The sequence below is a fragment of the Lichenibacterium dinghuense genome, from assembly GCF_021730615.1.
In the GTDB taxonomy this organism is placed as follows: Bacteria; Pseudomonadota; Alphaproteobacteria; order Rhizobiales; family Beijerinckiaceae; genus Lichenihabitans; species Lichenihabitans dinghuensis.
This window is the reverse complement of the sequence record NZ_JAJLMN010000001.1, coordinates 2,299,254-2,355,508: the sequence shown is the minus strand read 5'-3', so window position 1 is coordinate 2,355,508 and position 56,255 is coordinate 2,299,254. Positions and strand designations below refer to the sequence as shown.

General features: G+C 68.4%; 50 protein-coding genes, 5 pseudogenes and 1 other annotated feature (2 of these 56 cut by a window edge). Of the genes and pseudogenes, 26 read left to right on the top strand and 29 right to left on the bottom strand.

Translation table 11 applies throughout. From position 1 onward, the window contains the following. The 8 genes from L7N97_RS11435 to L7N97_RS11400 all read right to left on the bottom strand — a co-directional run. Positions 1 to 1,107: the 5' portion of a Zn-dependent hydrolase gene (locus tag L7N97_RS11435; protein ID WP_255721648.1), read on the bottom strand. It extends 201 nt beyond the left edge of the window; 1,107 of the gene's 1,308 nt are visible here — the first part of the coding sequence; its start codon is at positions 1,105 to 1,107; the stop codon falls past the left edge of the window. After that, positions 1,082 to 1,834, bottom strand: coding sequence for a DeoR/GlpR family DNA-binding transcription regulator (locus tag L7N97_RS11430; RefSeq protein WP_237478402.1), 753 nt, complete (start codon positions 1,832 to 1,834; stop codon positions 1,082 to 1,084). Before L7N97_RS11430 ends, L7N97_RS11435 begins: the two co-directional genes overlap by 26 nt. 92 nt (positions 1,835 to 1,926) lie before the next feature. Next, complete coding sequence (locus L7N97_RS11425; protein ID WP_237478401.1) at positions 1,927 to 3,480, bottom strand: amidase; 1,554 nt, start codon at positions 3,478 to 3,480, stop codon at positions 1,927 to 1,929. 41 nt (positions 3,481 to 3,521) lie between these two features. Then, positions 3,522 to 4,262: an ABC transporter ATP-binding protein gene (locus tag L7N97_RS11420; protein ID WP_237478400.1), complete on the bottom strand. Its 741-nt coding sequence runs from the start codon at positions 4,260 to 4,262 to the stop codon at positions 3,522 to 3,524. Next, entirely contained in the window at positions 4,262 to 5,008 is a 747-nt protein-coding gene (locus tag L7N97_RS11415; RefSeq protein WP_237478399.1) for an ATP-binding cassette domain-containing protein, read from the bottom strand. The genes L7N97_RS11420 and L7N97_RS11415 overlap by 1 nt, the downstream gene beginning before the upstream one ends. Next, complete coding sequence (locus L7N97_RS11410) at positions 5,005 to 6,087, bottom strand: ABC transporter permease subunit (protein WP_237478398.1); 1,083 nt, start codon at positions 6,085 to 6,087, stop codon at positions 5,005 to 5,007. Before L7N97_RS11410 ends, L7N97_RS11415 begins: the two co-directional genes overlap by 4 nt. Beyond that, on the bottom strand, positions 6,084 to 6,950 hold the full coding sequence (locus L7N97_RS11405) for a branched-chain amino acid ABC transporter permease (RefSeq protein WP_237478397.1): 867 nt from the start codon (positions 6,948 to 6,950) through the stop codon (positions 6,084 to 6,086). The genes L7N97_RS11410 and L7N97_RS11405 overlap by 4 nt, the downstream gene beginning before the upstream one ends. A gap of 73 nt (positions 6,951 to 7,023) precedes the next feature. Then, a complete protein-coding gene (locus L7N97_RS11400) occupies positions 7,024 to 8,268 on the bottom strand; it encodes an urea ABC transporter substrate-binding protein (protein WP_237478396.1) in 1,245 nt (414 codons plus the stop codon). 271 nt (positions 8,269 to 8,539) lie between these two features. Between L7N97_RS11400 and hflX the strand changes: the two genes are divergently transcribed. Further along, positions 8,540 to 9,895, top strand: coding sequence for a GTPase HflX (gene hflX / locus L7N97_RS11395; protein ID WP_237478395.1), 1,356 nt, complete (start codon positions 8,540 to 8,542; stop codon positions 9,893 to 9,895). 499 nt (positions 9,896 to 10,394) lie between these two features. On the opposite strand, the gene L7N97_RS11390 is transcribed toward hflX, so the two are convergent. Together L7N97_RS11390 and L7N97_RS11385 are read right to left on the bottom strand one after the other, a co-directional pair. Next, positions 10,395 to 11,579, bottom strand: a complete 1,185-nt coding sequence (locus L7N97_RS11390; RefSeq protein WP_237478394.1) for an IS91 family transposase — start codon at positions 11,577 to 11,579, stop codon at positions 10,395 to 10,397. Positions 11,580 to 11,583: 4 nt separating this feature from the next. Then, positions 11,584 to 12,489, bottom strand: a complete 906-nt coding sequence (locus L7N97_RS11385; RefSeq protein WP_237478393.1) for a tyrosine-type recombinase/integrase — start codon at positions 12,487 to 12,489, stop codon at positions 11,584 to 11,586. A 300-nt stretch (positions 12,490 to 12,789) separates the two neighbouring features. On the opposite strand from L7N97_RS11385, the gene L7N97_RS11380 reads away from it, so the two are divergent. After that, complete coding sequence (locus L7N97_RS11380; protein WP_237478392.1) at positions 12,790 to 13,170, top strand: hypothetical protein; 381 nt, start codon at positions 12,790 to 12,792, stop codon at positions 13,168 to 13,170. 331 nt (positions 13,171 to 13,501) lie between these two features. Here L7N97_RS11380 and L7N97_RS11375 read toward each other — a convergent pair whose 3' ends face one another. Continuing rightward, on the bottom strand, positions 13,502 to 14,551 hold the full coding sequence (locus L7N97_RS11375) for an IS110 family RNA-guided transposase (protein WP_237477084.1): 1,050 nt from the start codon (positions 14,549 to 14,551) through the stop codon (positions 13,502 to 13,504). A 179-nt stretch (positions 14,552 to 14,730) separates the two neighbouring features. Between L7N97_RS11375 and L7N97_RS11370 the strand changes: the two are divergent. Next, a pseudogene (locus L7N97_RS11370) lies at positions 14,731 to 15,587 on the top strand (IS5 family transposase). Positions 15,588 to 15,596: 9 nt separating this feature from the next. Here L7N97_RS11370 and L7N97_RS11365 read toward each other — a convergent pair. Continuing rightward, the gene (locus tag L7N97_RS11365; RefSeq protein ID WP_237478391.1) at positions 15,597 to 17,801 is read right to left on the bottom strand and encodes an MGH1-like glycoside hydrolase domain-containing protein; all 2,205 of its coding nucleotides are present in this window, start codon (positions 17,799 to 17,801) and stop codon (positions 15,597 to 15,599) included. Positions 17,802 to 18,693: 892 nt separating this feature from the next. Between L7N97_RS11365 and L7N97_RS11360 the strand changes: the two genes are divergently transcribed. From L7N97_RS11360 to L7N97_RS11330, 7 genes are all read left to right on the top strand, one after another. Beyond that, positions 18,694 to 19,005, top strand: coding sequence for a hypothetical protein (locus L7N97_RS11360; protein ID WP_237478390.1), 312 nt, complete (start codon positions 18,694 to 18,696; stop codon positions 19,003 to 19,005). Between the two features lie 115 nt (positions 19,006 to 19,120). Further along, positions 19,121 to 19,687, top strand: a complete 567-nt coding sequence (locus L7N97_RS11355; RefSeq protein ID WP_237478389.1) for an NADPH-dependent FMN reductase — start codon at positions 19,121 to 19,123, stop codon at positions 19,685 to 19,687. Between the two features lie 647 nt (positions 19,688 to 20,334). Next, positions 20,335 to 21,888 (top strand): MFS transporter, encoded by a 1,554-nt coding sequence (locus L7N97_RS11350; protein ID WP_237478388.1) that lies wholly within the window; start codon positions 20,335 to 20,337, stop codon positions 21,886 to 21,888. 8 nt (positions 21,889 to 21,896) lie between these two features. Further along, positions 21,897 to 23,342, top strand: coding sequence for an HlyD family secretion protein (locus L7N97_RS11345; RefSeq protein ID WP_237478387.1), 1,446 nt, complete (start codon positions 21,897 to 21,899; stop codon positions 23,340 to 23,342). A gap of 4 nt (positions 23,343 to 23,346) precedes the next feature. Further along, positions 23,347 to 24,858: an efflux transporter outer membrane subunit gene (locus tag L7N97_RS11340; protein WP_237478386.1), complete on the top strand. Its 1,512-nt coding sequence runs from the start codon at positions 23,347 to 23,349 to the stop codon at positions 24,856 to 24,858. A 58-nt stretch (positions 24,859 to 24,916) separates the two neighbouring features. Beyond that, positions 24,917 to 25,684 (top strand): potassium channel family protein, encoded by a 768-nt coding sequence (locus tag L7N97_RS11335; RefSeq protein WP_237478385.1) that lies wholly within the window; start codon positions 24,917 to 24,919, stop codon positions 25,682 to 25,684. Between the two features lie 239 nt (positions 25,685 to 25,923). After that, complete coding sequence (locus tag L7N97_RS11330; RefSeq protein ID WP_237478384.1) at positions 25,924 to 26,808, top strand: LysR substrate-binding domain-containing protein; 885 nt, start codon at positions 25,924 to 25,926, stop codon at positions 26,806 to 26,808. Between the two features lie 40 nt (positions 26,809 to 26,848). Here the strand turns inward: L7N97_RS11330 and L7N97_RS11325 are convergent, their stop codons facing one another. Further along, positions 26,849 to 27,655, bottom strand: coding sequence for an IS5 family transposase (locus L7N97_RS11325; RefSeq protein WP_237477083.1), 807 nt, complete (start codon positions 27,653 to 27,655; stop codon positions 26,849 to 26,851). A gap of 159 nt (positions 27,656 to 27,814) precedes the next feature. Here L7N97_RS11325 and L7N97_RS11320 point away from each other — a divergent pair, with 159 nt between their 5' ends. Together L7N97_RS11320 and L7N97_RS11315 are read left to right on the top strand one after the other, a co-directional pair. Continuing rightward, positions 27,815 to 28,864 (top strand): IS110 family RNA-guided transposase, encoded by a 1,050-nt coding sequence (locus L7N97_RS11320; RefSeq protein WP_237477084.1) that lies wholly within the window; start codon positions 27,815 to 27,817, stop codon positions 28,862 to 28,864. A 364-nt stretch (positions 28,865 to 29,228) separates the two neighbouring features. Further along, positions 29,229 to 29,384 (top strand): annotated as a pseudogene (locus L7N97_RS11315) (IS256 family transposase); the annotation flags it as partial. A 533-nt stretch (positions 29,385 to 29,917) separates the two neighbouring features. Here the strand turns inward: L7N97_RS11315 and L7N97_RS11310 are convergent. Beyond that, positions 29,918 to 30,841 (bottom strand): hypothetical protein, encoded by a 924-nt coding sequence (locus tag L7N97_RS11310; RefSeq protein ID WP_237478383.1) that lies wholly within the window; start codon positions 30,839 to 30,841, stop codon positions 29,918 to 29,920. Between the two features lie 458 nt (positions 30,842 to 31,299). On the opposite strand from L7N97_RS11310, the gene L7N97_RS11305 reads away from it, so the two are divergent. Beyond that, positions 31,300 to 33,297, top strand: a complete 1,998-nt coding sequence (locus L7N97_RS11305; protein WP_237478382.1) for a sensor histidine kinase — start codon at positions 31,300 to 31,302, stop codon at positions 33,295 to 33,297. After that, positions 33,294 to 33,974, top strand: coding sequence for a response regulator transcription factor (locus tag L7N97_RS11300; protein WP_237478381.1), 681 nt, complete (start codon positions 33,294 to 33,296; stop codon positions 33,972 to 33,974). The genes L7N97_RS11305 and L7N97_RS11300 overlap by 4 nt, the downstream gene beginning before the upstream one ends. Before the next feature lie 203 nt (positions 33,975 to 34,177). Here L7N97_RS11300 and L7N97_RS11295 read toward each other — a convergent pair whose 3' ends face one another. The 4 genes from L7N97_RS11295 to L7N97_RS11280 form a co-directional block, all read right to left on the bottom strand. Beyond that, complete coding sequence (locus L7N97_RS11295) at positions 34,178 to 35,089, bottom strand: YihY/virulence factor BrkB family protein (RefSeq protein ID WP_237478380.1); 912 nt, start codon at positions 35,087 to 35,089, stop codon at positions 34,178 to 34,180. Next, a complete protein-coding gene (locus tag L7N97_RS11290) occupies positions 35,086 to 36,156 on the bottom strand; it encodes an endonuclease/exonuclease/phosphatase family protein (RefSeq protein WP_237478379.1) in 1,071 nt (356 codons plus the stop codon). Before L7N97_RS11290 ends, L7N97_RS11295 begins: the two co-directional genes overlap by 4 nt. Positions 36,157 to 36,461: 305 nt before the next feature. After that, positions 36,462 to 36,635, bottom strand: a complete 174-nt coding sequence (locus L7N97_RS11285; RefSeq protein ID WP_237478378.1) for a DUF1328 domain-containing protein — start codon at positions 36,633 to 36,635, stop codon at positions 36,462 to 36,464. Positions 36,636 to 36,806: 171 nt separating this feature from the next. Beyond that, positions 36,807 to 37,217, bottom strand: coding sequence for a PRC-barrel domain-containing protein (locus L7N97_RS11280; RefSeq protein ID WP_237478377.1), 411 nt, complete (start codon positions 37,215 to 37,217; stop codon positions 36,807 to 36,809). A 277-nt stretch (positions 37,218 to 37,494) separates the two neighbouring features. Between L7N97_RS11280 and L7N97_RS11275 the strand changes: the two genes are divergently transcribed. Next, entirely contained in the window at positions 37,495 to 37,743 is a 249-nt protein-coding gene (locus tag L7N97_RS11275) for a hypothetical protein (RefSeq protein WP_237478376.1), read from the top strand. Between the two features lie 14 nt (positions 37,744 to 37,757). Continuing rightward, complete coding sequence (locus L7N97_RS11270) at positions 37,758 to 38,018, top strand: hypothetical protein (protein ID WP_237478375.1); 261 nt, start codon at positions 37,758 to 37,760, stop codon at positions 38,016 to 38,018. Between the two features lie 64 nt (positions 38,019 to 38,082). Here the strand turns inward: L7N97_RS11270 and L7N97_RS30225 are convergent, their stop codons facing one another. The 3 genes from L7N97_RS30225 to L7N97_RS11260 form a co-directional block, all read right to left on the bottom strand. Then, entirely contained in the window at positions 38,083 to 38,232 is a 150-nt protein-coding gene (locus tag L7N97_RS30225) for a hypothetical protein (protein WP_309242790.1), read from the bottom strand. A gap of 315 nt (positions 38,233 to 38,547) precedes the next feature. Further along, entirely contained in the window at positions 38,548 to 39,048 is a 501-nt protein-coding gene (locus L7N97_RS30220) for a cation:proton antiporter domain-containing protein (RefSeq protein ID WP_309242789.1), read from the bottom strand. A gap of 236 nt (positions 39,049 to 39,284) precedes the next feature. Next, positions 39,285 to 39,935, bottom strand: coding sequence for a DUF2254 family protein (locus L7N97_RS11260; protein WP_237482184.1), 651 nt, complete (start codon positions 39,933 to 39,935; stop codon positions 39,285 to 39,287). Positions 39,936 to 40,488: 553 nt separating this feature from the next. Here L7N97_RS11260 and L7N97_RS11255 point away from each other — a divergent pair. The 7 genes from L7N97_RS11255 (at position 40,489) to L7N97_RS11225 (ending at position 48,236) form a co-directional block, all read left to right on the top strand. Beyond that, positions 40,489 to 42,015 (top strand): sugar ABC transporter ATP-binding protein, encoded by a 1,527-nt coding sequence (locus L7N97_RS11255; protein ID WP_237478374.1) that lies wholly within the window; start codon positions 40,489 to 40,491, stop codon positions 42,013 to 42,015. Next, entirely contained in the window at positions 42,012 to 43,043 is a 1,032-nt protein-coding gene (locus tag L7N97_RS11250; RefSeq protein WP_237478373.1) for an ABC transporter permease, read from the top strand. Before L7N97_RS11255 ends, L7N97_RS11250 begins: the two co-directional genes overlap by 4 nt. A gap of 49 nt (positions 43,044 to 43,092) precedes the next feature. Beyond that, the gene (locus tag L7N97_RS11245; RefSeq protein WP_237478372.1) at positions 43,093 to 44,064 is read left to right on the top strand and encodes a substrate-binding domain-containing protein; all 972 of its coding nucleotides are present in this window, start codon (positions 43,093 to 43,095) and stop codon (positions 44,062 to 44,064) included. Positions 44,065 to 44,107: 43 nt separating this feature from the next. Continuing rightward, entirely contained in the window at positions 44,108 to 45,109 is a 1,002-nt protein-coding gene (locus L7N97_RS11240) for an ABC transporter permease (RefSeq protein ID WP_237478371.1), read from the top strand. A gap of 164 nt (positions 45,110 to 45,273) precedes the next feature. After that, complete coding sequence (locus L7N97_RS11235) at positions 45,274 to 46,086, top strand: sugar-binding protein (protein WP_237478370.1); 813 nt, start codon at positions 45,274 to 45,276, stop codon at positions 46,084 to 46,086. 171 nt (positions 46,087 to 46,257) lie between these two features. Continuing rightward, positions 46,258 to 47,811: a sugar ABC transporter ATP-binding protein gene (locus tag L7N97_RS11230; protein WP_237478369.1), complete on the top strand. Its 1,554-nt coding sequence runs from the start codon at positions 46,258 to 46,260 to the stop codon at positions 47,809 to 47,811. Positions 47,812 to 47,921: 110 nt separating this feature from the next. Beyond that, positions 47,922 to 48,236: a transposase gene (locus L7N97_RS11225; RefSeq protein WP_255721646.1), complete on the top strand. Its 315-nt coding sequence runs from the start codon at positions 47,922 to 47,924 to the stop codon at positions 48,234 to 48,236. Positions 48,237 to 48,274: 38 nt separating this feature from the next. Here L7N97_RS11225 and L7N97_RS11220 read toward each other — a convergent pair. Beyond that, positions 48,275 to 49,519, bottom strand: a pseudogene (locus L7N97_RS11220) (IS3 family transposase). After that, positions 49,122 to 49,238, bottom strand: a sequence feature (AL1L pseudoknot). Its footprint overlaps the pseudogene before it by 117 nt. 149 nt (positions 49,520 to 49,668) lie before the next feature. Between L7N97_RS11220 and L7N97_RS11215 the strand changes: the two are divergent. Further along, positions 49,669 to 50,800, top strand: a pseudogene (locus tag L7N97_RS11215) (IS5 family transposase). Positions 50,801 to 51,204: 404 nt separating this feature from the next. On the opposite strand, the gene L7N97_RS11210 reads toward L7N97_RS11215, so the two are convergent. From L7N97_RS11210 to L7N97_RS11200, 4 genes and pseudogenes are all read right to left on the bottom strand, one after another. Continuing rightward, the gene (locus tag L7N97_RS11210; protein ID WP_237478368.1) at positions 51,205 to 51,480 is read right to left on the bottom strand and encodes a hypothetical protein; all 276 of its coding nucleotides are present in this window, start codon (positions 51,478 to 51,480) and stop codon (positions 51,205 to 51,207) included. A 267-nt stretch (positions 51,481 to 51,747) separates the two neighbouring features. After that, a pseudogene (locus tag L7N97_RS30530) lies at positions 51,748 to 51,966 on the bottom strand (DUF6894 family protein); the annotation flags it as partial. A 120-nt stretch (positions 51,967 to 52,086) separates the two neighbouring features. Beyond that, positions 52,087 to 52,836, bottom strand: coding sequence for a Crp/Fnr family transcriptional regulator (locus L7N97_RS11205; RefSeq protein WP_237478367.1), 750 nt, complete (start codon positions 52,834 to 52,836; stop codon positions 52,087 to 52,089). Next, the gene (locus L7N97_RS11200; protein ID WP_237478366.1) at positions 52,833 to 53,078 is read right to left on the bottom strand and encodes a DUF6894 family protein; all 246 of its coding nucleotides are present in this window, start codon (positions 53,076 to 53,078) and stop codon (positions 52,833 to 52,835) included. Before L7N97_RS11200 ends, L7N97_RS11205 begins: the two co-directional genes overlap by 4 nt. Before the next feature lie 258 nt (positions 53,079 to 53,336). On the opposite strand from L7N97_RS11200, the gene L7N97_RS11195 reads away from it, so the two are divergent. Next, positions 53,337 to 53,621 carry an SIR2 family NAD-dependent protein deacylase gene (locus L7N97_RS11195; protein WP_237478365.1) on the top strand — a complete coding sequence of 95 codons (285 nt, stop codon included), beginning with the start codon at positions 53,337 to 53,339 and terminating at the stop codon, positions 53,619 to 53,621. A 69-nt stretch (positions 53,622 to 53,690) separates the two neighbouring features. Here L7N97_RS11195 and L7N97_RS11190 read toward each other — a convergent pair whose 3' ends face one another. Together L7N97_RS11190 and L7N97_RS11185 are read right to left on the bottom strand one after the other, a co-directional pair. Then, on the bottom strand, positions 53,691 to 54,506 hold the full coding sequence (locus L7N97_RS11190; RefSeq protein ID WP_237478364.1) for a COG3904 family protein: 816 nt from the start codon (positions 54,504 to 54,506) through the stop codon (positions 53,691 to 53,693). 152 nt (positions 54,507 to 54,658) lie between these two features. Continuing rightward, the gene (locus tag L7N97_RS11185) at positions 54,659 to 55,012 is read right to left on the bottom strand and encodes a hypothetical protein (protein WP_237478363.1); all 354 of its coding nucleotides are present in this window, start codon (positions 55,010 to 55,012) and stop codon (positions 54,659 to 54,661) included. Positions 55,013 to 55,331: 319 nt separating this feature from the next. Here L7N97_RS11185 and L7N97_RS11180 point away from each other — a divergent pair, with 319 nt between their 5' ends. Continuing rightward, positions 55,332 to 55,700 (top strand): hypothetical protein, encoded by a 369-nt coding sequence (locus tag L7N97_RS11180; RefSeq protein ID WP_237478362.1) that lies wholly within the window; start codon positions 55,332 to 55,334, stop codon positions 55,698 to 55,700. A gap of 330 nt (positions 55,701 to 56,030) precedes the next feature. Here the strand turns inward: L7N97_RS11180 and L7N97_RS11175 are convergent, their stop codons facing one another. Next, on the bottom strand, positions 56,031 to 56,255 hold the 3' portion of the coding sequence (locus tag L7N97_RS11175; RefSeq protein WP_237478361.1) for a hypothetical protein. The gene runs 168 nt beyond the window's last position; 225 of the gene's 393 nt are visible here — the last part of the coding sequence; its start codon lies off the right edge, out of view — the gene reads right to left on this strand; the stop codon is at positions 56,031 to 56,033.

Genomic DNA, 56,255 nt, shown 5'->3' with positions numbered 1-56,255 from the left:
GTCGTGCCCCGCTACCGTGTCCATTCGGATCATGCGGTGACCTGCCGTCTCGGCGCAAAGGGCGACGAGGTCGCAGACGACGTCGGGCAGCGCTCGGATCGGGCGCTCGGACCGGACAGCGACCGTCAGGCCGACGCCGGCCGCGCCAGCGGCCGAGACGAGGAGGGCGTCGGCGCGTATCCCCGCCTCGGCCAGCACGGCATCGTCGGCGGAGCGGACTTCCAGGGACAGCGAGACGCGAGCCGGAACGACGTTGGGTGAATTCGGCTCGACCAAGAGTCGCCCGACCGAGGTATGGAGCCGGCCGGGCCAGCGGTCGGCCAGGGCCCGCGCCGCCGTGACGGCGTGGGCCGCCGCCAGCAGCGCGTCCCGCCGCCGGCCCATACGGGTCGGCCCCGTGTGGGCCTGCTCGCCTTCGAACACGGCCTCGATCTTCAGCGCACCCCAGTTCCGCGACACGACCCCGATCGTGGCGCCGTCATCCTCGAGCACCGATCCCTGTTCGACGTGGAGTTCGAGATAGCAGGCCGCCATGGCAGGCGCGACGTCACGACCCCGGTGCCCGATGGCCTCCAGCGCGTCGCCGAGGCTCACCCCGTCGTCGTCCAGGCGCGACAGCGCGAAGGCGGCATCGTGGTGGCCCGCGTAGGCGCCGCTGCCCAGCAGGCTCGGACGGAACCGCGCGCCCTCCTCGTTGGTCCAATTGACGGCGCAGAAATCGGCGTCGAAACGCGCCCCATCCCGTTTCCGCGCCATCAGACCGCGGCCGACGTCGAGCGCGGCCGCGACGCCGAGCGCGCCATCGAGCCGGCCGGCACGCATCTGGCTGTCGAGGTGCGATCCCGCCATCACAAGAGCCGCGCCCTCGATCCCGGCGAGCGGAAATCGGCCGAACTGGTTGCCGACGCCGTCCGTGGTGACGACGGCGCCGGCTTCGGCCAGCAGGGCCGCGAAGAGGCCGCGCGCCTCGCCGTCGGCCGGCGAAGCGCAGAGCCGCGTGACCCCGCCGCCCGGCGTCGCCCCGAACCGTGCGAACCGCGCCAAAAGGCCGTGGATGTCGTCGGCTCCGCCGAGGCATTCCTCAGGCTGAGATGATCTCGATGTCATACCGGTCGAACGCGTCCTGGAAAGGTTTCGGGGGAGGGCGGTCGGTGACCAGCGTCAGCGGGGCGTCGAGCGCGAACGTGTTGATGTTGGCCTGCCGGCCGAACTTGCCGGAATCGGCCAGGATCACGGACCGGCGCGCCTGCTTCTTCATGGCCCGGCGCAGCACGCTCTCGTGCTCCTCGTAGTCCATCCAGCCATGGTCGATGTCGCAGGCCGAGATGCCCATGAAGGCCACGTCGAAGAAGTAGCGCTGCGCATAGGCCACGGTCTCGTATCCCACGAGGGCGTGATCCTTGGCGCGGACGGTGCCGGGCGTCATGGCGACCGTCGCGGGCCCGTCGGCGAGCGTCAGGGCGACGTCGATCGAGTTCGTCGTCACGGCGAGCTGTCGCCCCTTGATCTGCCGCGCCAGGGCCAGCGTCGAGGTGCCGGTGTCGATGAAAACCGACATGCCGTCCTGCACCAGCCGCTCCGCCAAGAGGGCGACGCGGGCCTTCTCGCGCGGGGCGATGCGACCGCGTTCCGTCAGCGGCCGGTCCCGATCGAGGCGCTGGGGCACGGCGCCGCCGTGGATGCGCCGCAGAAGGCCCTGCTCCTCGAGCTGCTTGAGGTCGCGCCGGATCGTCTCGTCGGACACCTGGAGGAGGGTGGCGATTTCCATCACCCCGACCCTCCCCGCGCTGCGCAGGCGCGCCAGGATTTCCCCGTGGCGATGGTCCGTCAGCATCGTGATCGCGCCTCCCGTCCGCCGCGTCGTGGTCCGACTCGCATTGTAGCGGGTTCAGCTTGGGTCGAACTCGCGGCGCGCGACAGGGCATCTCAGGCCCCGGCGAGCTGCGGGGCGCGGCGGTGCTGGGTCGCTGTCTCGTAGTCGAAAGCCATGCCGAGGAGGGCGGCCTCGCTCCACAGCGGACCGACGAAGATCAGGTTGAAGGGTGCGCCGGACGCGTAAGATCCCGCCGGCACCGTCAACCCCGGCAGGCCGGCGATGTTGATCTCGCAGACCGTGGTCTCGTGAAGCGTCTCGGTGCCGTATAGCGGCGGCAGTGCGTCGCGCATCTGGGGGAAGACGAAGCCGTCGAGCCGCTCGCGCGCCATCACGCGGTCGAGGATGGCGAGGTAGCCCTCCCGGGCCGAAAGGAAGTCGGACAGGTCGGGCGGCGTCAGCGGGGCGGCGAGGGCAGGTCCGAACTGCGGCAATTGATGCATCATGTGCAGCACGCCACCCGGCGCGAAGCAGTCCTCCTCGGCTGTGGCGGCGGCGAAATCCGCGAAGGACCGGAGGGCCGCCGACGGCCCCATGCGCTGGAGATAGTGGTGGAGATCGAAGGCGACCGATTCCATGCCGCGCGCGTCGTAATGGTCGGATCCCTCGACGGGCTGGCCGATGTCGGCGAAGCCCGAGCCCGCCAGCGGGTCGTCGACCAGCACCGCGCCGCGGGCCGCGATCTCGGCCTGGGCGCGGCGGTAGAGCTCCGTCGTCTCGGCCGACAGCGACCGATTTCGCCAGCCAGGCCCGTAGAGGCCGAGGCGCTTCCCGCGCAGGGCGTCGGCAACGAGGCCCGAGGCGTAGCCGCCCGCCGGCCGCTTGCCGATGCCCGCGACCGTCTTCGGGTCTGCCGCCGTGTAGCCGGCGAGAACGTCCAGCGTCAGCGCGGCGTCGCGGACGCAGCGCGCGATGGGGCCCACGACGTCGCGGGTGCTGCCGGCCAGCGGCATGACGCCGGCGTTGGGCACGAGGCCGAAGGTGGGCTTCAACCCGACGAGCCCATGCGCGGAGGCCGGGTTCTGGATCGAGCCGCCGGTCTCCTCCGCGAGGCCGAGGATCGCCATGCTGGCGGCGACGGCCGCTGCCGTGCCGGCGCTGCTGCCGCCCGGGATGCAGTCGGGGGCAGCGACGTTGATCGTCGGTCCCGCCCAGCTGTCGTTGGCGTGGCTGCCGGTGGCGCTCAGCACGGGGACGTTGGTCTTGCCCAGCATGACGCAGCCGGCCGCCCGCATACGGGCGACGACGGGCGAGTCCGTCTCGGGGATCAGGTCGATGCCGCCGGCCTTCGCGCTGAGGAAGCGCCAGCCGCCGGTGCTGGGCAGTCCCGCGACGTCCATCGTATCCTTGATGACCACGGGCACACCGGCCAATGGCCCGAGCGCCTCGCCGGCGGCGCGGCGACGGTCGATGTCGCGCGCGTCGTCGAGCGCGTCGGGGTTCATCACGATGATGGCGTTGTAGCGCGGGTTGTAGGCCGCGATCCGGTCGAGAAAGAGCCGGGTAAGGCTCTCCGACGTCATGCCGGCCGCGAAGGCGGCCTGGGCGTCGGCGACCGTCATCTCGACGAGGTCGGGCGCGACGGCGGGGGCGGAGGTGGCGTCCATGGGAAGGGGATCTCGCGTGGCGTGAGGATTTTGAGGACAGGTCAGTCCATGCCGACGAATTCGTCGATCATGGCGCGATTTCGGGCGACCTCCGGAGGCACTTCGCCGGTGATGACACCCTTCTTCAGGATGAGGATGCGCCGGGACAGCGAGGCGATGAAGTTGAGGTTCTGCTCGACGAGCAGCACCGTGATGCCGCGCTCCCGGCCGATGAGCTGGAGGGTGTCGATGATCTCCTCGATGATGGAGGGCTGGATGCCCTCGGTCGGTTCGTCGAGCAGGACGATGCGGGGCGCGCCGCAGAGGCATCGCGCCAGCGCCAGGAGCTGCTGCTCGCCGCCCGACAGGGCGCCTCCCGGCCGGTCGAGATAGGCCTTGAGGCGCGGGAAAAGCTCGAGGATTTCCGCGATCCGCTCCGCCTCCCGGGCGCCCCCGAGCAGGCAGCCCATGCGCAGGTTCTCGTGGACGCTGAGGCCGGGGAAGATCTCACGCCCCTGGGGCACGTAACCCAGGCCGGCACGGGCGCGTTCGGTGGGCGCCAGCGCCGTGATGGGCCGGCCGGCGAGCGAAACCGTGCCGGCCGTGGCCGGCAGGTAGCCCATGAGGGTGCGGAGCAAGGTGCTCTTGCCCATGCCGTTGTGGCCCAGGATCCCCACGAACTCGCCCTTACCGACCGCCAGCGTCACGCCGCCGAGGATGGGGATGCGGCCATAGCCGGAATGGAGGCCCTCGACCGACAGGAGCGGAGTGACGGCGGGAGGGAGGTTCGCTGCGCCGTGCATCATGCCGCCTGCTTGCCGAGGTAGACGTCGCGCACCCTCTGGTCCGCGAGGACGCGCCCGACCTCGTCCTCCATCAGGATGCGGCCCTGGTTGAAGACCGTGACGGTCCTGGCGATCATGCGGATGAAGGGCATGTCGTGCTCCACGACGATGAGGGCATGGGTCTTATTGATCTCGCCGATCAGCTCAGCGGTGCGATGCACCTCGTCCTGCGTCATGCCGGCGGCCGGCTCGTCGAGCAGCACGAGTTCGGGCTCGCCGGCCAGCACGGTCGCGATCTCGACCCACTGACGCTGTCCGTGGGCTAGTTGGCCGACCGGGAGGCCTGCGATGGAGGTCAGGCGAAGGCGCACCAGCATCTCGTCCACGATGGCGTCGGCGCGTTCCACGGACTTCTGCCGTGCCGCGCCGATGAAGACGTTCTCCCTCACCGTCAGGGCGTTGAAAACGTTGGGCACCTGGGTCTTGATGCCGACTCCGCGCCTGGCGATCTCGTGAGGGTTCGCGCCGGTGATGTCGGCGTCGCGCAGGCGGATGCGCCCGGCGCTCGGCTTCAGCTGGCCGGTCAGCATCTTGAAGAAGGTGCTCTTGCCGGCCCCGTTGGGGCCGATGAGGCACCGCAGCTCGACCTCGCCCAGCGTGAAGTTCACGCTGTCGACGGCCTTCACGCCGCCGAAGCGCATCGACACGTCGGTGGCCTGGAGCAGCGGACGGAACGGGGCGGCTCCGGGGCGGGGCTCGGTCATCGGCGCGTCTCCTGCGCGAGGGGCTGGACACCGCGCAATCGCACGCTCTCGGGCGCCTGAGCGCTGGGCTTCCTCCGCGACCCGATCCGGGCCAGCAGGGCGCGCGCCGTGGGCAGCAGGCCTTGCGGGATCAGCAGGACGAAGGCGACCAGGATGGCACCGAGGCCGAGGTTTGGATCCACGGTCGATTGGCCTCCGGCGGCGTTGATCAGCCATTGGATCAGGACGGCGCCCAGGATCGGGCCCAGCAGGGTGCCGAGGCCGCCGACCAGGACGAAGATGATCACCTGGGCGGACATCGACAGGGCGAAGACCGTGGGGCTGATGAAGCCGCCCCAGTTGACGTAGATGCAGCCGGCGAGGCCCGCGATGCCGGCCGAGATCGTGAAGGACAGGAGTTTGTAGAGTCGCGGGTCGTAGCCGATGAGCTGAGCCCGGGTCTCGTTCTCCCGGATCGCCACCACCACCCGCCCGAACCGGCTCGCCAGCAGCACCCGCAAGAGGGCGTAGACGGCGAGAAGGCTGCCCATGGCGACGTACCAGATGCCGGTCTGGTCTAGCGGGTCGTCCGGCATGCCGGGGACGTTGATGGGCGGCACCGACGGCATCCCGTTGAAGCCGCCGAGTTCCGCTTGGCCGATATGATATTGGCTGCCCGAGGTGGTGTTCATGAGCTGGAACAGGATCACCGAGACAGTCAGGGTGATGACCCCGATGTAGGCGTCCGAGATGCGGCCGTAGAACATGAAGTAGCCGAGGGCCGCGGCGAACAGCATGGGGACGGCCACGCTGATCAGAACCGGCACGGTGCTGTCGCCCATGTCGATGGCGGCGACCGCATAGGCATAGGCGCCGAGGCCCAGGAACGCCGCCTGGCCGAAGGACATAATCCCGGCGAAGCCCCACACATAGCCCTGACTGAGCGCGAAGATCGCCACGGCGGCGAAGAGCGTGAGCTGGACGAGGCCGTAGGTGTCGAAAACATGCGGGGCGCCGACCAGGATGGCGAGGCCGGCCGCGACGACGGCGAGAAAGCCCAGCGCCGACCGTCGGCGCGTGGACAGGACGTTCGGCGTCATAGGCTGCGCCTCAGGAAACGGCCGGTGATGCCCTGCGGCAGCACGCGGATGAGCAGGACGGCGGCGCACAGCAGGGCGACGTCGCCGATGACGGGAGAGGTGCGGAAGGACACGATTTCGTCGATGAAGCCGAACAGCGCCGACGCCAGGCCCGTGCCGGTGACGATGGCCGGTCCTCCGCCCAGCACCGTGATGAAGGCGCGCGCGACATAGGCCGCCCCCATGGCGGGCGACACGCCCGAGATCGGCGCCAGCACGCCCCCGGCGAGGCCGGCGAGCGCCGAGCCGAGCGCGAAGGTGGCCATGTAGACGGTGCCCGGCGTAACCCCCAGTGCGGCGGCCATGTGGGGGTTCTGCATGGCGGCGCGCAGGATCAGGCCGAACCGGGTGAAGCGCAGCAAGGCCAGCATGGCGACGATCGCCAGAAACGCGGTGCCGATCAGCACGAAGTTGAACAGGCTCGCCCCGTAGCGGCCGATGTCGAAGCTGCCGACGGGCGTCGGCACGGCCTTGATCACGTTGCCGTAGAGGGTCGTGACGAGGCCGATCAGCCCGAGGCTGATGCCCCAGGTGGCCAGCATCGTGTCCATCATGCGCCCGTACAGAAAGCGGATGACGGTTCGCTCGACCACGAGGCCGATCACGCCGACGACGAGGGGCGGCAGAACCAGCATCGCTATCCAGATATTGACGCCGTGATCGACCGCCGTGACGGCCGTGTAGGCGCCGAGCATCATGAACTCGCCGTGGGCGAGGTTGATGATCCGCATCATGCCGTAGATCACGCCGAGACCGAGCGTGATCAGGATCAGGGTGGCGATGCCCGTCACCACGTTGAACGCGACGAGGCCGGTCAGATCCATGCGGGCGACTCCGAGGGTGCGGCGGCGTAGAGTGAAAAGACCGGCAGAGCCTCGCTCCGCCGGATCTGCGACATCACAGCGTCGGCACGAACTGCTTGTTGGTCTTCGGGTTCTTGACGAGATCGCAGGCCCCTCCGGTGTCGGCCGGGTACTGATCCGGGAACGTCTGCAGGATGTCCCACTTGCGATCCTTGGGCGTCGCCAGATAAGCGGTGCGGATCGTATGGTGGGTCTTGGGATCCATGGTGACTTTGCCAGAGGGCGTTTCCACCGTGATGCCGGTCTCCAGCGCGTCGATGACCTTGTCGCGGTCGACCGAACCCGCCTTCTTCACCGCCTCGGCCCAGAGCATGATGCCGTCGTAGGTGGCGGTATCGAGCTCGCTGAGGTCCGTGACGTCGGCACCGTACTTGGCCTGCATGCCCTTCACGAAGTCGACGCTGGCCGGCGTCGTGAGGGAATTGTACCAGCCGTAGCAGGTGATGATGCCGTTCGTGGTCGACGGCTCCATCGTGGTGAGCTCGTCGCCCAGGCCGAACACGCTCGACCCCATTGGGATTTTGCCCTTCATCCCGGCGGCATCCCACTGCCGATAGAACCCCGAATGGTTGGCGCCGACCAGCGCCGACAGCACGATGTCGGGGGCCGCCTGTTGGATGCGGCTGATCGCGGACGAGAAGTTGGTGACGTCGAGCGGGAAGAAGTCCGTGCCGAGGACGGAGCCACCGCCGTCCTTCATGAATTTCGTCATCCAACTGGCGGTGATGTGCCCGTAATTGTAGTCGGCGGCGACGATGTAGGCCTTCTTGCCCCAGTTCTTCAAGGCGTAGTCGACGATGTGGTCGACGGTCTGGGCCGGGGTCGACCCGGTGCAGAACACGTTGCGGTCGCAGACGCCACCTTCGTATTGTGTGTTGTAGAAGTAGAGCGTCTTGTCGCGATCGAAAATCGGGCGGATGGCTTCGCGCGAGGCGGATGTGATGCCGCCTTGGATGACGTCGACCTTCTCTTCGAGGGCGAGTTTCTGGGCATATTGTGAGTAGAGCTGCATCGTGGACTGGGTGTCGTAGGCGATGAGCTTGATGGGCCGGCCGAGCAGACCGCCGGCGGCATTCAGCTTGTCGACGGCATATTCCGTGGTCTGGATCATCCGCCGGCCTTCGAGGCCGAGCGCCCCCGTTCCGTCGAGCAGGCTGCCGAGCTTGATGGGCTCGGCCGCGAAGGCGCGGCGCGCATAGAACGGCATCGCGACCGTGCCGGCCAAGGCGGCGCCTCCGAGCTTCAGCGCCCTGCGCCGGCTGATCGTGTCCTGGGTCATGAAAGGCGGCTCCGATGGAGAGGCGGGGGCCGTGCGGACGAGGGCCGTCCGGCTGGCGACAGCGCTTTTGCAAACACGATGCCAACATTTCCCACAAAGGGCACATCCGACATTCCTGGCGCATCGATGAGGCACGAGGGCCGGCGATCATCACAGGAGGGTGAGGAGGGCTCGTGAGTCAGGCAGAAACCCACAAAAGCATCATCTCGGCCCTCGTGATCGAAGGCGAGCTGTGTGGAGAACAGACCTCACGACCGTGCTACGCAAACGCATGGAAACCAAACTCCCCGTCCCGCGCGCCATCCTGGTCGGCGTCCAGCTTCCCGGCGTCGATGACGCCGCCCATGCGGCGAGCATCGAGGAACTCGGCCGCCTGGTGAAGACGTTGGGCTACGAGGTCGTCGGCACCCTGTCGCAGCGACGCGAAGCGCTCGATGGCGCGACCGTGTTCGGCAAGGGGCGGCTGCACGACTTGGCGGCACTCACCGGCGGCACGGGCGTGGTCAGCACGATGGCGGCCCCATCGACGTCGAAAGCGCGAGGGCGCTTCGATGCGGGCGGCGAGTCGGCTGCCGTGCCGAACGAGCCCGGCCCGGACATGCAGCCCTCGGCCGACGTCGTGATCGTCGACCATGAGATCTCGCCGAGCCAGGCGCGCAACCTGGAGCGGGCGACCGGCGCCGAGGTGCTGGACCGGACCGGCGTGATCGTCGAGATATTCCACCGCCACGCGCGCAGCCGCGAGGCCAAGCTCCAGGTGGAGATGGCCCGGCTGCAATATGTCGTCCCCCGCCTTCGAGAGTCCTCGACCGGGGGCGGCCGGCAACGCGGCGTCGGCGCGGGCGAATCCAACATCGACCTCGACCGCCGCAAGGTCCGGGACCGCCGCGCAGAACTCAAGGCGCAGCTCGAAGAGATCCAGCACGACGACGAGCAGCGGCGCTCGGCGCGTGGCGACCAACTGCGGGTCGCGCTTGTCGGCTACACCAACGCAGGCAAGTCGTCGCTGATGCGAGCCCTCACGGGGAGCGAAGTGCTCGTGGCCGATCAGCTCTTCGCGACACTCGACACGACCGTGCGGGCGCTGCGGCCTGAAACCTCGCCCCGCGTGCTCATCTCCGATACGGTGGGCTTCATCAAGAAGCTCCCGCACGACCTCGTCGCCTCGTTCCGGTCGACGCTAGCAGAAGCGCTCGATGCGTCGCTGCTGCTCTACGTGGTCGACGCTTCCGATCCGACCTACGAGGCGCAACTCGAGGTCAGCCGGTCCGTCCTGCACGAGATCGGCGCGGACGCAGTCCCCTCGATGCTGTTGCTCAACAAGATGGATCGCGTGGACGATGCCGGTCGGGCCGCGCTGGCCGCCAAGCATCCCGATGCGATCCCCCTGTCGGCGAATTCCGTCGCCGATGTGGCAGCGCTGCGAGAAACGGTGATCGCCTTCTTCGAATCCTCCATGGTGAAAGACCGGCTCACGCTGCCTTACGCCCAGCAGGGATTGATCGGCGCCGTTTACGAGAACGCTCGCGTGATGTCGGAGGAGTTCGACGCGGAGGGTCGCATTCTGCACATCTGCGGCCTCCCCGGCGCGATCGCGCGCCTGCGCAAGATCCTCGCAGCCTCGTAAACGCGGCATGCATCAGCGACAGCAGAGCGGACGCCAATATTCGTCCGGCAAGGATCGCGATAGGCACGCAGCCGCCGACCCGGCTGAGCCGTGATCGTCCGCTTCAGAGTGTGGCTCGATGGACGCCGAATGTCCTATGGTGAAGGGTTACGGACGGCGGCCGGCGCAGGTCGTGCGTCCGGGCTGAGGGCCGGCGTCCGTAAGCCGCCCAAGGACGAACGCGCGGGGGGCGGTCTCGCGCTATGGGAATTTGGCGGGACGGGCGAGCGCGCGGATGCGCCGCGGCCAGTCCAGACTGGCGGATCCGTGGCCGGACGAGGCGTGAGATCGGTCCGCAGGCGCTGCGATCGAGGTTCGCCGCCGATGCCGGCAGGCCGATGGTGCTGTCCCGGGCTCGCTGCGGACGATGCCGGACGCCGTGAGGGCGAGTGTGTCCGATGGCCGAAGCGGCGTCCCTTCGACCCTATGCTGGATCTGGCCGTGCCGGATCACGACACCCTCATCCGGCTCTCCATCGGTGCGGGGGCGGAGCCCGGGCGCGGGCGACGCCCTCGAAGCTCTCGATGACGAGCATGCGTCCGCCGCAGCAGGGGCATGGGGTGCGCCGCTCGGCCGAAGAGGCCGGCTTGGGGGCCTCGGGCGGTGCGGGGACGGCGAGCAGTTCGCGGGCGCGGGCGATGTTGGCCTTGCACCGTCTCGTGGCGAGCAGGCCGTAGTGGCGGATGCGGTGGAAGCCCTTGGGTAGGACATGCACGAGGAAGCGTCGGATGAACTCGTCGGCCGACAGCGTCATGGTGCGGTGACGGGCGTCGCCGTCGCGGCGATAGTCCTTGGTGCGGAAGGTGACGCCGGCCTCATCGAGCGAGATCAGGCGCCGGTTCGAGATGGCGACACGGTGCGTGTAGCGCGACAGGTAGGCCAGCACGGCCTCCGGACCACCGAAGGGCGGCTTGGCGTAGACGACCCACTTCTTGGCTTTCATGGGCGCCAGGTGGCGTTCGAAGGCCTGCAGGTCGTTCAGCTCGGCCCTATCGCCGAAGAAGCGGAGCCGGCCCGCGGCATGGAGTGCGGTCAGGCCGGTGAGGAACAGTCGGCGGAACAGCTTGCCGAGCACGTGGACGGGCAACAGGAAGGCGGGCCGCGACGAGATCCAGCGCGTGCCATCGAGCGAGATGCCGCCGCCCGGCACGATCATGTGGACGTGCGGATGGTGGGTCAGCGCCGAGCCCCAGGTGTGCAGCACGGCCGTGATGCCGACGCGGGCGCCGAGGTGGCGCGGGTCGGCGGCGATCGTCAGCATGGTCTCCGACGCCGCCCGGAACAGCAGGTCGTAGACCGCGGCCTTATTGGTGAAAGCGATGTCGGCGATCTCGGCCGGCACCGTGAACACCACGTGGAAGTAGCGCACTGGCAGCAGGTCGGCCTCACGCGCCGCCAGCCAGTCGCGCGCGGCCGCGCCCTGGCACTTGGGGCAGTGCCGGTTGCGGCAGGAGTTGTAGGCGACGCGGGTGAGGCGGCAGCCCTCGCAGGCCTCGACGTGGCCGCCGAGCGCCGCGGTGCGGCAGCTCTCGATGGCCGACATCACCTTGAGCTGGCCGAGGCTGACGTGACCGGCATGGGCGGCGCGCCAGGCCGCGCCGTGCCGGCGGAAGATGTCCGCGATCTCCAGCGCGGAACGCGACACCGGATCAGGCCCCGGTGTCGGCGCCCTCCATCAGCAGCTTGAGGCGCTCGAGCGGGCTCGTCACCGCCCGGATGGTGCGGGTCGCCACGCGGGCGTAGAGCGCGGTCGTGTTGAGCTTGGAATGGCCGAGCAGAACCTGGATGACGCGGATGTCGACGTCCTGCTCGAGCAGGTGGGTGGCGAAGCTGTGGCGCAGCGTGTGGGGCGAGACGCGCTTCCTGATGCCGGCCGTCTCGGGGGCCTCATGGACGGCGCGGCAGAGCTGGCGCGTCGACAGCGGCTCCAGGCTGTTCTTGCCGGGGAACAACCAACCTTCGGGCAGCATCACGCCGCGGCGTCGGCCCTCGCGCCACCATTGCCGGAGCAGCTCCAGCAGCTGCGGCGACAGCATCGCGTTGCGGTCCTTGCGCCCCTTGCCCTGTTCGACGCGGATCAGCATGCGGGTGCTGTCGATGTCGCCGGTCCTGAGCCCCACCACCTCGGACACGCGCAGGCCGGCCCCGTAGGCCACCCCGAGCGCAGCCCTGTACTTTGGGCCCCGCGCCGCTTCAAGCAGCCGCCCGACCGCCTCGACGTTCAGCACGGTCGGCAGCTTCTGGGCGTAGCGCGCCAGGACGAGGCGCCGCGACAGGTCCGGCCGGTCGAGCGTGACGTTGAACAGGAAGCGCAGCCCCGACACCGCGTTGTTGACCGTGGGCGGCTGCACCCCGCTATCGGCCTGTTGAATCTGGAAGCGGCGGACGTCCTCGGGCGTGGCGGTCTCGGGCGAACGGCCCAGGAAGGCCGCGAAGTTGCGCACCGACATGATGTAGTTGCGTTGGGTGTCTTCGTGCAGGCCGCGCATGGCCATGTCGTCGAGCATGCGGCGGCGGAGCGGGCTGACGGAAACGGAGGCTTGTTGCTGGGACATCGCGTGATCCTCGCGAGATGAGGGGTGGACCCTCATGCTCGGAGGCTGGCGCAACCCGCTCAAGCACTCGCGCTGATCTCCAGTTGTGCCCTCCCCCTCAGGAAGCCTCCCCGCGAGAGCGGGTTCGTCCTTGGGTCGACTCCCGCCGCACAGCAGTTGTGGGTGGACAGCGGAACGGCGGCTTGCGAATGTATGCAGAAGCAAGCGGACGTTCGTGCAACCCTGACCTCATTCCCGATCGCGCCGGGACACATTATGATTGGCCAATTTTTACTGGCGCGGAGCTGCGGATGTAGATCGATGGCTTTCCCGTATCAACGTGGTTACGGCCGCCGTCCAACCCGTCTGATGGCTCGCCCCGATACCCCGGCCTGTTTCGGCGTGAAAGTATTCGTTGAACAAGAGCAGTTCGCGCCAGTGCGGGTGCGTCGCATAGCGCGTCTCTCCTCCATGGCATGGCCGGTGCCCCTCGGCATCGGGCAGGAACAGAGCGACGAGGCGCCGCGCCAGGTCGGTCGCGACCTCGTCGAGGGTCATGAGCTCGCCCGAGCCTGCAGGGCATTCCACGCGGAAGCTCGCACCATAGAGCAGGTGGGCGCGCCGCAGTCCGATTATGATCAACAGATTGACGGGGAACCACACCGGTCCGCGCCAATTGCTGTTGCCGCCGAAGGCCCCTGAATCGCCTTCACCGGGAACGTAGTGGATCTCGAAGGTTTCACTGCCGTGGCTAAGAGCCTTCTCTGATTGGGGCTCTGGAGGTCAAGCGCTCCTGTCAGGTTTTTTGTCCCGTTCCCGCGGGTCACACGCTTCTCTTCGCGGTCGGCGTTTCGCCGCCGCATGATGGGGTCAGTCCGGCTCGGTCCCTCGATCTGTTTCACGACCTCGCGACGTCGCCGCGGGCTCAAGACTCTCAACGAGGTGGCCTTACCGATCGTCCCCACGGGAACGGTCCACATCACCCTTTCAGGTGAAGCTCGTGCGGGTGGCGGCCCGCGGTGTCCTCCGAGCGTCAGGCAACTACGGTGGCGGGCGCGGTGGTCGGCCCGGTGCCGAACCGAAAGTCGGTACCGTCGCTCCACATCCGGTGCAGGACCACGGCCAGCTTTCGGGCTACGGCAACGCGCGCCCGCGCCATGCCGCGATGCTTGGCGATCGTCATGCCCCAGGCCCGCAGGCTGGACCATTTCTGGCTGCGCACGAGCAACGCGTTAGCGGCCTCGTACAGGGCCGTTCGCGCCAGTTCGTCGCCGCATCGGCTGATCTTGCCCTGAATGTCGGTCTCGCCCGACTGGTAGCGCGAGGGCGTCAGGCCGAGATGGGCACCGACGTCGCGCGAATGGCCGAACCGATCGGGTCGGTCGATCGTGGCGCGAAACGCCAGGGCGGTGATCGGGCCGACGCCGGGTGCGCTCATCAGCCGCCGACAGATCTTTTCCTCGCGCACGATCTTCAGCACCTGTTTTGTCAATCGGGCGAGCTGCTGGATCATCGTCGACAGTACAGTGAGCAACGGCTCCACCATCGCCAGCAACGCTGTGTCGTCCGAGCAGAGTTCGCGCACACGCTTGTCGAAGGCCGCCCGGCTCGGCGTGCCGACCTTCAGCCCGGCTTCCCGAAGCATGGCCCGAACGACGTTCTCGATCGACCGCATCTCGTTCAGCACCGTGCGGCGTGCGACCAGCAGCGAGCGCCACAGCCGGCACTGCTGCGACTTGACGTGCACCTGCCGGAACCAGCCGGTGCGCATGATCTGCGCCAGGGCACGCGCGTCGTTGCGGTCGGTCTTGTTGGGCATGGTCTTCATGGCGGCGTTGGCCTGCCGTGTCTCGATGCAGACCGCCGCCAGCCCCGCCGCGCGCAGGCCCTCGTGCAGCCAAGCCGTCAACGAGCAGGCTTCGAGGCCGATCCGCTCGATCGGCAGCTTCAAGCCCTGCAGGGCCGCAACCAGCGGCCCTGGCGCGCTCGCGGCGCGCAGCTCCTTCACGATCCGACCCGCGTCATCGACCACGCAGATCGCGGTCTCTTCCAGGGACACGTCCAGTCCGGCATAGTACGTCATGGTTGCTCCTGTCGCGATGCTTGTGGCCGCTCGACACGGACCACGTTGAACCATCCGGGCAGGAGCAGCCACCGTTGGGCCTGGGCTGGAGCCCCAATCACCCCATCTGACCCAAAAGGATGGATGACGTCGTCCTGGTTGTGTGATTCAGAGCCGGCGAGCGAGCGGGCAGGATCACCATGTGGACCGACGAGCAACGAAAAACCTACAGGCGCCTGGGTGGCGGCTTTCCGAGCGATGTCACGGATGCGGAGTGGGCCGTGCTGGGGCCGCTGATCCCGGATGCCACTCCGGGTGGCAGGCCCCGCAAGACCGACATGCGGTCGGCGATGAACGCGCTCCTGTTTCTGCTGCGAACCGGCTGCCCGTGGCGCTATCTGCCGCGGGATGGCTTTCCTCCGCGTTCGACGGTGTACAACATCTTCCGCAAGTTTCAGGCTGACGGCACGTGGCATGCGATCTGGGACCAGCTTTACCCGATGCTGCGGGAGCGCGAGGACCGTGAAGGTTCCCCTTCCGCCGGCATCATCGACAGCCAGACGATCAAGTCGGCCGAAAAAGGGGCTGTAAAGCCGAGAAACAGACCGCCGACGCAGCCGACGCGGTGGGTTACGAGCCTGGAAAGAAGGTGAAAGGTCGCAAGATCCACGCGCTCGTCGACACACTGGGTTTGCCGATCCGCCTCGTCGTCCACTCGGCAGGCGTTCAGGACCGCGACGGCGCGGCGCTTCTGTTCGACAAGATCAAGCTCCGGTTTCCGTGGCTGGAATGTGTATTCGCCGACGCGGGCTATAATGCGCAACAGACCTATGAGGCGGCAGCGAGCAATGGGCTGCGGCTGGAGGTGGTCCGCCGCAATCCCAAGGCGGTCGGCTTCGAGGTGATCAAGCGCCGGTGGGTTGTGGAGCGGACCTTCTCCTGGCTCGGGCGGAACCGGCGCCTGGCCAAGGATTTCGAAAACCTCGCCTCGACCCTGCTCGCCTTCGTCACCCTCGCTGCCATCCAGTTCGGCATCCGGCGACTCGCGCGATCGTAGGCTTTTGGGTCAGGCTCTAAGCGCGACTGGCTCGTCGGCATGCCGCTTGGACAGGCTGCGCAGCCCAAAGCGCGACAGGAACTCCCCTTCGTCCAACATGCGAGCCAGAAGCCGCCGGAGCCGCTCCCGCGGCACCAGGGCCACGAAGGGGGCTCCCGCGAAAAGGGCTTCGCCTTCGGCAGCCGTGCCGCGATGGCCTCGATGTTCCGGGTGATCGTCCAGTCCCTCCTCGATCTGGCGCACCATGTCCGGGACGGCGTCGCGCTGGTCGGACCGCAGGATCGTGCTGGCGACCAGCGGCAGCAGTCCGACGACGCTATGCACCTTGAGCGGCACCGGCGGTCGATCCTCCTCGCGGATCTGGTCGTAGAAGAAGCCCGTCTCCTCATCCCACAGCCCCGTGCCGAGCGCTGTGTTGATGGCATCGACGATCAGAATGAAATGATGGAAAAATTTGACGCCCATCTCCTGGTACATTGGCCGTTCCTGGGCCAACTCGACGGCGATCGTCAGCATAACGGAGCAATAGAGTCCCATCCAGGCAGTCGCGTCGGCCTGGAGCAGCGCTTCGCCGAACGGCAGGGCCTGATCGCGATCGAAAAGGCCGATGTTGTCGAGCCCCATGAACCCGCCGCCGAACAGGTCCTTTCCCGAGGCGTCCTTGCGGTTCACCCACCACGTGAAGTTCAGGAGCAGCCTTTGGAAGGCCCGCTCCAGGAAGTCGATGTCCGGGCGGCCCGTGGTTTCGCGGTCTGCCTCGAAGACGCGCCAGATGGCCAGGGCGTGCACAGGCGGGTTGGCATCATCAAAGCCGAACTCGTAGGCGGCCAGCGCCCCGTTGGGATGCATGTAGCGTTCGCTCAACATGAGCAGGAGTTGGCTCTTGGCAAAGTCGGAGTCGATCTCCGCCATGGGAATCATGTGGAAGGCGAGATCCCAGGCCGCAAACCAGGGGTACTCCCACTTGTCCGGCATCGAGATGACGTCATGGGCACGCACATGCCGCCACCCTGCATTGAGGCTCTGCGCATCCCGGGACGAAGCAGCGTCACCGTGGCGGTCGTGCCAACGTTTGACGTCGAAGATATAGACCTGCTTCGTCCACAGCAGCCCTGCATAGGCCTGCCTCATCACCCGTGCTTCCTCGATACCGGCACCGGCCGGTATGCGCGAGGCGTAGAACGCGTCGGCCTCCTCGAGGCGCTGTATCAAGCATGCATCGAAGCCCCGCACGTCGAGCGGTTCCGGCTCCCTCTGATCGTCTCGCGCAAAGCGAAGGCGCAGGACGTGGTCCATGCCAGGTTCGATCCGCAGATGGAACGGGAAAGCCGCCTTGGTGCCGCGGCGTGCGGGATCTACCGCGCCGCCGTCGTTTCCGACGATCAGACGGTGGAAGGCGTCTTTGGTGTAGGCGAATGCATCATCTCCGCCGGCATCCTCGTTGCCGGTGAAGACCGGCTCGGGCACTCCGGCGGTACCCGGCAGAGGCGACAGACGATAGAGCCCGAGGTCGTCGTGCCGGGCCAGGATGGAGGTGCTTTCCACCCACATCTCCGGCCGACGACCGGGGTGCGGACCACCCCGTCCCCAGGCGTTGCGGAATATGAGCGTGGGAAGCAGGGCGAGGTCGGCCGTCTCGGGCCCCCGGTTGCGCACCGTGAGGCAGATCAGCATGTCCTCGGGACTGCGCTTGCCATACTCGACCATGATGTCGAAGTAGCGATCCTCGGCAAAGGCGGTCGTGTCGATGATTTCGTATTCCGGATCGCCGAAGCCGCGCCTGCCGTTCTCCTCCACTAGCTCCGCGTAGGGGAATGGTCCCTGCGGGTACTTATAAAGTGCTCGGGCGTAACTGCCGCTCGGAGTCCCGTCGAGGTAGTAGTAGAGTTCTTTGACGTCTTCGCCGTGGTTGCCTTCGAGGTTGCTGAGGCCGAACAGACGCTCCTTCAGGTGGTCGTCGCGCCCGTTCCAGAGCGCGATCGAGAAGCAGAGCCGCGCTTCCCCGTCACACCAGCCGAGCAGCCCGTCCTCGCCGGAGCGATAGGCGCGCCGGCGGCTGTCCTCATAGGGGAAGGACGTCCAGGCCTGACCGCCGCCGGACGTGTCCTCGCGGACCGTACCCCACTGACGCTCGGGCAGGTAGGTGCCCCATAGGCGCCAGTCGCGCTTGTCCGGTCCCATGAGCCGCTCGTCCTCGACGCCCGTCATATCCATCCCCGCGCTCTCGCCGCGCGGAGACCCGCACGGACTGCATGCCTCCAGGATTGCGGTGAACAGTCGGCACGTCGCGCCCAACCTCTCAAGGCCGCGGGCGGACAGGCGACGAACCTTTGCCGTCCTCTAGTCCGCCGCATCCTGACAGGCCTGTCCCCGAGGTCCATCTCAGTCCAGAAACGGCGCCCGGTCTACAGCCAATATGGCTTGATCGGATATTTCGCCGCGACATGCGTTCGGAGTTAAGTCCAGCATGATTTCCGATCGATACATGCGTGGCTTAGGAGGCGCGCTCATGGATAGGCTTTGACAGACTATCGGAATCAAGCCAAATTTGATCTTGCGTTGACCATCGCAAATGTTTCATTCTTGAAGCCGTCCGCCCTTCTGCATCCCTCCCAGGCCGCGCGCCGCTCCTGCAAAGACAGACCCATGCGGGCCCTTTTCCATCGATGCGAGGCCAGTCGCGTGCGCCTACAGGTTGCGCCCGTGGTCGTGCCCTGGCGATTCGATACGCGCCGCAGAACATCGGCGCCACCCGGCAGCAGAGCATGGACGGAACCGGCGTCGCTTATCGCGTCGGCGCGCCGGTCGTCCCTGCGATTCAGATCATGCGAAGCTCGACCAAGCTACCAGGGCCTTGTCCCGGCCCGTGAAGCCCTCGCGGGCCTATCGAACGCCATCCGGACAGCGTCGGCAATCAGGCCATCGCGGTTCTCGACGATCCCGAGAAGGTCTCGCACTCACCGTCCGGCATCCCGCTGCTCCGCCCGTTCGGTGGTCGCCGGATCGCGCCCAGGCCCCTCGTCTCCTGCGACGCCTCCGATCATGCCCCCTGTCCACAGCCCTGACCCGCCCCGGCCGCGGGTCCTTCATCTTGAAAGCTTGAGCCATGCCCGTCAAATCTGACGCCAACATTCATTCCATCGTTCTCGTCGACCCGATGCCCGACCAGCAGGCCCAAGGCACGAACGTGCTCGTGAATTTCGTTCGGGAGGCGCGGCAGGACGAGACCGTCCGCGCGATCACGCTCATCCGACAGACAGACCCCGGCAATCACTACGTCATCGATATGACGTTCGCGCATCAGTCCGCCTACTATCGTTTCATCCAGAGTCCCTATGTTCGCGGCTTCAGGGTGGCGCTGTTCGAGCATCTCGGCAGTCCCTGGGATGAACGTGTGGGGTCAGACATCATCCTGTGACGTTCGAGGTTTGACGGCCGGCAGGGTGCGACCTGCCGTCAATCCGAATGCGGCCGTTTGCTGGAGGATGAGGTCGGCTCGTCCCGCCTCAATCCAAGACACTGGAGATCTCACGATGTCACAGGACAAGCCGCTCCGTTTCGTCACGCTGGTCGGCAGTCTACGCCGCGGCTCTTACAATGCCGCGATCTCGCGCGCCTTGCCGCGGCTGTCACCGGAGGGCGTGACCATCGACGTCCTCGGCACCATCGGCGATCTCCCGCTTTACGACGCGGATCTGCAGGCCGACGGCTTCCCAGAGCCGGTGCTGGCAATGTCGGAGAGCATCCGCGTGTCGAACGGCGTCGTCATTGCGACGCCCGAGTATAATTACTCAGTGCCGGGCGCTTTGAAGAACGCGCTCGACTGGCTGTCACGCTGCTCGTCGCAGCCGCTCGCCGGCAAACCCGTCGCGATCCAGACGGCGTCGCCCGGCGCGATCGGGGGCGCCCGGTGCCAGTACCACCTGCGCCAGATCCTCGTCTTTCTCGACGCTTACGTTCTCAACAAGCCAGAGGTCATCGTCGGCGGGGCAGCCAGCAAGATCGATGCCGAGACGTTCGAGATCACCGATGCCGCCACCAGGGACTTCATCGCAGGCCAGCTCGCTGCCTTCGCGACCTTCGCTCGCAAGTTACAATAGCCGTCACCGAGGGACTCGCAGAAATAGCACGATCGGCGGCGCCGAGTGTTTCCAGGGTGGTGTCCTGCGCACGTGCGAAGGATATGGCCACACCGGGCGGGCAACCGCGATCGGATCCGTCCCGGCGGCTTCGGCCCCTGAGGACATCGCCGGACGCCCCTCGATACCGCGTAGCGGACGAAGCACCTTCGTGCCGCGTGCAACGATCCGGCTCAGCAATCTTGAGTTTGTTCAATGCTGCGCTGAGCGGATTTCGACGTCCACCTTCCATCACTTCGCCACCATAGCGAGAGTCACTCGCAAGTAATATTCGATATGAGTGGAAGCGAGTGTTGTATATTTACACTTGACGGCTCCAAGGATTGGCGTGCACATCGAGGTTGTGCCGATTCTCGCTGTCGATGGGTTTGCTCCGAGATGCCGATGTCTGGGAAATATAGATCAGACGGTTCGGCCCCTGTATTGGGGGCCGAGGCGCCGTGCACGGATCATCGTCACGCGGTGACTGCGTGATCGGTGTCATCGCCACTTTTCGATTCCGTTGGTTGACGCCATCGGCTCGTGCCGCCGGGTGGTGGATACCGCGGGCACACGGACTGAACGTCGCCGCGCCTCCCCCTCCGCGCTGAAGCCGGATCCCTTGCCGCATGGACGTCAAACCCCTGCTCGCCCTCGGCGGCGTGCTGCTCGCCACCATGGCGAGCGAGTTCAACGACCAGGTCTCTGCCATCGCGCTGGTCGACATCCGCGGCGGTTTCGGCATCGGCCATGACCCCGGCACTTGGATCGACAGCCTGTACACCTCGGCCGAGATCGTCGGCATGGCACTGTCACCCTGGTTCCTCGTGACCCTGACACACCGCCTATGGGCGATCGGCGTCATCGCTGGCTGCTGCCTGTTCAGCGTGCTGATCCCCTTCAGCCCAAACATCGAGGCCATCTACGCTCTCCGCATTCTGGAGGGCCTGTTCGGCGGCCTGATGGTGCCCCTCCTGATGGCCACGGCGCTGCGCGTGCTCACGCCCGACATCCGTCTCTACGGTCTCGCCGTTTACGCCCTCACGGCGACCTTCACGCCCGGCCTCGCGGCGACGCTGGCCGCTTTCTGGCTGCACACCCTGCACGCCTGGCAGTTCATCTTCTTCGAGCCTATTCCGTTCTGCGCGCTCGGGGCGCTGCTGGTCTGGTACGGCCTGCCGCAGGACCCGCCCGTCCTGAAGCGCTTCGCCATGTTGGACTGGCGTGGCCTGATCCTGCTTGTCGTCGGCACGGGCGCGCTTTCGACCCTGCTGCTTCAGGGCGACCGGCTCGACTGGTTCAATTCGCCGTTCATCTCCGTACTGGCCCTGGTGAGCGCCCTCGCGATCCCGCTGCTGCTCGTGAACGAATGGTTCCATCCGTTGCCCTTCCTCAAGCTGCAGATGCTGGGCAAGCGCAACTTCGCTTACGGCGCCGTCGGCCTGTTCACGTTCCTGCTCATCGCCCAATCGGGCTCGACGGTGCCGCTCCAATATCTCCAGGAGGTGCAAGGCTATCGCCCGGTCCAGGCGCAGTTCGCGACGCTGGTGGTGTCGGCCGGGCAGATCGTGATGCTGCCCCTGATGGCCCTGCTGCTCGACAACAAGTGGGCGGACGCGAGGGCCGTGAGCCTCGTCGGCATGGCGCTTATCCTCGCCTCGTGCATCGGCTCGTCCTCGATCAACGTCGTGTGGAACCGCGACCAGTTCTATCTGTGGCAGGCGCTCCAGGCCGTCGGCCAGCCGATGGTCGTCATGCCGCTGCTGATGATGGCGACCAACACGGTCACGAAGGAGACGGACGGGCCCTTCGCCTCCGCACTCATCAACTTCCCGCGGGCCGTCGCCGAGGCCGCCGGCACGTGGCTGCTCGAACTCATCACGCGCTGGCGCGGTGCCTTGCACTCGGTCAACATCGTGGATCAGGTCGGCCGCGTGCGCTGGCCGCTTGTACAAGGGTCCGGCGTGCTGCCCACCTCGCCACCGCCGTTGCTGGCCGATGGGCAGCCTCGCGCGCCCGGCAGCCTCGAAGCTTTCAACCGGATCGTCGAGCAACAGGTCACCATCCTGACGACCGCCGACACCTACCTGATCCTCGGCGCCATCACCGTGGCCCTGATGGTGATCGTCTGCGTGCTGCCGGTGCGGACGCTGCCGCCCCGCCTCCAGTTCTCGAAGTCCTGAGACCCGCGATGACGATGAGCACGACCGACAGCGGGCGTCCGAAGCGCGACTGGCTGACGCCCCAGCCCGCCCCGGCGTCGGCACGCAGGTCCAGCCCTTCGATGCGGGAGGACGAAGAGCGAGGCTTCGAGGACCGTGGGGACCGACGCGCCCGGCGAGGTCAGGACGAGGGACCGCGTGGGAGCGGGGGCGGATCCGGCCAGAAACGCGGCCCCAGCGCGAAGGGCGACGGGGCGAGGGGCAAGGACGGCGAAGACAAGCAGGACCACGGCAAGGCAGACAAGAAGGACGACGCCCAGGGCGGGAGCGACGAGAAAGAGGAGGGCAAGGGCAAGGAGGACGATGCCAAGAAGGGTGACGGGAAACCCGACAAGCCCAAGAAGCCGCTCCCCTGGTGGCCCTTCGTCCTCGCGGCCGTGGTCGTGGTGGCGTTCGCCGCCGTCGTGCTGTGGATCATCTTCCGGCCGCGCCCCGACGTGTGGACGGACGACGCCTACGTACGGGTCCACTACACGACGGTCGCGCCGCGCGTCTCCGGGCAGATCGCCTCGGTGCCGGTCGAGGACAACCAAGTCGTGAAGGCCGGCGATCTCCTCGCCGAGATCGACCCGCGCGATTACCAGACGGCGCTCGACGCCGCGGAAGCTCAGCTCCAGCGCGACCAGGCCCAGACCGGGGACATCGGCGTCAACATCGAGCGGCAGCCCTCGATCATCGATGAATCGTCGGCGGATGTCGATTCGGCACGCGCCAGGCTCGCCTTCTCCCAGGCTGATGCGCGGCGTTTCGACAACCTCGTCGCGACCGGCGCGGGCTCGAACCAGCAGCACCAGCAGGCCGACGCGACTCTGCAGCAGAACCAGGCCGCCCTGCGTTCGGCCCAGGCTCAGCTCGACGCTTCGAAGAAGCAGCTGGACGCGCTTAAGAAGCAGCAGCAGGCTTCGGAAGCGACCGTCAAGGCGGACCGGGCCCAGGTCGAGCAAGCCAAGCTCAACCTGAGCTACACGCGGATCCTCGCCAAGCTCGACGGCATGGTGGCGCAGCGGTCCGTCCAGGTGGGCAACTACGTGACCGCCGGGGCGACATTGATGACCTTGGTGCCGCTCCAGCAGGTGTATGTCACGGCCAACTACCGCGAGGAAGACCTCCGGCACGTGCGCGCCGGCCAGCACGCGACGGTGCACGTCGACGCCTACGACATCGACCTCGACGGCGTGGTAAACGGCGTGCCGGCCGCGAGCGGAGCCACCTTCTCCCCGATCGAGCCCAACAACGCGACCGGCAACTTCACCAAGATCGTCCAACGCCTGCCCGTGAAGATCGACATCTCGCCGAATCAGCCCCTCGCCAACCTGCTGCGCGTCGGCTTCTCGGTCGAGACCACCATCCACACCGACCTCCAGGACGTCGTGGCCGAACAGCGCCACGATCCTCGTGCCGTCACGGGGCGCTGAGCCGGTGCGTCGCCTCGGCCCCCTCCTCATCGTCGCCGTCGCGCTCGGCGGTTGCGGCTTCGACGCCACCGGCGTCAGTCCAGTCGTGATCGACACGCCGGTCCGCTGGGGGGGCGAGCCCAAGGTTCCCAGCCGCACGGTTCAGGGTGAGGGCGAGGTCGATCTCCGCTGGTGGCGCTCATTTCACGACCCCGAACTGTCCTCGCTGGTGGACAGGGTGGCGGCGCAGAACCTCGACCTCAGGACCGCCACCGAGCGGGTGATCCAGAGTGCCGCGCAGCGCGGGGTGACGGCCGCACAGGGTCTCCCGCACGTCGACGGGTCGTCGACCGACATGTACAACCGCGCCAGCCCCAACGGCATCCTCAAGCTCGTCCAGGGCGCCCCCGGCGCCCCGCTCGAATTTCCGCTCTACAACGAGGGACTGACGTCATCCTGGGAGCTCGACCTGTTCGGCCGCGTGCGGCGCGCCGTCGAGGCCGCCGACGCGGAAGTGCTGGCCTCAGCCGAGGCGCGCAACGGCGTGGCCCTCGCCGCGCTCGCCGAGGTGGCCCAGGACTACCTGCAGCTCCGCGGCGCCCAGACCCGCACCGCCATCGCCAGGGCCAACGTCGCGGTCGCGGCCCGGAACGTGGCGCTCGTCGAAGACAGGCTCGGCAACGGCTACGCCACAACTTTGGAGCTCGCCCAGGCCCGCGCCCAGCTCGCGACGGTCACCGGGACGCTGCCACCCCTCCTGACTCAGGAGGCGCAGCTCATCAACGCCATCGGCCTGCTGCTCGGGGAGACGCCGCGGGCGCTCGAAGGAGAGCTCAAGCCGCCGCGCCTCGTGCCACGAGTGCCGCGCACCGTGCCCGTGGGTCTGCCCGGCACCCTCGTGCGCCGGCGCCCGGACGTCCGCGAGGCCGAAGCTCACCTCCACGCCGCGACGGCCCAGACCGGCGTCGCGGTGGCGAACTTCTACCCGAGCGTCACGCTCACGGGTGCCCTGAATCTGCAGGCCATCCGCTTCGGCGACCTCGCCAAGCTGTCCTCCACGGCCTGGAACGTCGGGCCGTCGGTGACGGTGCCGATCTTCGAGGGTGGCCGGCTCAAAGGGCAGCTGGAATTGCGTGAGTCTCAGCAGCGCGAAGCCGCTGTGCAATTTCAGAAGACGGTGCTCCAGGCTTGGCAACAGGTCGACGACGCGTTGACGGCTTACGCGCAGGCGCAGCGCCGACGCGCCGACCTCGCGCGCGCCGTGGGGCAGAACGAGGCGGCCCTGGCGGCGTCGAGGCAGCGCTATCGGGAGGGCTTGGTCGACTTCCTCAACGTGAACCAAGCCGAGGTTCAGCTCCTGTCGAGCCAGACCGACTTCGCCGACGCCGAGACGCAGATCGCGACCGACCTCGTGCAGCTCTACCGTGCGCTCGGCGGCGGCTGGGACGTGGTCGACGGGCCGGGCGCGTTTGACCACCCGGCGCCTGTCGGGCCGCCCGGGGCAATCCCCACGCTGATCGACGAGGCGATCCGGTGACCCCCGCGGGCGGCGAGGCGGAATTTCGGATACCGCCGGACGTAAGGGCAACCGGCCGATGAGCGAGGGGTCGATCCTGTCCGGCATGGGCTCGCCTCGGATGACGATCCCGCGGTCGTGGCGTGAGGGGAGCCTGACGGCGTTGCTCGTCGTCCAGGCCGTGGTCGTCTTCGTCGTCGTCCCTGCGATCGCCAGCGGCCTGCCGCTGCCGTCGGGCCTCACGCTCCTCGTCCTTCTCGGCGTCATGTGCGCGACATGCATCCTCACCAACGATAGGTTGGCGCCGCTCCTCGGCGGGATCATGCTTCCCCTGAGCGCGGCCACGTTGGCCCTGCAACTCGCGACGGCGAACAGGATCGCGCAGATCGCCGGAGAGGCGACAGGGCTGCTCACCTTCCTGCTTCTCGGCATCGTCGTGTTTCGGGCGGTATTCAGCGCGGGCCGGTTCTCCGGCCACCGCATCAGGGGAGCGGTGGTGCTCTACCTCAACACCGGCCTGTCTTTCGCGTTCGTCCATCGCCTCCTCGCACAGGCGCTGCCCAACGCCTACGACCATGTGCCACCCTCGGAGCAGGTCGCCGCCTTCTGGGCAGCCCTCGACTACTTCTCCTTCTCCACTTTGACGGCGCTCGGCCCGGGCGACATCGTCCCGCTGCAGCCCATCGCGAGGGGGGCGGCCGTGCTGGAGTCGACGCTCGGGCAATTGCTTCCGACCGTCCTCATCGCACGTGTCGTGACGCTCGCGACGAGCCAGGCTGACGCGCCGAGCGAGACCAACGAAAGCGATGCACACACAGCCCAGGCGTCACGTTCCATGCGGCAGTGAGCCCGAAGGCGTGAACCGTCTCGACCAAGATGAGCCTAAAAGGCGAATTCCAAATCAGAAATCGAGCTGCGAAAATATGATGCTTTAGGGCAAACGCATATTTGCATCGTCAGAGTTGTCGCGGACAACTTTAGGCTGATATTTAAATATCACATACCGCCAAGACCTGGAACACTTTTTCCTGCTATTGACGGAGCTGATCTCCTCAGCCAAACAGCGACGAAACTCGGAGGGTGATGGTGGACGACTGGCTCAGCAGGGATCGCATAAGAACCATCACGACGATCGTGGAGGAGGGAAGCTTCTCCCGTGCGGCGGCGCGACTCGGTGTCGGCCAGTCGTCGATCAGCCAGCAGGTACGCCGGTTGGAGGACGAACTCGGTCACTCCCTGTTCGACAGAACCAAGCGTGGCCTCGGCCTGACGGAGCACGGCGAATCATACCTGATGTTCGCGCGCGCCGTTCAGGGGCTCAGCGAATCGGCACGTCGTCACTTCGGACAGCCTCGAGCGCAGGGGCCTCTCCGCCTCGGGGTGGCCGAAGAGTTCACGCGCACGCTGATGATGCATGTTCTCGTCGCCTTCAAGCGCGCCTTCCCCAAATATGATGTCTCCGTCACCTGCGATACGAACTATCGTCTCCTGACCGACGCGGACGAGGGACGTTATGATGCGGTGCTCACCAAGGGGCCGATCGCGCGCGTCCGCAGCGACGTCATACGCCGGGTTCCCCTGGTCTGGGTGGGGCGTCCCGGCATGACGGTGCCCGTCACCGATCCCGTGCCACTCGTCCTCGCACCTAAACCGGACCCCTTCCGTGAGCTGACACTCAAAACGCTGCGCGAAGCCGGACGCTCCTGGCATGTGCAGTTCGAGACCACTCATCTCACCGCGATGGAAGCGGCCGTCCAGGCCGGGTTCGGCGTCGCGGCGGTGGCCAAGCCGCTGCCCCTTCGCGGTATCGTCCACCTCGACGATGCTGCCGGATTGCCGCCCCTCCCGGACCACGATCTCGTCTTCCTGTGCAGGACCTCTGGTTCCCCGGATGAGGGCGCTGAAGCCATACGTTCGATCATCGAGAGCGTCTATCGCGACTTGCCCGATTCGGACTACAAACCCGCATGAATGGCACGGCTCTGGTGTCTCAGAGCCTGTTTGACCTGTCTTAGCTGTTATAGGCTCGGATCAGGCGGTGGCAGTTGGCGATGCTGACGGCATCTTCGGCTGCCGTGGTGCTCTGTTCCAGGTTGCGCGTGAGGCGATGATAGCGGTTGGTCAGGGTGCCGAAGGTGCCCTCGATGCGCCATCGCACGGGCAAGGGCTTGAAGCCTTTCACGTCCCGCTCGCGCGTAGAGACCTGAACCTCGATGCCGTGAGGTGCGGCGGCCTGCGCCATGCGGGCACCGCTGTAGATGCCGTCGACCTTGACGCGTCGAGGCGTCCAGCCCTCGGCAGCGGCGCGGTCCAGCAACTCTGCCGCGGCGGCCGTGTCGTGCACGTTGGCGGCCGTCACCGACGTGGCGAGCACGAAGCCGAGCGAGCAGGTCAGCACGTGACGCTTGATGCCCTTCACCTTTTTGTTGCCGTCCACGCCGCGCTCTCCCGCCTGCGGCCCTGACGCGACGCTTTGCGAGTCCATGATCGCCGTCGCGGGTTCGGGGTCGCGTCCGCGGCGAGCCCGCTCGGCGCGCGTCAGCACGGCCGCGATGTCGGCCCACACGCCGTCGGCGCGGAAGCGGTCGTGCCAGGAGCGCACGGTCTGCCACGGACCGAACTCCCTGGGCAGAAAACGCCATGGACAGCCGGCCTTCTCCAGATACAAGCAGGCGTTGACGATCTCGCGCAGGTCAGCGGTCAGCGTCCTGTACACGCCCATCATCGGCGCAAGTGTTGCCCACTCGCTGTCTGTCAGATCGCTCGGATAGCGCCGACCGTCATCCTTGTAGCGATCCCGAGCCTCGGCAGTCCACATCGTCGCCTCCACCAGAAACGACAACGCAAACCGATCAAAGAAAGGTCAAACAGATGGGGTGATTGGGGCTCCAGCCCAGGCCCAACGGTGGCTGCTCCTGCCCGGATGGTTCAACGTGGTCCGTGTCGAGCGGCCACAAGCATCGCGACAGGAGCAACCATGACGTACTATGCCGGACTGGACGTGTCCCTGGAAGAGACCGCGATCTGCGTGGTCGATGACGCGGGTCGGATCGTGAAGGAGCTGCGCGCCGCGAGCGCGCCAGGGCCGCTGGTTGCGGCCCTGCAGGGCTTGAAGCTGCCGATCGAGCGGATCGGCCTCGAAGCCTGCTCGTTGACGGCTTGGCTGCACGAGGGCCTGCGCGCGGCGGGGCTGGCGGCGGTCTGCATCGAGACACGGCAGGCCAACGCCGCCATGAAGACCATGCCCAACAAGACCGACCGCAACGACGCGCGTGCCCTGGCGCAGATCATGCGCACCGGCTGGTTCCGGCAGGTGCACGTCAAGTCGCAGCAGTGCCGGCTGTGGCGCTCGCTGCTGGTCGCACGCCGCACGGTGCTGAACGAGATGCGGTCGATCGAGAACGTCGTTCGGGCCATGCTTCGGGAAGCCGGGCTGAAGGTCGGCACGCCGAGCCGGGCGGCCTTCGACAAGCGTGTGCGCGAACTCTGCTCGGACGACACAGCGTTGCTGGCGATGGTGGAGCCGTTGCTCACTGTACTGTCGACGATGATCCAGCAGCTCGCCCGATTGACAAAACAGGTGCTGAAGATCGTGCGCGAGGAAAAGATCTGTCGGCGGCTGATGAGCGCACCCGGCGTCGGCCCGATCACCGCCCTGGCGTTTCGCGCCACGATCGACCGACCCGATCGGTTCGGCCATTCGCGCGACGTCGGTGCCCATCTCGGCCTGACGCCCTCGCGCTACCAGTCGGGCGAGACCGACATTCAGGGCAAGATCAGCCGATGCGGCGACGAACTGGCGCGAACGGCCCTGTACGAGGCCGCTAACGCGTTGCTCGTGCGCAGCCAGAAATGGTCCAGCCTGCGGGCCTGGGGCATGACGATCGCCAAGCATCGCGGCATGGCGCGGGCGCGCGTTGCCGTAGCCCGAAAGCTGGCCGTGGTCCTGCACCGGATGTGGAGCGACGGTACCGACTTTCGGTTCGGCACCGGGCCGACCACCGCGCCCGCCACCGTAGTTGCCTGACGCTCGGAGGACACCGCGGGCCGCCACCCGCACGAGCTTCACCTGAAAGGGTGATGTGGACCGTTCCCGTGGGGACGATCGGTAAGGCCACCTCGTTGAGAGTCTTGAGCCCGCGGCGACGTCGCGAGGTCGTGAAACAGATCGAGGGACCGAGCCGGACTGACCCCATCATGCGGCGGCGAAACGCCGACCGCGAAGAGAAGCGTGTGACCCGCGGGAACGGGACAAAAAACCTGACAGGAGCGCTTGACCTCCAGAGCCCCAATCAGAGAAGGCTCTCAAACGAGTCCTTCAAACGGAAACCGTATAAGAGGGCGTGCCGACGTCCCCCGGGTCGGGCTTCGCCCGCCCGAGGACAGGCTCTGGCATCTTCCCCAACGAGGCCTCGATCCGGCGCCTCGTGGGTGCGATCCTGCTGGAGCAGAACGACGAGTGGCAGCTCCAGCACCATTACATGACGCTGGAAACCATGGCGGGCCGCGACGACGAGCCGACGACCGCTCTTCTCAAGGCAGCCTGAGACCAGCCGGGCACGGCGGCACACCCAACCAAACTATACCACCTTGACGGACGTGATCGTCCACCGTCGGGCGGCGGCTCCGCCAACCGCAGCCGCACCACCTCCAGCACCTCGGGCGTGAGCAGGCGCGGCTTGGGACCGTTATGCCGATGGCCGTCGCCCAGAGCGTCGGGCCCGGACGCGTTGTAGCGCTCCAGCAATTGCTCGATCCAGCGCGACCCGAAGGACGTGACCATGCTCGTCGCCCTCACCGTATGGCTCTGCGCCAACAATCAGATCACTTGCAGGTGACGCGCCTCGATCGGCTCGGGGCAGCTCCGGAAACGCCGTTCCAGATCCGAAATGCTCAGGTGATCGGCAACGCGCGCCATGGCCCAGCCCTCCTGCCAAGCCAAAACACCTACCCCGAGCGCAACAGCATGGGAATCCGCATCAGCCGAGTCCATCTGTCGGAAGGCGTATCATTCTATGCACCCCTGTCAGCGCCGCTGACGTCAAGTGCCATCCGTCAGTTTCAGACGGGTTGCCCTGCGTCAGAGCGGCGCCACGATGTGCTGCGCGAGCTTGCAGGCCTTGGCGGTCGGCTGACCGGCGTCGTCGACGAGGCTCGGTTTGCCTTTCCAGATCACGAGCCCCTTCACGCCGCTCGCCACCGCACCGATGAGGCCCGGCAGGCCGGCCCGCTGGCCCACGCTCCAATACGCGGGGTTCTCGGTCGACCACACCGGCTTTCCCCCCGGCGCGTCGGCGATCAGGCGGGCCCAGTTCTCCGGCGTCGCGGTGGTGTCGCCCCCGGTGTTGTGGGCGCCGATGACGTCGAACAGCGGCGCGACCGAGTAAGGCGCTTCCAGTTCCGCGATGTTGCTCGCTACCAGTTTCTTGTCCGGGCCCACAAGCACGGTCGGCCGCGCGAGGGCATATCGGAGCGCGCGGACGATGCCCCGCATGCGGTAGTCAGTGAAGCCGGCTTCGTTGAAGGGAGACACGAAGTCGGGCCGGAACGCCGCGACGTAGTTCGCGATCCAGGCCGCGTAGCGCGCATCCGACCAGCCCTCGTATTGTTCCGGACCGAAGGAGAGCGGGCTGGCATAGACGGCGAGGCCGAGGCCGCGCGCGGCGGCGATGATCCGGGAATAGAGCTCCGGGTACGCGCCCGACGACTCGTAATCCGGGATCATCGGCACCCGGATGCCGTTCACGCCGACGTTGTCGACGAGGCCGGACAGGACGGCCGCGTAGTTGGCCTCGGTCAGGGCCGAGTCGGCCGTGTAGTCGCCGCTCTCGGGGAAGCTGGATTTGAGATCGGCCATGTACCAACGCAGCGCCCGCGCGTAACGGTGAGCGCTCGGGATGGAGCAGAGCGGGCCGGAGACGGCGCTCGAGGGCAGGCCGCAGCACGATGCGAGGATCGCCAAAGCCAGGGCGCTGCCCGCTCGAACCTTCGACCGCTTGTCCACTCTGCCCATCCAACGCTCCCCGCCGCAGGACCCGTTCCGGGTCGGGGACCGGATATCGAGGAGCCTGCGGTCGCGCCCCCCCTGGACCGATCAGATCCCCCGCCCGGCGACGGCCAAGCGAAACCGTCACGCCGTCCAATGGCGGCCGCCGAGGGGCGGGGGCAAGTCGGGGCGCCCGGTCGGCCATGTCAGGTTTATCCCGACATGCCGGCGCCCCTTTCCCGACAGGCGGTGCCATCGGGATCTCCCAGATCCCATCCCTGTCGGCTTCGCCGCACCGGCGCAGTGCTTTAGAATCTCGGCCATCCTGGCCGGCCCGGCCGGCCCCTCGTAGGTGTGCGCCCGATCCCGTGCCCTGGTCCCGAAGCCTCCCTGGCCGCCGGCGATGGAGCGGTCCGTCCCGCCACGCCCTCGTCGCGTTGGGGCAGGCCCGGTCCGGCCCGCTCCTGCCGCTGCTGATGGCCGCGTTGATCCCTGTGCTGCTGTTCGGGGGCTGGACCGCTTATCGATCCGCCGCGGATCACCGGGCCGCGGCCCTGCGGACCGCGCGCGAGACGGTGTCGCGCGTCGCCGAGCGCGTCACGGCCGAGATGATGAGCCAGGAACGCGTCGCCGAAACGCTCGCCGCCTCGGCGGCGCTGGACGGCCCCGACCTGCCCGCATTCTACCGCGAGGCCGAGCGGGTCAGGGCCATGCACCCGCTCTGGCACACCGTGGAACTCGACGACCTCGCGGGCGAGCAGGTCCTCAACCTCCTGCGCCCGCTCGGCGCCCCGCTCGGGCCGACGGCGGACCGCGCCACCTTCGACGAGGTGCTGCGCGACCGTGCTCCGGCGGTGGGCGGCATCGGCCCCGTCGGCCCCGTGTCGGGGGTGCGCCTCGTCGCATTGCGCGTGCCGGTGACGCGGGACGGCGCGCTGAAGGGCGTCCTGACGGTCGCGCTCAGCCCCGACGCGGTCGGCGACGTCCTGCGCGGCGCCGGCATCCCCCCCGGCTGGATCGGCGCCGTGGTGGATCGAGGCGGCAGGCTGATCACGCGCAGCGCGGATGAAGCCGCCACCGTGGGCCTGCCCGCGTCCCCCGATGTTCAGCACGCCATCGCGACCGGGACGGGCGGCTCCTACAAGGGCGTCACGCGGGACGGCGTGCCGGTCGAAACCGTCTTCGAGCGGCTCACCGCCTGCGGGGCCTGGACGGTGCACCTCGGCGTGCCGCGGAGCGCTCTCGACGGCCCCGTCCGGCGCGCGCTGCTCGCGGTCGCAGCCGTGGCGACCGCGAGCCTCGCCCTGGCGGCGACGCTCGTGGCCCTGCTGGCGCGCGACCTCGCCCGCCGGCGCGAGCGCGAGCGCGGGCTCGCCGCCGCCGCGCTCGAAGCCAGCGAGGAGCGCGCGGCGCTGGCGGTCGCGGCCGCCGACCTCGGCACTTGGCGCTGGGACGCGGCCGCGGGCTCCTTCACCTGTTCGGCGCGCTGCTGCGTCCTGGTCGGCCTGCCGGGCGGCGCGGGAGGCCGCGGCACCTGGACCCTGGCGGACTTCCTCGCGCCCGTCCACCCCGCCGACCGCGATGCGCTGCGGGCCGCCGCCCAGGGCTGCGTCGCGGCGGGCGGCGCCTTCGCGGCGGACTTCCGGCTGCGGGTCGACGGAGGTCCCGCACCGTGGCGCCACATCCGCGGCCGCGCCGGCGACGGGGACAGCCGCGGCGAGGTCTACGGCATCGTGGCCGACATCGACGCGCCGAAGCGGGCCGAGGCCGAGCGCTCCGACCTGCTGCGCCGCCTCGCCGCCGCGCAGGAGGACGTGCAGCGGCGCGTCGCCCACGACCTCCACGATCAGGTCGGCCAGACCGTGACGGGCCTGTCGCTGGGGCTGAAAGGGCTCGAGCGTGCCCTCGACGGGCCGCCGGAGGGCGGGGGCGCATCCTTCGCCCCAGAGCTCGGCGATCGCGTGCGGTGGCTGTCGGATCTCGCCGGCACCATCGGCCGCGACATCCACCGCGTCGCCTCCGACCTTCGCCCGACCGCGCTCGACGACCTCGGCCTGCCGAAGGCCCTCGCGGCGCTGGCGGCCGACTGGAGCGCCCTCTACGGGGTCGCGGCCGACGTGCAGGTGATCGGTTCCGAGGAAAGGCTGCCCGACGAGGTCGCCACCGCGATCTACCGCGTCGTGCAGGAGGCATTGACCAACGTGCTCAAGCACGCGCGCGCCCGCACCGTGAGCGTGGTGCTCGACCGCCGCCCGCGCGACGTGCGCGTCGTGATCGAGGACGACGGCGCCGGCTTCGATCCCGAAGCGGCCCCCGTGCCCGGCGAGCGCCGGCGCGTCGGCCTGCTCGGCATGAGGGAGCGGCTCGGCCTCATCGGCGGCACGCTGCGGGTCGAGGCCTCGCCCGGCGCGGGCACGAGCCTGTTCGTCCACGTCCCGCTCGACCCCGACCACGCCGAGGAGGGCGCCCCATGAGTTCGACATCTGTCGCGGGCCGGCGCATTCGCGTCGCGCTCGCCGACGACCATCCGGTGGTGTTGGCCGGCATCCGTGCGCTGCTGCAGGTCGCGCCCGAGGTCGACCTCGTCGGCGAGGCCGGGGACGGCGAGACCGCGCTGCGCCTCGTGCTCGCGGAGCGGCCCGACGTGGCGGTGCTCGACGTGTCGATGCCGCGCCTGAACGGCCTCGACCTCGCGCACCGGCTCGCCGCCGAGGCGCCCGGCGTGCGGGTGATCGCGCTCACGGTGCACGAGGACCGCGCCTACGTGCAGCAGTTGCTCGACGCCGGCGCGCGGGGCTACCTGCTCAAGCGCTCGGCCGCCGACGACCTGCTGCGCGCCGTGCGGGCCGTGGCGGAGGGCGGCGTCTACCTCGACCCCGCCGTGGCCGGAAAGGCGCTGGCCGACGGGGCCGCCGCGGGCCAGGCCGCCGCCAGCGACGGCGTGCTGAGCCCGCGCGAGGCCGACGTGCTGCGCTTCACCGCGCAGGGCTTCAGCAACAAGGAGATCGCGGGCCGCCTCGCCGTCAGCGTCAAGACGGTGGAAACCTACAAGGCGCGCGCGTCCGACAAGCTCGGCCTGCGCTCGCGCGCCGAGATCGTCCGCTACGGCGCCGCCAAGGGCTGGCTGGCCGAGCTGGCAGGGGGCGCGTGAGCGGGTTCGTGTCCTCACCGGCGTCGCATCCTGCCGCCGTCGCCCCCGCGATCGGGGTCCCCCGGCGGCGGCCGTCCGCCTCGTGCGACGGCACGGCAAGCGCGCCTGTCGGTCGGCCGCCGGCCGTCTCCGCGACCGCGGTGGCGAGGTTGCGGCCCGCCGCGGTGAGGAGGAGCGCGCCCGGCTCCCCGCCTCGGTCGGCCCTATCCGGCCGCGTCTCGGCGCCGGTTCGGACCGCGCCCGGCGCCGCCGTAGAGGCCGGTCTGCCGCTCGATCACCGAGTCGAGTTCCGCGCAGCACAGCACGACCAGGAAGTCGATCCACAGCCACAACAGGAAGGCCACCACGGTGCTGAGCGAGCCGTAGGTGGCGCTGAGTCCCATGAAGCGCGTCGTGAACCAGGAAAACAGCGCCGTGCCGAGCACCAGGGCGCCCGCGGCCAGGGCCGAGCCGACCGTGACCAGGGGCCAGTGCTCGCGCTCGCGGTTCGGCGCGTGGCGGTACAGCAGCGCCAGCCCCATGGCGAAGCCGGCGTACAGGGCCGGCCAGCGCCCCCAGTGCACGGCGGCGGCCGCGATGGCGCCGAGGCCCACGCGGGCCAGCACGGCAGGCGACGCCAGCAGGGCGCCCGCGCTCAGCGCCAGCAGCGCCATCGCGCCGAGCGTGAAGGCGAGGGTGAGGAGACTGCGGTGCAGGAACGGTCGACTCTCCTTCTTGTCGTAGACGATGTTCAGCGCCGAGAAGAGGGCCTTCATGCCGCTGTTGGTGGTCCACAGCGTCACCGCGACGCCGGCCACCGGCGCGAGAGCGCCGAGCCAGGGCGCCTCGGCCCGGCCGTCGGCGGGGTTGGAGCGCAGGGCGGACTCGACCGCGTCGCCGACCACCGACCGGCTCGCGTCGGGCAGCAGGTCCGACAGCGTGCCGACCAAGGCCCTGGCCTCGCCCGGGCCGACGGTTCTGCTCGCGGCCCAAACCATCAGCGCCACGGCGGGGAACAGCGCCAGCGCGACGCGGAACGCCACGCCCGAGGCGACGATGGAGGCGCGGTCGTCCTCGATCTCGTCCCAGGTGCGGCGAAGGATGGCGATCCAGGCCCTGCCGCCGATGCGCGTCACGGCGAGCCGACCGTCGCGGCGCGGTCCGCCTCGTCGACCCGGGCGCGGTCGTCGGTGCTCTCGGGCGCGGCGGGGGGCGGCTCCACGGCGGGGTCTCGGCACAGGCGCACCACGTAGGGGTAGTGGTCCGAGCCGATATAGGGCAGGCGCTCAAGCGACAGCGCGGTGAACCCCGGCTTGTAGTCGATCTGGTCGAGCGGCCACTTGGCCCACCAGGAATGGGCGTCGAAGCTGTACACGTAGCCGTAGCCCTGCCGCGGCGACACGAGGCCGGCGACACGGCGCGTCCTCTGCACGGCATCTTCCCAGGGCGTGGCGTTGAGGTCACCGGCCAGGATGGCCGGCCCGTCCGCGCTCCGCAGGATCGCGGCCGCGGCGTAGAGCTCCGCGTCGCGCGGCAGGGCCGACTGGCCGACGAGCGGCGGGCGCGGGTGGATGCCGAGGAAGGTCGCATCCTCGCCGTCCCGCAGGCGCACCTTCGTGACGATCGACGGCGTGTCGCGCCCGGCGAGGAAGCGAATCTCCGTGCCCGACAGCGGCAGGCGCGAGAACAGGCGCATGCCGTAATAGGAGCCGATGATCTTCGTGGCGCCGTAGGGCATGTCGGCGCTGAGCGGCTCCAGAGTCTTGTCCCACCAGTCGTCGACCTCCATGGCGAGGAACAGGTCGGGCTTCTGCGCCCGCACCTCGTCGAGCAGCGTCCGCGACTGGCGATTCGTCAGCAGCACGTTGGAGATCATCACCGTGAGACGCCGGTCCGCGCAGCTCTCGTCGGCCAGCGCGGCGCCGCCCTGCGGCCGATAGGGCCACAGCACGACGGCGTCGGCGCCGACCGCCACCAGGGCCGCGGCCACGAGGGCGAGGGAAGAGCGCGGGTAGCTCCGCCCGAAGGCGGACAGCAGCGCGAGCAGCCCGAGCGTGGCGATGCCGAAGGGCAGGCGCGGGAAGTCGAGGAGCCGGATCAGCCACCACTTGGTGTCGATGAACGGCAGCAGCGACGCCGCGAGGGCCGTCGCGATCGAGAGCCCGAGGAGGCATAACAGGGCGAGCCGGAGGTGTCGGAGCAAGGCGGTCCTCGATCAGCTTCGGACGGAAGGCGGGGCCCCTCCGCGCGGCCGGGCCGCGCGTCGTGAACGCCCGGCGCGCCATCGGTTTCCGGCGGCGACGCGCTTGCGCGCTCGACGCCGCGGCTTTTCGAGCCGAGGGCCGGGAGGACCTCGCCGCGGGTGACGCGCTGGACGTTCAGCGCGGTGTCGGCTCGCCCTCCGCCGGGCTCCCGATGCGTCGCGAGCGGACGGAGGTGGGCGCATCGAACGAAGGAGCGCCGAGGCCGGCCCGGCCCCGGATGGACACGAAGCCGGTCCCGCTCGGGTCAGAAGATCGCCTGTCCGGCCAGCAGGGCGAGGACCAGGAGGACCACGAAGATCGCCACGGCGATGAAGAACAGCACCTTGGCGATCTTGGCGGTCGCGGCGGATATGCCCGAGAAGCCGAAGAAACCCGCCACGAGCGAGATGACGAGGAACAGGAGCGCCAGTTTCAGCATGGTTCAGCCGGGGATGGGCGGTGGCAGGGACGAGCGGCGCCGAGCGGGACCGGCGACGCGCCGGCGAGCGGCGCCAGTCTGGAACGGAAGACGGGCGCGTCGCGCGTTCCGGTTGGTGGAGCGGGGGTGCCCCGCCGGTGGCCCGGCGGAGCGGCGTCGGGACTTACGGCGTCAGGACTTCTTGTAGTTGAAGGCCGGCGCGTTCTTGAGGCTGTCCTTCGTGGTGTCGACGACGCCGTGCAGGCCGTTCTTGTCGCTCAGGACCATGGAGGACGGGTCGATCAGCACGTAGTGCTCGCCCATGCCGAGGAAGCCGCCGACGCTGAGCACGACGCCCGTGATCGTCTTGCCGTTGTCGATGACGAGGTCGGCGACGTTGCCGATCTTGTCGCCCTGGTTGTTGTAGACGTCCTGCCCGACCAGCTTCGAGGACATGATGTCGGCCGGCGCGACCGTGACGTAGTGGATCGTCGCCGTGGCATGGTCGGCCATCATCATGCCACCGTTGTTGGTGGTGTCGGCCGCGAAGGCGGAGCCCGCGGCGAGGGACGACAGGGCGAGGGCGGCGAGAAGGGTCTTCATGGTGCTCACTCCGAGACTCGGGTCGAGGCCGGGACGGCCTGCGACGTCGAGATGGGGCTGCACCGGCTCGCGCCCTGTCGGGGATCGCGGCCCGGCCTGTCAGGAATTTCCTGACAGCGGCCAAATTGAGAAACGTCGCCGATCGCGCGCCGCGACGGGTCTTCAGGCGTAGAGTCTGTCGACGTCAGGTTTATCCTGACGAGAAACGCGGGCGCGAGTGCTGGTCGACTTCGATCGAGGTGACTATCCTGATCGATGCCAATCGAGAGGATCTGTCATGACCTTGATGAAAACGATCGCCGCGGCCTGCGTCGCCTCGGCGTTGCTGACCGGCACCGCATCGGCGGCGGACCTGCCCGGCGCGATGTCGCACGGGTCCGGTGCGGTGCCCCACTATCGCCACAGCACCTACCGGCACGGCGCCTCGCTGTTCGGGCTCGGCCGCCACAGCACTGCCGCCGGCCGCGCCAAGCAGCGCCATCGCACCCACCTCGACCGCTGCCAGAACGTCCCGTCGCGCTGCTGACCCTGCGCGGGGCCGTGCGTCCCACCGCGGCCGCCTTCGGCGGGGCCCTGCTGGCGCTCGCCGCTGCGGCGAGGGCCGCCGCACCCGAACCGGCCCTGCCGGATCGCGTCCAGCAGGACGCGATGAGCTGCGCCGGCGAGGCGGCGCAGATCTGCCCCGAGGTTTGGACCGCCCCGGACCACGGGCTGGCCTGCATGACGGGCAAGCGCGAGCTGTTCAGCCCGCGGTGCCGCGCGGTCTACGACGAGGTTGCACGCGCCCTGGGCCGGCGGTGAGCCGGGGCCGCCCGGAGCCGCCCACCGCGACCCAGGCGCGGCGGAGCGCGCCCATGACTCCGCTTCAGGCTTTCACGGTGCGCCGCGCGACGGCGCCGAGGCTCGCGCCCTGGACCGCGATTGAGAACAGCACCACCGCGTCGGTGCGGGTCAGGACGGCCGGCTTGGCCGGGCTGTCGGGCAGCGACAGCGCGATCGAGAGGCCGCCGCGCACGCCCATACCACCAGCGGCACGCTCGAAGGCGGCAAGTGATCTCGCCAGCCCGAGAACACAGCGCCGGCCAGATCGCGACCGCGATCGCCCGCGCCAAGAGCACGAGCGGGACAGCGGCGAGCGCGAGGAGGAGGTTCGAGCCCGCGAAGGCGAGTTGCGTCACCTCGAGGCCGATCATCAGGAACAGCACCGAGTTCAGCACCTCGTCGATCAGCGATCAAAGGGCGAAGACGTATTTCCGCGTCGTCTCGCTCATGGCGTAGCGCGGGCCGGGGTCGCCAGAGGCCCGCTCGTGTCGAGCTTCTCGGCGAGCCTCTAGGTGGCGGTGACCAGCGCCAGCGTGACCAGCACCGCGACGGGATAGTCGTCGATCGCCCGCATGGCGCGGGAGGCGAGGTAGCCGGCGACGCAGCCGAGGAGGCCGCCGCCGCCGGCCTCCCGCAGGAGCAGCGGCGCGACGGCCCCGGGCGAGGTCTCGCCCGCGGAGGCGCCGGACGCGAAGCGCAGCAGCCCGGTGAACAGCACGATGCCGATGCCATGGTTGAACAGCGCCTCGCCCTCGATCTGCACCTTGAGGCTCTCGGGCAGGTCGACGCTCTTCAGCGTGCCCATCACGGCGACGGGGTCGGTCGGGCTGATCAGGGCGCCGAACACCAGCGCCCACAGGACCGGCAGCGGGTGGCCGAGAGCGAGCGACAGCCCCCACAGGCCCGCGCCGACGATGGCCAGGGCCAGGACGGGGAGCGCGCACTTTGCGCAACTCCGGCACGTCGACGCTGAGCGCGCCCGCGAAGATGAGGAAGGCGAGCATGCCATGCATCACCACGGGGCTGAAGTCGATGCGGCCCAGCACGTCCGCGATCAGCGCGGAGGCACGGTGGCCCGGCACGATGGCGTCGACGCCGAGCATCACGAGCGATGCCGCGGCGCCCATGACGAGCAGGCCGATGGTGTGCGGGAGGAGCGCGAGCTTGCGGTCCACCCAGCCGAACAGGGCCGACAGGGTGAGCAGGATGGCGAGGAGGTCGAGGACCGACAAGGGATCAGTCTCCTCATCCGCGCCGGGGACCGGGCGTGGCGGGCGCCGTGGTCGCGTCGATCATGTCGGCCGCGGTCGCGAAGGCCCGGTGCCGCGCCTCGCAGTCCTCAAGGCCTGCCAGGTCCGTCACTCCGTCCCGCGCGGTTTGAATCGCGAGGTCGGCGTGGCGGCGCAGCGCGGCGAGGCGCCCGGGGAAGCGCTCGACTTCGGCGGCGTGAGCCAGCACTTCCAGGAGCCTGATCAGCACGTAGGCCGAGCCCGATCCGTTCTGGCGGACCGTGTGGAGCATGGCATCGCAGAGCCCCTCGCGATCGACCACGTCGAGCCGCAGCACGATCAGCCCGTCCCGCTCCACAGCGCCGCGCGGCAGGTGCCGCTTCGCCAGGCGGCACAGGGCGTCGCCGAAGCGGTCGAGCACGCTGCCCGCCGTGAAGGGGTCGTCGATGCCGGGCGAGAGCGCCCGCACCGCGATCTCGTCGAGCTGGCGCACGGGATCTTCGAGATCCTGCAGGGCGGCCTGCCGTGGCCCGAAGGTGAAGGCGCGATCGAGCGCGTCGCGGGCGTCGCCGACGGCAGCCGAAACGGTCGCGGCCGCGACGCCGCGGGGGACATAGGCCCGGGCCGGATCCGCAACGCTACCTCGACCCCGTGCTCCGCCGCCCAGTCGGCCAGGGCGTCGGCGTCGACGGCCTGGAGGAAGCCGCTGCCCGAGGCCGCCACGGCCTCGCCGCGCACCGGCTCCGACGGGAGCAGCGGCGGCTCTTCCTCGAGGGTGCCGTCGGCGGTCGAATCAGGCGGATGATGGCTTTCGTTTGCCCCACTGATCGTGGGCTCAGACGGAGGCGCTGCCGCCACCCCGGCCCAAGCCGGTGACCGTGGTGGCCCTCCAAGGACATCCACCACGCTCTGGGACACGACCCGTCGATCACGTCCGTCGACGCGGCCGTGCTCCGGTTCGACCTGTGACGGAACCCATGTAGGGCAGGCGGCTCGCCCGATCCCGCCACGATCCCGAACTGCCATTCCAGCGGAGAAATAAATCGAAACAGACCAGGCAAGCGCTTGCTCGTACCTGCATCTCGGGTAAGCTGCAACGAAATGGTGCGCGACAGCACCCGGTCCGACGGCTCTTCGGAGATCGTGGCCGAACGGGGGGAGTACGGCATGCGCAAGGGCTCGTCCCGATCCGCATCGATGCCTCGCGGCGGAAACCGCTCGTGACGTCGATCCTCCTCGCCCTCCGCGGCGTCCAGAAGCGCTTCGGCGGCGTCCACGCCCTGAAGGGCGTCGACTTCACCCTGGCGGCCGGTGAGGTCCACGTGCTGCTCGGCGAGAACGGCGCAGGCAAGTCGACGCTGATGGGCGTGCTGTCGGGCGCCGTGGTGCCGGACGCGGGCGAGATCCGGATCGACGGCGAGCCGGTCCGTTTCGCGAGCCCGCGCGACGCGCACGCGGCCGGCGTCGCCATGATCCCTCAGGAGCTGGACCTCGTCCCCGGGCTCGACATCGCCGCGAACCTGTTCCTCGGCAACGAGATCACGGCGGCCGGCGTCCTGCAGGGCCGGCGCATGAGGGCCGCGGCCCAGGACCTGCTCGCCAAGGCCGGCGTCTCGCTCGACGCAGGCACGCTGGTGTCGAGCCTCAGGATCGGCGAGCGCCAGCTCGTGGCCATCGCCAAGGCGCTCGCGGCCGAGGCCCGCATCCTGGTCATGGACGAGCCCTCCGCGGCGCTGTCGGCCGTGGAGGCGGACCATCTGATGCGCGTGGTGCGAGACCTCAAGGCGCGCGGCGTCGGCGTGGTCTACATCTCGCACCGCCTGGAGGAGGTGGCCCGCATCGCGGACCGCGTCACCGTGATGCGCGACGGGCAGGTCGTGGGCGAGTGTGCGCCTTCCACGCCTCAGGCCGAGCTGGTGCGCCTGCTCGTCGGCCGGCCGCTGTCCGACCTGTTCCCGCCCCGCGCGGCGCGGGTGGGCGCGCCGATCCTGCGGCTGGAGCGCGCCGCCTTCGACCCCGACCGGCCGCGCGCCGGGTGGCAGGCGCCGCGCGACGTGTCGCTCACGGTGCGCGAGGGCGAGATCGTCGGCCTCGCCGGCCTCATGGGCGTCGGCCGCACGGAGCTGCTCGGCGCGCTCCACGGCTTCGGCGCCGCCGGGCGCTGGCGCGGCACCGTGGAGATGCGCGGCGTCCCGGCCCGCCTCGGCACGGTGGAGGCCGCGCGGCGCGCCGGCATCGCCTACGTGACCGACGACCGCCGCGGCACCGGCCTCGTGCTGCACCACACCGTCGCCCAGAACGCGCTGATGTCGACCTGGCGGCGGGTGACGCCCTTCGGGCTCGTGTCGCGCGCGCTGGAGCGCCGCCGCGTCGCCGAAGCGATGGAACACTACGACGTCCGCCCGCGCCTGCCGAACGCGAAGGTCGTCAACCTGTCGGGCGGCAACCAGCAGAAGGTCGTCTTCGCCAAGGAACTCATGAACGGCCCCTCGCTGCTCCTGCTCGACGAGCCGACCCGCGGCGTCGACGTCGGCGCCAAGGCGGAGATCTACCGGCGCCTGCGCGGGCTCGCCGAGGCCGGGCTCGGCGTGCTGGTCGCATCCTCCGAGCTGCCCGAACTGCTCGGCCTGTGCGACCGCATCGTGGTGATGCGGGCCGGCCGCACCGTGCACGAGTTTCCGGCCGGCGCCGGCGAGGACGAGGTCCGCGCGGTCTGCGAGGCGGAAGACGAGGAGTTGGCCGCATGAGCACCACCGCGGCCCCGGCTGCCCCCGCGGCCCGCCCCCGGCGGAGCCCGCTCGCCTATCTGGTGCGCTTCCAGAGCCTGCTCGGGCTCGTGATCGTGGTCGCGGCCGGCGTCGCCTTCTCGCCGCGGCGGCACGGCCACATCCTGTTCCTGCAGACCGACAACGTCGCCAACATCATCCGCTCCATCGCCGAGACGGGCATCCTGGCGCTGGGCATGACCTTCGTGATCATCGCCGCCGGCATCGACCTGTCGGTCGGCGCGGTGCTGGGCCTGTGCTCGGTGCTGACGGCGGACCTCCTCGTCAACGAGGGCTGGGGCCTGTGGACCACGCTGCCGCTGGTGCTCCTCACGGGCCTCGTCTTCGGCGCCGTGCAGGGCTTCATCTCGACGAAAGCGCGCATCCAGGCCTTCATCGTCACGCTGGCGGGCCTGCAGGCGGCGCGCGGCCTGTCGCTGATCGCGTCCGGCAACAGCTTCATCAACATCTCCTACGGCGACGGGCCCGGCAAGGCGCCGGCCGGCTTCGCGGTGCTGGGCGAGCGGATCGGCGGGGTGTTCCCCGTGGCGACGCTGGTGTTCCTCCTCCTCGCCGCCGTCGCCACCTTCGTGCTCAACAACACGCGTTATGGCCGCTACGTCTTCGCGGTCGGCGGCAACGAGAAGGCAGCCCGGCTGAGCGGCATCCCGGTCCAGGCCGTGAGGATCTCGGTCTACGCCATCACGGGGCTGATGGCGGCCGTGGCCGGCATCGTCCACGCCGGGCAGTTCTCCTTCGGCAGCCCCAACGACGGCACCGGCTACGAGCTCAACGCCATCGCGGCCGTGGTGATCGGCGGCACAGACCTGTTCGGCGGCGCCGGCTCGATGGTCGGCACCATCGCCGGAGCCGTGATGCTGGGCGCGCTCGCCAACATCCTGGAGCTGAACGACGTCTCGGCCGCGATGCAGTTGCTCGCCACCGGCGCCATCATCGTGCTGGCGGCGGCTCTGCAGACCTTCGTCAACCGCGGCTCCGGGAGCCGTTGAACACCGTGCCGACCGGAAGAGTCCGGCGGCCTTCACGGGAGGACATGCCATGAAGACACCCACCCTCGCGCTGACGGCTCTGCTGGCCGGAACGGCCCTCGCCGCGGCGGCGGACGGCAAGCCGATCTACAAGGATTGCGGGCCGAACAACGACTACGTGATCGGCTTCAGCCAGGCGAACTTCAAGGAGCCGTATCGCGAGCACGTCAACCACGAGCTCGAGCGGCTGGTGAAGAACTATCCGAAGTTCAAGCTCACCATCGCGGATGGACAGGCCAGCGTGAACACGCAGGTCAGCCAGGTCGAGAACTTCGTCACCAAGCAGGTCGACCTCCTGATGATCTCGCCTTTCGAGTCCGCGCCGCTGACGCCGGCCGTGACGGCCGTCTTCAAGAAGGGCATCCCGGTGATCGAGCTCGACCGGAAGACGGTGGGCGACGATTACACGGCCTTCGTGGGGGGCGACAACCGGCAGATCGCCAAGGAGGCGGGCCAGTATGCCGCCAAGACGCTGATGCCGGACGGGGGCGAGGCGGCGATCCTGGAAGGATTGCCCTCGTCCTCCCCCGCCATCGAGCGGCTGGAAGGCTTCAAGGAGGGCATCGCCGAGAACCCCAAGATCAAGCTCGTGGCCGTTCAGCCCGTGGACTGGCAGGAGGACAAGGCCGTCACCGTATTCGGCGCCATGCTCCAGGCCCACCCGGACATCAAGCTCGTCTACACGTCGAACGACCTCGCCGCGGCGGGCGCCTACATCGCGGCCAAGCAGGCCGGCAAGGCCGGCGAGATCAAGATCATCGGCACGGACGGCCTCCCCGGCCCTTCGGGCGGCATTCGGTCCGTGGCGGATGGCGAGTGGGCCGCGACCTTCATCTACCCCACCGGGGCCGCCGAGGCGCTGGAACTCGCCAAGAAGATCTTGATCGACTGCGCCACGGAGGTGCCGCGCAACGTCACCGTGCCGACGCAGATCATCGACCGGCAGAACGCCAAGGAGATGTACGCGAAGCAGCAGTTCTGAGCCAGCGCGCCGACCCCCGGACATCTGCGAGGAAGCGATCACGATGAGCGGCCTGACCACGACACCGGCGGACGTGTCCGTCCGCCCCGGCCTCGGTGCCCGCGTCCTCAGGTCGCGCGAGACCGGCATCATCGGCGCGCTGCTGATCATGATGGTCGCGATCTCGCTCTTCGCGCCGGACTTCGCCAGCGTCGACAACCTGCTCAACGACGCCCGGAACTTCTCCTTCGTGGGCGTCGTCGTGCTGGGTCAGGCGCTGGTGATGATCACCGGGGGCATCGACCTGTCGGTCGGCAGCGTGTGGGGCCTCGCGGCCGTGTCGTCCGCCGCCATGATGGCGGCGGGCTTCCCGGTCGTCGTGGCCTGCGCGCTGGCCCTGCTGGTCGCGGCCGCGGTCGGCCTGTTCAACGGCTTCTGTGTCACCAAGCTCCGCATGCCGCCCTTCGTGCCGACGCTCGCCACCATGAGCATCGCCCGGGCTCTGGCGCTCGTCGTCACGCGCGGCAAGGCGATCGACGGCTTCCGGCCGGACGGCGACTGGTTCTTCGCGCTCGGGGGCGGGGACAGCTTCGGCCTGCCGAACCCCTTCATCCTGTTCGTGCTGCTCTCCGTGCTGTTCGGCGTCGTGCTGACCCGCTCGGTCTACGGGCGCCAGCTCTACGCGGTCGGCGGCAACGAGCGCGCGGCGCGGCTGACCGGCCTCGACGTCGACCGCCTCAAGATCAGCGTCTACGTCATCTCGGCCGTGTCGGCGGGCCTCGCCGGCATCGTCGAGGTCTCCTACCTGTCCTCCGCCATCTCGAACCAGGGGCTCGGCAAGGAGCTCAGCGTCATCGCGGCGGCGGTGATCGGGGGCACCGCGCTCACGGGCGGCGAGGGCACGATCCTCGGCGTCTTCGTCGGCACCGTGATCCTGGAGGTGCTGCGCAACGGCCTCGTCCTGCTCGGCACGGACGCCTACTGGCAGGGCGTCTTCGTCGGCTCCGTCATCGTCTTCGCCGTCTTCATCGACCAGCTCCGCAAGGGCGTCTGGAAGAAGCGGTGAGGCCCGGACACACCATCATCAACGACATCGGGAGAAGATGCACATGAAGCGTATCGTTCTGACGGCCGCGGCCCTCGCCGCGCTGGCCTCCGCCGGCCCGGCCCGCGCCGCCGACAAGGTCTTCGCCCTGGTGCCCAAGGCGCTCGGCGTGCCCTTCTACGCGGATGCCGAGAAGGGCTGCAAGGAAGAGGCGGCGAAGCTCGGCGCCACCTGTCTGTTCACCGGCCCAACTCGACGATGCCGCGCAGACCCAGATCATCCGCGACCTCATCACGAAGAAGGTCGCCGGCATCTCGGTGGCCCCGAACAATCCCGATTCCATCGCCAACGTGATCTCGGCCGCGGAGGCCAAGGGCATCCCCGTGGTCACCTTCGACTCCGACGCGCCCAAGTCCAAGCGCATCGCCTTCATCGGCACCAACAACGAGGCGGGCGGCGCCTCCGCGGGCGAAGCCTTCGTCAAGGCCATGCCCAAGGGCGGCACCTACGCGGTGCTGACGGGCGGCTTGTCGGCCCAGAACCTCAACGACCGCATCAAGGGCTTCAGGTCCAAGCTGAATGACAGCTTCAAGGAGGTGTCGGGCTCGCCCTTCGCTTGCAACGACGATTCCAACACCGCGGTGCAGATCATCCAGGACATCCTGGCGAAGAACCCCAACATCGACGGCATCTACTTCGCGGGCGGCTGGCCCATGTTCGCTCCCGAAGCCTACATGCGGGCGCTGAAGAACAAGGCCGCTGACCTCAAGAGCGGGAAGTTCGTGATCGTGTCCTTCGACACCCTGCCGACGCAGATCAAGCTCCTCAAGGACGGCTATGCCACGACGCTGGTGGGCCAGAGGCCGCTCGCCATGGGGGCGGACTCGATCGAGGCGCTCGACAAGCTGTCCAAGGGGGAGAAGATCCCGCCGGTCATCGACACGGGCGTCGACATCGTCGACGCCGCGAACGTCGACAAGTTCACCGCCGGGCAGTGACGGCCGCGTCCGTCCCGGACGACGCCGGCGGCCGATCCACGTCCCCGCTGACAGACGAGACGGCAGGCCGCACGCGTGCGGCGTGCCCCGACGTCGACGGCTCATCGTCGACGTCGGTCGATCGAAACGGGCGCACGTCCCGGCTCCCGCCCTCCTGATCGAGGTGACGCCATGCCTGCCCTCCTCACCCTCGATGGCATCACCAAGACCTATCCGGGGGTGAAAGCCCTGCAGGACGTCAGCTTCGACGTCGAGTCCGGCACGATCCACGCCGTGATGGGCGAGAACGGCGCCGGCAAATCGACGCTGATGCAGGTCATCGCCGGCGCCCACAGGCCCACGGCGGGCCGCCTCGTGTTCGACGGCGCCGACCTCGACCTCGCGAGCACCCGCGATGCCGCCGCGAAGGGCATCGCCATCGTGTTCCAGGAACTGATGCTCGCCCCCAACATGTCGGTGGCGGAGAACATCGGCCTCGGCACCGAGCCGCGGCAGGCCCGCGTGCTGGTCGACCGGGCGACCCTGCGGTCCCGCGCCCGCGCGGTGCTGGACCGGCTCGGCGTCGCGATCGACCCCGACGCGCAACTCGGCGACCTCACCATCGCTCAGCAGCAACTCGTCGAGATCGCCAAGGCCCTGGTGCACGAGCCGCGGCTGCTGATCCTCGACGAGCCGACGTCGAGCCTTTCGGAGGCCGACTCCCTCGCCCTGTTCCGGGTCGTCCACGACCTCAAGGCCCATGGCGTGACGGTGCTCTACATCTCGCACCGCATGCGCGAGGTGTTCGACAACTGCGACAGCGTCACCGTGCTCCGCGACGGGCGCCACGTCCGCACGGTGCCGCTCGCCGACACCAGCCCCGAGGAGGTGGTGCGGCTCATGGTGGGACGCGACCTCGCCGAGGTGCAGCGCGTGCCACCCTCCGCCGAAGCGCGACCGGTGGTGCTGTCGGTGCGGGGGCTCGGCGACGGGCATCGCTATCACGACGTGTCCTTCGACATCCGCCAGGGCGAGATCGTGGGGATGGCGGGGCTGATCGGCGCGGGGCGATCGGAGGTGGCGCTCGGCCTCTTCGGCGCGCCGCCGCCGGAAAGCGGCAGCGTCGAACTCGATGGCAAGCGCGTCGCGGTGCGGCGGCCGCGCGATGCCATGCGGCTCGGCATCGGCCTCGTGCCGGAGGACCGCAAAGGGCAGGGCCTCGTCCTCGGCATGGGCGTCGGCCCCAACCTGTCGCTCGCGGCACTGGGCCTCGGGATGGTCTCGTCGCGGGGTTTCGTCAGGCAGCGCGACGAGACGCGCATGATCGACGGCTACGTCGGGCGATTCCGCATCAAGACGCCCAGCGTCGAGCAGTTCGTCGGCCTGCTCAGCGGCGGCAACCAGCAAAAGGTCGTATTGGCGAAGTGGCTCGCGGCCGAACCGCGCCTGCTCATCGTCGATGAGCCGACGAGAGGAGTGGACGTCGGCACCAAGGCCGAGATCTACGCTCAGATGCGCGAGTTGGCGAAAGCCGGCCTCGCCATCCTCGTGATTTCCAGCGACCTGCCGGAGGTTCTGACCATCTCGGACCGCATCCTCGTGATGAGAGCTGGGCGGCTCGCGGGCGAGATCGCGTTCGCGGAGGCGTCCGAAGAGCGCATCATGGCGCTCGCCGCCCTGGAACACCCCGACCGAGGCCATCCGGAGACGCCACCGCGCGGCTACGCCGACGCGGCGGCGCGATGATGCCGAGGTGGAGAAGCGAACGGGACGGGCTCAGAGCCTGACCCAAAAGGATGGATGACGTCGTCCTGGTTGTGTGATTCAGAGCCGGCGAGCGAGCGGGCAGGATCACCATGTGGACCGACGAGCAACGAAAAACCTACAAGCGCCTGGGTGGCGGCTTTCCGAGCGATGTCACGGATGCGGAGTGGGCCGTGCTGGGGCCGCTGATCCCGGATGCCACTCCGGGTGGCAGGCCCCGCAAGACCGACATGCGGTCGGCGATGAACGCGCTCCTGTTTCTGCTGCGAACCGGCTGCCCGTGGCGCTATCTGCCGCGGGATGGCTTTCCTCCGCGTTCGACGGTGTACAACATCTTCCGCAAGTTTCAGGCTGACGGCACGTGGCATGCGATCTGGGACCAGCTTTACCCGATGCTGCGGCATTGAACCGCGCCGGGTTTCTCGGAGGCTGGTTGGCTTGGACGTTACGCCGCCATCGGGGTGGCCTCAAGCGCGGCGTAGAAGGCTGCTTCGGCTTCGGCCGGCGGGACGTTGCCGATCGGCTCGAGCAGCCGGCGGTGATTGTACCAGTCGATCCACTCAAGCGTGGCGTATTCGACGGCCTCGAACGACCGCCATGGCCCCCGCCGGTGGATCACCTCGGCCTTGAACAGGCCGTTGATGGTTTCAGCGAGGGCGTTGTCGTAACTGTCTCCTATGCTGCCGACCGACGGTTCGATGCCGGCTTCGGCAAGTCGTTCTGTGTATTTGATACTGACGTACTGTACTCCTCGATCAGAGTGGTGGATGAGCCCGCCGACAGGTCGGCGCTCGTGCAGGGCCTGCTCCAGCGCATCCAGCACGAAGCTGGTCTGGGCTGAGCGCGAAGCTCGCCAGCCAACAATGCGGCGGGCGAACACGTCGATGACAAAAGCCACATAGACGAACCCGGACCAGGTCGCCACATACGTGAAGTCGGACACCCACAGCGCGTTGGGACGAGGTGCCTTGAACTGCCGGTTCACCCCCTCATCCTGAGCTCGTCGAAGGATCGAGCGGGCAAGCCGCCGAGGGATCCGGCACTGTGGTGCGGGCCTTTCTTCCCCGCACGACCCCTTGCAGCCCCAAGACACGCATCAGGCGCGCCACCGTGCAGCGGGCGACATGGATGCCCTCGCGGCCGAGCTGCCGCCAGATCTTCCGCACGCCGTAGACGCCGAAGTTCTCCTCGAACATGCGGCGGATCTCGACCATCAGCGCCGCATCGCTCCGGGCGCGGGCCGACCGCTTGGCGGGGTCAGCCTGCCGAGCGGCATGCGCGTAGTACGTCGACGGGGCGATCGGCAGCACCTTGCAGATCGGCAGGGCCCCGTGAGCATCCCGGTGCTCGTCGATGAAGGCTTTCATGTCCGTGAGCGGCGGTCGAGCTCCGCCATGGCAAAATAGGCGCTCGCTTTGCGCAGGATCTCGTTCGCCTGACGCAGCTCGCGGACTTCGCGCTCCAGCGCTTTGATGCGCTCGCGTTCGTCCGATGCAGGGCCGAGCCTCGCACCTTTGCTGTTCTCGGTTTCCTCGATCCAGTTGCGCAGGGTTTCCCCCAAACAGCCAATCTTGGACGCGATCGACCGGATGGCCGCGTGCCGCGAGCTATGCTCGCCCTGGTGCTCCTGCACCATCCGGACCGCACGCTCGCGGACCTCGGGGGAAAAGGGGGGTGTGCGCTTCGTCATGGCTCCACTCTCGCAAGATCAGGAGCCTCCGGGAAACCCGGCGCGGTTCACATACGGACACCCCCCGATTTCTAGCAGGCCGCTGAAAAAGGCTTCGGGGTCTGGCCAGTTCGTGATTCACTCCGCCTTGCTCATGGGGGGAGTATCGAGTGCGCGGACAGGACAGCCGGAGCGGCTCGCTGTTTTCCTACGTGGACCTGGAGCAGCGGGTCCGTTCGGATCATCCCCTGCGTACGATCCGGGCTTTGGTGAACGAAGCTCTGGCGTCGCTCGACGGGCGCTTCGGCGAGATCTACTCGGAGATCGGCCGTCCCTCGATCCCGCCCGAGCAGCTGCTGCGGGCGATGCTGCTGCAGGTCTTCTATTCGGTGCGGTCCGAGCGCCAGCTGATGGAGCAGCTCGACTTCAACCTTCTGTTCCGCTGGTTCGTGGGCTTGGGCATCGACGATCCCGTGTGGGACGCCTCGACCTTCTCCAAGAACCGCGACCGCCTGCTCGACGGCAGCGTGGCGGCGGCGTTCCTGAGTGCGGTGCTGGCCATCCCGCGGGTGAAGCGGCTGCTGTCGCAGGACCACTTCAGCGTGGACGGCACGCTGATCCAGGCCTGGGCCTCGATGAAGAGCTTCAGGCCCAGGCACGGCGACACGCCGCCGAACCCGCCCGCTTCTGCCGAGCCGCCCGCGGGCGGGCGCGGTGGACGCGGTGGACGCAATGCCGAGGCGGACTTCCACGGGGAGCGCCTGAGCAACGACACGCATCGGAGCGTCACGGATCCCGAGGCGCGGCTTTACCGCAAGGGACGGGGCCGGGAAGCCGGCTGTGCTTCATGGGGCATGCGCTGATGGAGAACCGCCATGGGCTGATCGTGGACGGCTGCGTGACCGAGGCCAACGGCCACGCCGAGCGCACCGCGGCCCTCGCCATGATCGAGAAACGCGCCGATCGGCCGGGCCGCATCACGCTCGGGGCCGACAAGGGTATGACGCCGAGGACTTCGTCAACGAGCTGCGGAGCATGAACGTCACGCCGCACATCGCCCGCAACACGGCCAAGCGCCGCTCGGCCGTCGACGGGCGCACGACGCGTCACCCCGGCTACGCCGTGAGCCAGCGCATCCGCAAGCGCATCGAGGAGGGGTTCGGCTGGGGCAAGGAGTTCGGGCTGCTGCGCCGCATCCGGATGCGCGGCCGCGAGCGGGTCGACATGGCCTTCGCCGTCTCGGCCGCGGCCTGCAACCTCATACGCCTGCCAAAGCTGCTGGCCGAACCAGCGGTGGCGTGAGGTGGCGTGACATGGGGCCCTGTCCCGTCGCGACGAGCGCCAGCCCCGTCGCGGCGGCAAAGGAGCGGACAGCAAAAAGACCGACCCTCACGCTTTCCATCGTCCACCCGCCAAAAACGACGCCGGATGAAGCTCAGGGGCTGAACGTCGACCTTTTTCAGCGACCTGCTAGGCACACGGCCTCTTGCTCGTCGCCGAGCTTGCGAAACAGCTCGTACATCGTTTCGCGCTGGGGCGAGACCGACCCAGGCCACATCAGTGCATTCTCCGCCGAGCCATGCTCCAAAGCACGACTTCGCAGAGACGGACGAGTTGATAGCGTGCCTCCTGGCGGGTGAGGATGCGGGCGGGCTGCGATGCCGGGGGCGTTTGTGGTTCCCGAATTGGTGGAAGCTTGCCGGACGTCACGCCTCGACGGTCCGGGCCGACAAGGCCATCTCCCCTGCTGACCGAGCGGCTTGCGTCGTCGAGTAGATCGCCAAGCCCTTGTCGAGCACTACGGCGCCGAAGCGGCGGATCTCCCACCCGTAGCCGCGAATGGGATCGTCATCGCGAACCACAAAGACTTCCGGAGTGCCTTTCGGCAGTGCCGTTTCCTGCTTGCGTCGTCTCGCTTCGATGGCGAGCGCCCTAGCGGCAGGGGTGAAATGGCGCCTTGAGGCGGGCTTTTGAGAAGGCATGAAACGCTTCCAGAAAGGATAACCGTGTCAAATCCTTCACATGGCTGAACCAACCCACTCTTGACATAGATTAAGTCGATACTCAACGAACGTAAATTTAGTTTTTCATCCTTGTAAATTGAAACATGATATAAATAACTCAGAGTTGCGGCTTGATCGCATTGAGCTCATACGGAATGCGCGCTGTTATCACAGATCAATCCACCTCCTGCCTGTTCGCTTTATTCTGAGGTGATGTCGATCACGACAGCTCGCCCTCAAACAGGGTCAGCGGGGTCTCGATGGTCGGCAGGATGCGTTGCCACGCACGCTCAAGCTCCGCGTCCGGCTCTCGCGCGATCTCGACGGCGCATCTCGCGCCGCTCCCCCATCGATCCCGATCACCACGACGGTGCACAGGAGCCGGCCGCCGTCGTCCGTCACCTCGACGCGGAGGTCCCGCCCGTCCCAGACATCGTTGGGGCGCTCCTGCATCGTGGCACCGGCAGATCGGTCCCCTCGGTGTCGGGGCTGAACCCGCCGTCCGTGCGGTGGAAGAAGTAGCGGGGCATGGCATGTCTCCGATCAGATGGATCGTCCAGCGCGCGTCGAGAAGACGGTGAGCGCTCAGCCGGGCTCCGTCGTGGGCGTGCGCGGCGTCTCCGCCGCCAAGCCGTGGAGGTGGATGGTGTCGAACATGGCGGTCTCGCGCAGCCCCCCGTGATCGCGGACCACCAGGTGCCGGTTATGCAGTTCGATGAGGCCGTCGTTGCGCATCTCCTGCAGGCTCCGGTTGACGTGGACGGTCGACAGGCCCGTGATGTCGGCGAGGTCGGCCTGCGTGAGCGGCCAATCGCAGTCCGTCCCGTTCGACCAACCCACGGCGGCGAGGCGCGCCAGCACCTCGCAGAAGAGGTGCGCGATGCGCTCCTTCGCGTTGCGCCGGCCGAGGCTGACGATCTTCTCGCGCTGCAGGTCCAACTCCACCAGCGTCTGCCACCAGAGCGCCTCGGCGATGTGGGGCCTGTCCGCCGTCAGTTCGCGGATGCTCCTGGCCGGCACCTTCGCCACCGTGCACGGCGTGAGCGCGCCGATGGCATAGTCCACCGCGTCGAGGAGGAACACGTAGGGGTCGCACATGTCGCCGGGCAGGAACAGGGAGACGATCTGGCGTCGTCCATCCGGCAGCGTCTTGTAGCGGCACGCCCAGCCATCCAGCAGGATGTGGACCGATCGCGGATCGTCGCCGGGCCGGACGAAGTGTTCGTGCGGGGCGAGGAATGTCGCGCGCCCGATGAGAGCCTCGATCCTGCGCCGGTCCTCGGTCGACAGCAGTGCGAAGTGTTCGAGCTTGCGGATGAACGGGCTGGCGATCATCCGACCCTCGCCGCCGGCGCATCGATCCCGAGCACCGTGACGGTGAAGAGGAGGAGGCCGTCGCCGTCCGTGACCTCGATCCTGAAATCCGTCTCGTCCCAGGCGTATTGGGGCCGGTCCCGAAGCCTCTCGGCCGCGAAACAGGTGGCCTCGATGCGGGCGGCCCTGAGATCGGGGAGGTCCAAACCCTCGTCGTCGGGCGGGTAGCCGTCTCCGGCATGGTTGAAGAAGTAGCGGGGCATTGCCGCGGCTCCGCCTGTTGTGGGGAAGAGCGCACGCCTCTCTCAGCCGTCGGCACCCTGAACACCTCCGACGGTGTGGAGGACGTATCAGAGGGTGCGAGGATCGGCCTTCACATGGGATGGGTGGCCCGACAATTGTTCGAGTCCGCGTCGTCGTAGACACGAGACGCGCCATGGCGAGCGATCGTTCGCCTCTGCAGGGCTTCGCTCCAGCGCCACGCCGTAGGTTTGAGGACCGACCTCCCCGGAACCTGCCCCGTGCCGATCCTCGCCTGCCACGGCGGCCCCTACCCCTTCGACGCGCCCGAGTTCTTGGCCTCGATCCGCCTCGACCGCGCTGGCAACCGGTGCGAGCACTGCGGGCGGCCGCACGGGCGCGAGGTCCTGTGCTTCGGCGAGGACCTATGGTGGGACGAGGACGCGCTCGCCTGGCTGCCGAGCGACACTTCGCCCACTGGCTCTGGCACAGCCGCCCCTCCCACGCGCTCGACAACCGGACGCCCCTCAGCCTCGTCCAGCAAGGGCTCGGGCACGCCAGCGTAGCGCTCACCTCGAAGTATTTGCACGCCCGACCGAGCGGCGGGGCGGGGGCGCCACTTCGGGGTGTGACTGCTATTCGGCAGCGTCGCTCGGCGGGTCTGACGAGAACCGCATGAGATCCTGCTGCGTCATGGGCCGCGAATACCCCGGCCATGCGGGCATGGCCTTCGGAACGGGCTTCACTTTGGCGCGCTTCTGCGGCTCCGGCCTTCCCCCAGCGAGATCAAGCGGATTCGTCGGCCTGTCAGATGGCACGTTGACGGATACGCGGGGAACCTCGGACGCTTTTAGTTCACCATCGATCCGGACCTCGCGAACCCGGAGTTCCTTCGGAGGCAGCGTCTCGAATGACAGGCCGGCGCTGTTGATAGTGTCGTGCGACGTGATCCAGGCCATGCCCTCAGGCCGCTCGGCCGTGGCCAGGACGACGGTGCTGTCGCTGTACCCCATGCGGGCGAGGTAGGCTCCGACCAAGCCGTTGCCGGCGCCCGTCATCGTGAGCGTCTTGCCGTCGTTGCCATAAATTCCATGGAACCCGACGCGGGCGCCCTCTGGCAGAATGCGATGGATGCCGGCTAGCCAGATGTCCCCGCACGCCGAGGCGCAGAGTTCGCCAGGCATGACGACCGTGGCCAAACCACCCCGCCGAATGGTGTCACCGATGCGCAGAGCAGGAAGGATCAGTCCGCCGGGGCTGTTGAGGATGACAACTTGAACCGACGGGTTCGCGGCCCAAACCTGATCAAGCTGGTACTGGTCGCCCTCGACGATCGGGCCTTCGATCAAAAGGGCAGGGCGATTGTCCGGCGTCACGGTCGCGGTGATGGTGGCGGCGCCTGCCGGCCAGACTGCGGCCAGGAAGGCGAGAGCGGCGGCGGTGGCGCGCATGGGCGGGGTCTCGGCGGGACGGGCCAAGGTAGGCCGGCATCGCCTCAACGATCAAGCGAGATCAGCTTCTCGGACACGCGTCGGACGGCTCCCGGCAGACCCGCGACCTCGGCAGGGCGGAGCTGGCACATCTTGAGTTGTCCCCATGCCCATCAGCAGGTCGCCGGCATCAGCCACAGCGGGATCGGTGACCCTGTCCTCCCGTGGGCAGATGGCGCTCGGCTGCGCGGGGGAGCGCGCACCACGACGACCTTCGACGCGGCGGGCGTCGTCTCACCATCGGAAGCCTCGAACTCTCGTCCCACCTCGCTGGCGCGCAGCTGCTCACCCTCGGCCCACTCCTCCTGCTTCAGGGCGAAGCCGAGCAAGCCGTCCAGGCGGTCGCGCTCTTGTTTCAACACGGCGACGCGCGCTTGCAATCTATCGACCTCGGCCAGCGCGTCGGCCAGCTTCTTGCGCTCTCGCTCCTGGTATGCCGCCTGCCGTTTCGCACCGCTCATCGCCATGTTCGCCTCCGTCACTGACGGGACGATCAGGCCTGCGCCAGCAAGCGGCAACGGCAACCACGAGCGGCAGCGTTACACATTCCGCGTCACCCCTCCCGAGGCGGGATGGCTTGCCCTCAAGGACGCGCACGCTGCTCTGCTACGCGCCGCCGGCACCGAGCAGTTCATGCTTGATCGCTTGGTGCTCGACGACGACATGTCGACGTGGAGCGAGTGCGCGGGGCACTCGGGAGGGTGGCCGACCTTTAATGTGCTCGTGCGAAACTAAGCTCGACGTCACTCAATTTCCCGATTGCGATAATCGCTTCGGGAGAGTTCGATGAGATCGATGGTTGTCATGTCCGCGTGCAGCTTGGCCCTTCTCGCCAGCGTGTCCGGAGCTGGGGCGCAGTCGGCCGACAAGGGGCCCGTGGTCCAGAACAGCCAAGCCATGGAGGCGGCGGACCAAGCCAGCATGATGAAGGCGCCGATTCGGCAGCAGATCCAAGATCAGATGACCAAGGCCGGCTACACCGATGTGACCGTCACTCCATCATCCTTCTACGTTCACGCCAAGGATAAGAAAGGCGATCCGGTTGCCATGGTGATCGGACCCGACTCGGTCACGGAGGTGACGGAGTTGGCGCTGCCGAAATCGGCGAGCGGCGCCGAGCCGGGCGGCGGCTCCATGTCGAAGACCAAGCCCTGACGACGACAGGCCGTTCATAAGGAGTTGAACGGCCGATTGCGCGTTGCGCCGGCGCTTGAGTTCGGTCCGAAATAGAGGCGTCGGACGGACCGTTTACAGTCCGTTGAGTGACGTTCGGGATGCTGTGGACATGTCACCCCAGATGCTCCCTCTCGCTCAGTCCGCCGACGCCCTGATAGACAAGGCGAGGCGGTGTCGCCGTCTGTCCCGGCACACCACGGACAGGCGTGCGGAGGAAGCGCTCACGGCGATGGCCGCTGAGTGTGAGGCACGGGCAGCGGAGCTGATAGCTGTCGTGCGGAGGGCGGTGGCGTAAGTTTGCGCCTGCCGTCAGGGCTTCAGCTGCATGGTCTGGACGGCGATCATCACCGGGTGAAGGTCAGCCTGCTTTGTGACAGGGTCGACGACGTCAAACGCCACATTATCCTGTCCAATGAACCCAGCTGCTGGCCGATAGGTAATTTGGCGAGCCGGTGCCGTCACCACCGGGCAGTTATCGACGTGCTTGGTCGACAGCGTGACGCTCTGCAGCAACATGACGCCGTGCGATGGCGG

Excerpts from the sequence above, each read along its gene's own strand:
- L7N97_RS11225 (WP_255721646.1), top strand. The coding sequence starts at position 47,922 with ATGTGGACCGACGAGCAACGAAAAACCTACAAGCGCCTGGGTGGCGGC.
- L7N97_RS11365 (WP_237478391.1), bottom strand. The coding sequence starts at position 17,801 with ATGGATATGACGGGCGTCGAGGACGAGCGGCTCATGGGACCGGACAAG.
- L7N97_RS11210 (WP_237478368.1), bottom strand. The coding sequence starts at position 51,480 with ATGCCTTCTCAAAAGCCCGCCTCAAGGCGCCATTTCACCCCTGCCGCT.
- hflX (WP_237478395.1), top strand. The coding sequence starts at position 8,540 with ATGGAAACCAAACTCCCCGTCCCGCGCGCCATCCTGGTCGGCGTCCAG.
- L7N97_RS11355 (WP_237478389.1), top strand. The coding sequence starts at position 19,121 with ATGTCACAGGACAAGCCGCTCCGTTTCGTCACGCTGGTCGGCAGTCTA.
- L7N97_RS11235 (WP_237478370.1), top strand. The coding sequence starts at position 45,274 with ATGCCGAGAAGGGCTGCAAGGAAGAGGCGGCGAAGCTCGGCGCCACCT.
- L7N97_RS11425 (WP_237478401.1), bottom strand. The coding sequence starts at position 3,480 with ATGGACGCCACCTCCGCCCCCGCCGTCGCGCCCGACCTCGTCGAGATG.
- L7N97_RS11300 (WP_237478381.1), top strand. The coding sequence starts at position 33,294 with ATGAGTTCGACATCTGTCGCGGGCCGGCGCATTCGCGTCGCGCTCGCC.
- L7N97_RS11190 (WP_237478364.1), bottom strand. The coding sequence starts at position 54,506 with ATGCGCGCCACCGCCGCCGCTCTCGCCTTCCTGGCCGCAGTCTGGCCG.
- L7N97_RS11200 (WP_237478366.1), bottom strand. The coding sequence starts at position 53,078 with ATGCCCCGCTACTTCTTCAACCATGCCGGAGACGGCTACCCGCCCGAC.
- L7N97_RS11360 (WP_237478390.1), top strand. The coding sequence starts at position 18,694 with ATGCCCGTCAAATCTGACGCCAACATTCATTCCATCGTTCTCGTCGAC.
- L7N97_RS11350 (WP_237478388.1), top strand. The coding sequence starts at position 20,335 with ATGGACGTCAAACCCCTGCTCGCCCTCGGCGGCGTGCTGCTCGCCACC.
- L7N97_RS11245 (WP_237478372.1), top strand. The coding sequence starts at position 43,093 with ATGAAGACACCCACCCTCGCGCTGACGGCTCTGCTGGCCGGAACGGCC.
- L7N97_RS30220 (WP_309242789.1), bottom strand. The coding sequence starts at position 39,048 with ATGGCATGCTCGCCTTCCTCATCTTCGCGGGCGCGCTCAGCGTCGACG.
- L7N97_RS11345 (WP_237478387.1), top strand. The coding sequence starts at position 21,897 with ATGACGATGAGCACGACCGACAGCGGGCGTCCGAAGCGCGACTGGCTG.
- L7N97_RS11180 (WP_237478362.1), top strand. The coding sequence starts at position 55,332 with ATGAGATCGATGGTTGTCATGTCCGCGTGCAGCTTGGCCCTTCTCGCC.
- L7N97_RS11240 (WP_237478371.1), top strand. The coding sequence starts at position 44,108 with ATGAGCGGCCTGACCACGACACCGGCGGACGTGTCCGTCCGCCCCGGC.
- L7N97_RS11420 (WP_237478400.1), bottom strand. The coding sequence starts at position 4,262 with ATGCACGGCGCAGCGAACCTCCCTCCCGCCGTCACTCCGCTCCTGTCG.
- L7N97_RS11325 (WP_237477083.1), bottom strand. The coding sequence starts at position 27,655 with ATGTGGACTGCCGAGGCTCGGGATCGCTACAAGGATGACGGTCGGCGC.
- L7N97_RS11415 (WP_237478399.1), bottom strand. The coding sequence starts at position 5,008 with ATGACCGAGCCCCGCCCCGGAGCCGCCCCGTTCCGTCCGCTGCTCCAG.
- L7N97_RS11250 (WP_237478373.1), top strand. The coding sequence starts at position 42,012 with ATGAGCACCACCGCGGCCCCGGCTGCCCCCGCGGCCCGCCCCCGGCGG.
- L7N97_RS11430 (WP_237478402.1), bottom strand. The coding sequence starts at position 1,834 with ATGCTGACGGACCATCGCCACGGGGAAATCCTGGCGCGCCTGCGCAGC.
- L7N97_RS11205 (WP_237478367.1), bottom strand. The coding sequence starts at position 52,836 with ATGATCGCCAGCCCGTTCATCCGCAAGCTCGAACACTTCGCACTGCTG.
- L7N97_RS11375 (WP_237477084.1), bottom strand. The coding sequence starts at position 14,551 with ATGACGTACTATGCCGGACTGGACGTGTCCCTGGAAGAGACCGCGATC.
- L7N97_RS11280 (WP_237478377.1), bottom strand. The coding sequence starts at position 37,217 with ATGAAGACCCTTCTCGCCGCCCTCGCCCTGTCGTCCCTCGCCGCGGGC.
- L7N97_RS11405 (WP_237478397.1), bottom strand. The coding sequence starts at position 6,950 with ATGGATCTGACCGGCCTCGTCGCGTTCAACGTGGTGACGGGCATCGCC.
- L7N97_RS11400 (WP_237478396.1), bottom strand. The coding sequence starts at position 8,268 with ATGACCCAGGACACGATCAGCCGGCGCAGGGCGCTGAAGCTCGGAGGC.
- L7N97_RS11285 (WP_237478378.1), bottom strand. The coding sequence starts at position 36,635 with ATGCTGAAACTGGCGCTCCTGTTCCTCGTCATCTCGCTCGTGGCGGGT.
- L7N97_RS11380 (WP_237478392.1), top strand. The coding sequence starts at position 12,790 with ATGGCTTTCCCGTATCAACGTGGTTACGGCCGCCGTCCAACCCGTCTG.
- L7N97_RS11185 (WP_237478363.1), bottom strand. The coding sequence starts at position 55,012 with ATGGCGATGAGCGGTGCGAAACGGCAGGCGGCATACCAGGAGCGAGAG.
- L7N97_RS11410 (WP_237478398.1), bottom strand. The coding sequence starts at position 6,087 with ATGACGCCGAACGTCCTGTCCACGCGCCGACGGTCGGCGCTGGGCTTT.
- L7N97_RS11275 (WP_237478376.1), top strand. The coding sequence starts at position 37,495 with ATGACCTTGATGAAAACGATCGCCGCGGCCTGCGTCGCCTCGGCGTTG.
- L7N97_RS11305 (WP_237478382.1), top strand. The coding sequence starts at position 31,300 with ATGGCCGCGTTGATCCCTGTGCTGCTGTTCGGGGGCTGGACCGCTTAT.
- L7N97_RS11230 (WP_237478369.1), top strand. The coding sequence starts at position 46,258 with ATGCCTGCCCTCCTCACCCTCGATGGCATCACCAAGACCTATCCGGGG.
- L7N97_RS11335 (WP_237478385.1), top strand. The coding sequence starts at position 24,917 with ATGAGCGAGGGGTCGATCCTGTCCGGCATGGGCTCGCCTCGGATGACG.
- L7N97_RS11385 (WP_237478393.1), bottom strand. The coding sequence starts at position 12,489 with ATGTCCCAGCAACAAGCCTCCGTTTCCGTCAGCCCGCTCCGCCGCCGC.
- L7N97_RS11320 (WP_237477084.1), top strand. The coding sequence starts at position 27,815 with ATGACGTACTATGCCGGACTGGACGTGTCCCTGGAAGAGACCGCGATC.